Genomic DNA, 56,706 nt, shown 5'->3' with positions numbered 1-56,706 from the left:
ACCCCGCCTGCAACAGCATGAAACCGATAATGGTTTTGATGGTGCCTTTAATAATCACGCTGACGCTTTTGCGCAGCAGGATATAACCCAGACACGTCACGATACCCAGCAGCAGCGGGGCGTTGGTCATTACCTGATTAAAGAACACGGTAAAGACGTTGTAGAGGATCTCCATAACTCTCTCCAGAAATGAGAACACGAGGGGCAATCCCTGTGTGGTTGGTGTCATCACTCTATTAATCACAAATAATCACCACAAGATTGAATTTGATTATTTGTGACGTATCACGCAATTTATTTCCATGGTGTTAGTAATGATTTTCACTACCATACATGAGAAATAAATTAACCTTTATAATTCATGCAATTAATGTTTAATACCGGATAGTCTAACAAGGAATAAGTGCAGAGTACGTGAAGTTGCGCAGATAAAATTCCGCATTTTTGCCATTGCAAAGCGCGTCAAATGGTGCCAGCATAAATCACAACAAATCACCATGTGATTATTTTTGATTAAACCAGGAGTCAAAACGATGAGTAAAGTGAACACCATCACCCGTGAGTCATGGATTCTGAGCACCTTCCCGGAGTGGGGCAGCTGGCTGAATGAAGAGATTGAGCAGGAACAGGTTGCTCCTGGCACGTTTGCAATGTGGTGGCTGGGCTGTACCGGTATCTGGCTGAAATCAGAAGGTGGTGCCAACATCTGCGTCGATTTCTGGTGCGGCACCGGCAAGCAGAGCCACGGCAACCCGCTGATGAAAAAAGGCCATCAGATGCAGCGCATGGCGGGCGTGGAAAAACTGCAGCCGAACCTGCGTACCACACCGTTTGTGCTCGATCCGTTTGCCATTCGCCAGATCGACGCCGTCCTTTCTACTCACGATCACAACGATCATATCGACGTGAACGTGGCGGCTGCGGTGATGCAAAACTGTGCTGACGATGTGCCGTTTATCGGGCCACAGACCTGCGTGGATCTGTGGATCGGCTGGGGCGTGCCGAAAGAGCGCTGCATCGTGATGAAGCCTGGCGACGTGGTGAAAATTAAAGACATTGAAATCCACGCGCTGGACGCCTTTGACCGTACAGCACTGATCACCCTGCCTGCCGATCAGAAAGCCGCGGGTGTACTGCCGGACGGTATGGATGAGCGCGCGGTTAACTATCTGTTTAAAACCCCTGGCGGCTCCCTGTACCACAGCGGCGACTCTCACTACTCCAACTACTACGCGAAGCACGGTAACGAGCATCAGATTGACGTGGCGCTGGGCTCCTACGGCGAGAACCCGCGCGGTATTACCGACAAAATGACCAGCGCCGACATGCTGCGCATGGCGGAAGCGCTGAATACCAAAGTGGTGATTCCGTTCCACCACGATATCTGGTCAAACTTCCAGGCCGATCCGCAGGAGATCCGCGTGCTGTGGGAAATGAAAAAAGACCGCCTGAAGTATGGCTTCAAGCCGTTCATCTGGCAGGTCGGCGGCAAGTTCACCTGGCCACTGGACAAAGATAATTTCGAATATCACTACCCACGTGGTTTCGATGATTGCTTCACCATTGAGCCAGACCTGCCGTTCAAGTCCTTCCTCTGATTGTGCAGCCGCATCGCCAGACATGATGTCTGGCGATGTCATATTTCTTTTAGTAATTTCACGCTATTTCAAATATCATCTTTTCAAATCAATTCTTATCGGAATAGCTCATGACGGAAGCGCAACGGCATCAAATTCTCCTGGAACTCCTGGCGCAAACCGGGTTTATCACCGTCGAGAAAGTGATCGAACGTTTAGGCATCTCCCCGGCAACGGCGCGGCGGGATATCAACAAGCTGGATGAAAGCGGCAAGCTGAAAAAGGTCCGCAACGGCGCGGAAGCGATCAGCCAGCAGCGCCCTCGCTGGTCTCCGATGAATATTCATCAGGCGCAGAATCATGATGAAAAAGTGCGGATTGCCAGAGCCGCATCGCAGCTGGTGAATCCCGGCGAGAGCGTGGTCATCAACTGCGGCTCCACGGCGTTTCTGCTGGGCCGTGAAATGTGCGGCAAGCCGGTGCAAATCATCACCAACTACTTACCGCTCGCCAACTATCTCATCGACCAGGAGCATGAGAGCGTGGTGATCATGGGCGGGCAGTACAACAAAAGCCAGTCCATCACCCTTAGCCCTCAGGACAGCGAAAACAGTCTCTATGCCGGGCACTGGATGTTTACCAGTGGCAAAGGCCTGACGGCAGATGGCCTGTATAAAACCGATATGCTGACCGCGATGGCGGAGCAAAACATGCTTAACGTTGTGGGCAAGCTCGTTGTGCTGGTCGACAGCAGCAAAGTGGGCGAGCGCGCAGGGATGTTATTCAGCCGTGCCGAACAGATCGACATGGTGATCACCGGCAAAGGCGCCAACCCTGAGATCCTCCAGAAGCTGGAAGATCAGGGCGTAAAAGTGCTGCGCGTTTAAAGGTGCTGGCGGAAAAACGCTACCGTGGCATCCAGCGCCGTTGGCGTGATGCGGTGGCGGACGCCCGGTTCCCACAGACAGGTCAGATTACCGTCCAGTCCTGCATTCATTAACGCCTGCTGCAGGCGGAAGGTTCCCTCGGGCGGGACCACATCATCCGCGTCACCGTGCCACAGCAGCAGCGGGCGATCTGCCACGCGCGGCAATGCCCGGGTCACGTCCCACTCTTCGAGCGTCGCGGTGATTTCCGTTAAATCCTGGGGAGGAAAAAGCGTCTTCGCCAGCGACGTAAAATAGCCCGAGCCCATCAGACAGGCGACAGACTTCACTTCAGGATGATGCGTCATAATCCCCAGCGCCGTCATACCGCCCATCGACGCCCCAGCCACGGCCAGACGATTGTCGGCCACCTGCCCTGCCTCATACAGCGCATCACGCAGCCCGGCAAACTCGGTCAGACTCCCGTGCAGAATGTGCCAGAACTGCCCAAGACGCGCCTGTTCGTTACCCAAAAAGCGTGCGCCGTGGTCGGGTGCATCCGGCATCACTACCCGAAACCCCGCCTGCGCCAACGCGACCGCAAAATAACTGTAAACCAGCTTCGATGAGGTAAACCCATGATAAAAAACCACAACAGGCAGCGGTTCATCACGTTTACCCGCTGGCATCGCGTGTAAAATTTCATGGTCGCCGAGGTGGCGTATTTCAATTTCAATCATTGTCGACCCTGTGCGAATGTATGATTCATAATGTTGAGAACTGGGTTACGCTTTCACGTCATTTTCATTCGAAATATACGTCCCAGATAACACTTCGGGAACATTCCCCCAAAACTAAATTCACAGACAACTACACTATGGCTATCAGGAAACGAGATATGGTTATGCGCAGGTTTGCTGCTTTATTGCTGGTGTTTCTGCTCAGTGGCTGTAGCGCGCTGCAGGGAACGCCGCAACCCGCTCCACCGGTCGCCGATCATCCACAGGAGATTCGTCGTAATCAGACGGAAGGATTACAACGAATGGGCACCATCTCCGCGCTGGTTCGCGGCTCTCCGGATGACGCAGAAGCGGCAATAAAAGCACAGGCCGTCGCCGCCAAAGCAGATTATTACGTCATCATTATGATCGACGAAACCATCATAACGGGACAGTGGTATTCACAGGCCATTTTGTACCGTAAATAATGGTTTACCTTTGAACGAGATTTACACTGCTTTGCGTCCATAGACATTTTCCTGTCCACAATAAACTCCATGCCCGCGTCAATGGAAGGGAGTTTATTTGCGAAGGATTGCCCGGCGGATACCGGATATATGTGAAATGGAGCTGACGATGAAACGAACTCTTGCTTTGACCTCACTGTTGCTCTCAGCAGGCCTGCTGAGCACCACCGCGCAGTCAGCAGAATTCGCCAGTGCTGATTGTGTGACTGGCCTGAATGAGATTGGCCAGATCTCCGTGAATAATATCTCGGGGAGCCCGCAAGACGTTGAACGTGTCGTGGCATTAAAGGCCGATGAGCAGGGTGCTTCATGGTATCGCATCATCCAGATGCAGGAAGATAACCATATCGACCACTGGCGGGTACAGGCCATTCTCTACGTGTAATCTCCCTCCTGATAAAAGCCACTTATTTTTAGTGGCTTTTCGTTTTTGCAAATTTTTTATCTTATAAAAAACAAAACAAGAACAATAAAATAACATTTTGTTACATTAATTCAGTAAACGTAATCCCCGCTCTGCCGTTGAAGAACCATACCTTTTCAATGATGAGCAATTTATGATCAACATTTTTCGCCGCGCAGGCCTGGGTGCGAAGCTGTCGCTGCTTACGGGCGTCAGTGTCGCCACGCTGTTTCTGCTTTTCACTTTTCTGCTCAGCCAAAAAGCCAGCCAGCAGCTTGAAGCCCTTGCGGTAGAAGATCTGCATAATCAGTCCACCGGCATGGTCGACATGGTGCAGATGTTTAACACCAGCCTGAGTGAAGAGGTTGAGAGCTATACCCGTCTGTTCACCACCTTTTTACCGCAGCCCCTGAACATTGATGCTTCCCAAACCCAGACAATTAACGGGCTCAGCGTTCCGCTTCTGAAAGGCGGAGATACCGGGCTGCATGAAAACAACACGCTTTCGGACGCGTTCCTGAACCGCACGGGAGCCATTTCGACGCTGTTTGTACGCAGCGGTAACGACTTTGTTCGCGTAGCCACTTCCCTGCGTAAAGAGAACGGCGAGCGGGCAATGGGTACCGTTCTGGATAACGCCAGCCCGGCCTTTGCCGCCGTCAACAAAGGTGAAGTCTACCGCGGCCTGGCGCTGCTGTTTGGCAAACGCTACATCACCCAGTACCAGCCGGTTAAAAACGCCGAAGGACAGGTCATTGCGATCGTCTTTGTCGGGGTGGACATCACCCACTCCTGGAACGTCATGCGTGAGAAAATCCTCAACCGCCGCCTGGGCGAGAGCGGTCACTTCTTCGTGCTGGATCGCAGCAACGGCAAAACGCGCGGGCAATACCTTTTCCACGCCAGCGAAGAGGGAAAACTGCCGAAGTGGGACGACGCGACGCAGCAGCAGCTTCTGAGTAATAAACCCGGCACGCTGGAGCGCGTAAGCGACGACGGTCGCACGCTGAAAATGGCTTATACCCCGCTGCCAGGCTGGAACTGGACTATCGTGGGTGAAGTGGATAAATCGGTGCTGCTCTCAAGCGTCACCGCCATGCGCGACGGTTTCCTCCTCGCCGGTACGGCCTTATCCATCCTGTTTGCTGGCCTGTTTGTAGTCCTGATTCGCCGGGTGCTGACCCGACCACTGCGCAATGTGATCCATCTTGCCCGGCAATATGCCGCAGGGGATCTCCGTTCCAGCCTGCCCGTGACGCGTCAGGACGAAGTCGGCCAGCTGATCGACGCCATCAACGGCATCGGTGGCGGCCTGCAAAAAATTGTCCTGCAGGTCCGCGAGGCCGCAGGCGAAATCCATTCAGGTACCAACGCGCTGGCCGCCGATACCGGCGAGATTTCAGAGCAGATCAACAAGCAGGCCAGCAGCGTGGAAGAGACCTCCGCCAGCATGGAGCAGCTGGCCGCCACCGTGCAGCAAAATGCCGCCAACATGGAGCAAACGCAGCAGCTGGTGGGTGAAACCTCGCTCGCGGTTCATCAGGGCGGTGAGACGGTCACCCACGCGGTGTCGACCATGGACGACATTCGCGAAGCGTCAAAACGCATCGCAGACATCACGCGCGTGATCGAGTCCATTGCTTTTCAGACCAATATCCTGGCGCTGAATGCGGCAGTGGAAGCGGCCCGCGCGGGCGAGCATGGAAAAGGGTTTGCGGTCGTCGCGCAGGAAGTTCGCGCCCTGGCGGGACGCAGCGCTAACGCGGTGAAGGAGATTGAACAGCTGATTGGCGATACGCTCAGAAAAGTGAGTGAGGGCCATGCGCTGTCTGAACAGACGCGCCTGGCGATGGATGACATCATCATTCATATCGATAACATCAGCCAGCTGGTCACCGAGATTAATCATGCCTCACGCGAGCAGTCCGCCGGGATCGGTCAGGTGAACCTCGCCATGACCCACATTGGCGAAGCGTCGCATATCAATGCCGATCGCATCTCACGCAGCGAACAAACGGCTCAAACGCTGCGCGAGAAGGGTTCACACCTGGCTCAACTGGTGAGTCTGTTCCAGCTAAAAGGCTAGCCGACTCTGCCCGTCGCACGCAGCAGCAGGTCACTTTGCACCTGCTCGCTCATCACCGTTCCGCCACGGGTATCCAGCATCATGCGGCACCACGCCTGCGCCACCGGGGGCGACGCGTGCCGCAGCATTTCGCTCCCGGCACTCAGCAAGAAAAGCTGCTGGGCGATCTCCCGCCCCTGCGCCTCCTGCGGTTTACGCAGTTTTTGCTGAAGCTGTCGCCAGCTGCGGTCGAAGTGTCTGTCCTGCCCTTTGACCTGTGCAAACTCATCGGCAAGCCGATCGTGTATACCCGGCTGCTTCGCCAGCACGCGCAGCACGTCCAGGCACATGATGTTACCGGACCCTTCCCAGATGCTGTTCACCGGCATCTCGCGATACAGGCGGGGAAGTTCGCTCTCCTCGCAGTACCCGACTCCCCCCAGCACCTCCATCGCTTCAGCCACAAACGGGATGCCCGCTTTGCACACGCTAAATTTCGCGGCCGGGGTAAACAGCCGTGCCCATGCCGCCTCCTGCGGATCCGCGCGTTTATCCCACGCCCGCGCCAGGCGGAACAGCAGCGCCGTTTGTCCCTCCAGCACCAGCGCCATCCGGCTTAACACTTCGCGCATGAGCGGCTGATCGATAAGATTTTTGCCGAAGGTCTGGCGCTGATGCGCATGGTACAGCGCCACCGACAGCGCCCGACGCATCAGTCCGTGGCTGCCCAGCGCGCAGTCAAAGCGCGTCAGGCCGCCCATTTTGAGGATCTGCCGTACCCCTTCGCCTTCTTCCCCCAGCAGCCAGCCGGAGGCATCAAGGAATTCCACCTCGCTGCTGGCGTTGGAGCGGTTCCCGAGCTTGTCCTTAAGGCGCTCCAGCCGGACGGCGTTGCGCTGCCCGTCAGGTAAAAAGCGCGGCACAAAAAAGCAGGATAGTCCGCCCTTCGCCTGCACCAGCACGAGATGCGCATCGCTTTGCGGGACGGAGAAAAACCATTTATGTCCCACCAGCCTATAACTGCCGTCGCTGCATTTTTCCGCTTTGGTGGTGTTGCTGAGCACGTCTGAGCCGCCCTGCTTTTCCGTCATCCCCATACCGATCAGCAGGCCGCGCTTTTGCGCGCCGGGCGCAAGATGAGGATCGTAGCGATCGCTGAGCAGCGGCGTCAGCCAGTCGTGAAAGGGTTTGGGGAGCGCCTGCTGCAGGAGCGGTGTCGCGGCAAACGTCATGGTGACAGGGCACAGCGTGCCCGCCTCCACCTGAGCATGAAGCACAAAGCGTGCGGCCCGCGCGACAAACGCCCCTTTACGCGCCTCCTCTTCCCACGCCAGGTTATGCACGCGGTTGGCACACAGGCCCTGCATCAGCAGGTGCCATGCCGGGTGAAAGCGGACGTCATCCAGCCGCTCCCCGGTGGCGTCATAGCGAAGCAACTCCGGCGGATTCACGTTCGCCAGCCTGCCCAGTTCCAGCGATTCCGCCGTACCCAGCTGCTGACCAATGCTGGCGAGGAGTTCGATATCCCACTCGGCCCCTTCACGCGCGACCGCATCGCGCAGGGCGCAGTCCGAGAGGAAAAGGTTACTGTTGGAAAGCGGTGCAGGTTGATTGAAAACGGTATGGGTCTGCCAGTGCATGCTGTCTCCCTCCTTCAGTGGCAATGACGATAAGTATGGACAGACCGCGCACACGCTGCATGGGAGGGGAGTCACACGTTCACGATCCCGCTGATATCATTCGTGAAATAGCTCACAGAACATAAGAATAAACTATTTCATGACTTCGCTTTTGTTGAATAATTTATTCTTACCCTTTTCAGTGAGGATCGTTATGCAACCGGATGCGCACAAGCGAGCATTAATTGCAGGCTCCATTGGTAACTTTATCGAGTGGTATGAGTTTGCGGTCTACGGTTTTCTGGCGACCGTCATTGCGAAAAACTTCTTCCAGCTTGAAGGGGAAGCGGGGCTCACCAGCCTGATCCTCACCTACGCCTCGTTTGCCATCGCCTTCTTCTTCCGCCCGCTGGGTGCGGTGGTGTTTGGCCGCATCGGCGACCGGATTGGCCGTAAGCCGACGCTCATTATTGTGCTGGTGCTGATGACGCTCGCTACCGCCGCCATCGGCATTGTGCCGGTCTATGCCAGCATCGGGATTGCCGCGCCGCTCATTATTACGCTGCTGCGCATCCTGCAGGGACTTTTCGCTGGCGGTGAGTACGGCGGCGCGGTCTCGCTGATGACGGAGTTTGCCCCGCGCGGCAAGCGTGGGCTCTATGGCGCGTGGCAGTCCTTTACCGTGGCGCTGGGGCTGTTAGCAGGCGCAGGCATCGTGGCGCTGCTCTCTGCCCTCCTCACGCCGGAAGCCCTGCACGACTGGGGCTGGCGCATTCCTTTCTTCCTGGCGCTGCCCATGGGCGTCGTTGCGCTGTGGCTTCGTGTCAGTATGGAAGAGACACCCAGCTTTGTGCAGCAGCAGGATAAACCGGTTATCGCTCAGGCGGATACTGCCGCCACGCTCCGGGCCATCGTGATGGGGATTGGGCGCGTAATGGTCTGGTCTGCAGCGGGGTACACTTACCTGGTGATTATGCCGACCTATCTGCAGTCGGCGCTGCATACCGGGTTTAACCAGGCGCTGCTTATAGCGGTGATTTCGAATATTGGTTTTGCACTCACCATCATTCCGTCGGGGATCCTGAGCGATAGGATCGGGCGTCGCAGGGTGATGATTATCGCCACCGCGCTGCTGCTGATCCTCGCCCTGCCGCTGCTGAAAATTCTTCAGGCAGAGTCGAGTACGCTGGCGGTGAAGGCTGTTGTGGTGTTGATTGCGGGCGGTCTGGTCGGGATGCTGGCAGGGCCAGGCCCGGCGATGCTATCTGAGATGTTCCCGACGCGCGTGCGCTATACGGGGCTGGGGCTGGCCTACTCGTTGTCGAACGCGATTTTCTCAGGCTGTGCGGGGTTAATTATTACCGGGCTGATTAAGCAGACGGGTAACCTGGATATTCCGGCGTACTACGTGATGGCGACGGCGGTGGTGAGTATTTTCGCGCTGATGACGCTGCGGAAGGATGACCATTTGCGGTCGTTAGAGGAGTGAGTTTGTCACCGTCTGGTGCCCTCACCCCGGCCCTCTCCCACGGGGAGAGGGAGAAAACACAAAAGGCCGTCCTGTGGACGGCCTTGCTGTTTATTCTCCCCGCTGACGCACCGCTTCAAACAGGCAGATGCCCGTCGCAACAGAAACGTTCAGGGACGACACGCTGCCCGCCATTGGGATGCTGATCAGCTCGTCACAGTGCTCGCGGGTCAGACGACGCATGCCTTCACCTTCCGCCCCCATCACCAGCGCCAGACGGCCGGTCATTTTGCTCTGGTACAGAGTATGATCCGCTTCACCGGCGGTACCGACGATCCAGATGTTCTCTTCCTGCAGCAGACGCATGGTGCGCGCCAGGTTGGTCACGCGGATCAGCGGAACGTTTTCCGCCGCGCCGCAGGCCACTTTCTTCGCCGTTGCGTTCAGCTGCGCGGAGCGATCTTTCGGCACGATCACCGCATGCACGCCCGCCGCATCGGCGCTACGCAGGCACGCGCCGAGGTTGTGCGGATCGGTAACGCCATCGAGGATCAGGAAGAACGGATTATCCAGCCCAGCGATCAGATCCGGCAGATCGTTTTCCTGATACTGACGGCCCGGCTTCACGCGGGCAATAATGCCCTGGTGAACCGCACCTTCACTTTTCTCATCCAGGAACTGGCGGTTCGCCAGTTGGATCACCACGCCCTGCGCTTCCAGGGCGTGGATCAGCGGCATCAGACGCTTATCTTCACGCCCTTTCAGAATAAACACTTCCTGAAAACGCTCCGGTGCGCGCTCGAGAAGGGCCTGCACCGCGTGGATGCCGTAAATCATTTCACTCATTGATGGTTCTCGTAAAAAGTATTTCCCCTCTCCCGGTTAGGGAGAGGGTCAGGGTGCGGGGAGACTTTACTCCGCCTGCTTTTTCTTGGCCGCGCGCTTCGCTTTGGTGGCAGCCGCTATTTTCTGCGTTTTCGCGGACGGTTTTTTCGCTGAACGGGCTTCTTTCTTCGCCGCCTTCGGCTTCTGTTTCTTCTCGCCGCGGAACGCGCTGTCCGGCTCGAAGTTTACCTTCTTGCCCGCCTGACGACGTTTACCGCCGCCCGGTTTACCGTTACCGGTTTTTTTCGCCCTTTCACGCTCGGTTTTCCCGACGTTACGCGGCGCACGCTCGCTGGAGATCAGGCTGAAGTCGATCTTACGGTCATCCATATTCACGGCTTCAACCTTCACTTCCACACGGTCGCCCAGACGATAGGTCTGGCCGCCAGATTCGCCAATCAGTCGCTGACCGACCTGGTCGAAGCGGTAGTAGTCGTTATCCAGGCTGGAGACGTGCACCAGACCGTCGATGAACAGCTCGTCCAGACGAACGAAGAAACCAAAGCCGGTCACGCTGGCAATCACGCCTTTAAAGACGTTACCCACCTGATCGAGCATAAAGTCACACTTCAGCCAGTCCGCCACGTCACGTGTTGCTTCATCAGCACGACGTTCGGTCATGGAGCAGTGCTGACCCAGCTGCAGCATCTCTTCCATCGAATAGTGGTAGCCACCGGTTTCGGTGGTGTTCCCTTTATGGCCCTGCTCCTGCGCCAGCAGATACTTGATCGCACGGTGCAGAGAGAGGTCAGGATAGCGACGGATCGGCGAGGTAAAGTGGGCGTAAGACTGCAGCGCCAGGCCGAAGTGACCGCGGTTTTCCGGATCGTAAATCGCCTGCTTCATTGAGCGCAGCAGCATCGTCTGCAGCATTTCTGCGTCAGGACGATCGCCAATGGACTCCAGCAGCTCGGCGTAATCGCGCGGCTCTGGCTTGTTACCGCCAGGCAGCTCCAGACCCAGTTCGGCCAGCACGGAGCGGAACGCGGTGATGGCTTCCGTCGACGGTTTATCGTGAATACGGAACAGCGCAGGCTCTTTGGCTTTCTCGACGAATCGTGCCGCCGAGATGTTCGCCAGAATCATACACTCTTCGATCAGCTTGTGCGCATCGTTACGCTGGGTCTGCTCGATACGCTCAATGCGGCGTTCTGCGTTGAAAATGAATTTCGCCTCTTCACTCTCAAACGAGATCCCGCCGCGCTCTTCGCGCGCCTGATCCAGCGTTTTGTAGAGGTTATGCAGCTCTTCGATGTGTTTAACCAGCGGCGCGTACTGTTCGCGCAGATCCTGGTCGCCCTGCAGCATATGCCAGACCTTGGTATAGGTCAGACGCGCGTGCGAGCTCATCACTGCTTCGTAGAACTTGTAGCCGGTTAAGCGCCCTTTGGTGGAGATGGTCATCTCGCAAACCATACAGAGGCGGTCAACCTGCGGGTTCAGGGAGCACAGGCCGTTAGACAGCACTTCCGGCAGCATCGGCACGACCTGGGACGGGAAGTAGACCGAGGTACCGCGGCTGCGCGCTTCGTTATCCAGCGGAGTGTGCGGACGAACATAGTAGCTTACGTCTGCAATAGCGACCCACAGACGCCAGCCGCCGCCGCGTTTTTTCTCGCAGTAGACGGCGTCATCGAAGTCGCGGGCGTCTTCACCGTCGATAGTGACCAGCGGCAGGGCGCGCAGATCCACGCGGCCCACTTTGGACTCTTCCGGGACTTCTTCGCGCAGGCTTTCGATCTGCTCTTCAACCGCTTTCGGCCAGATGTACGGAATTTCATGGGTACGCAGCGCCATATCAACGGCCATTGTGGTGCCCATGTTATCGCCAAGCACTTCGACGATTTTACCTACCGCTTTAGTGCGACGGGTTGGGCGCTGGGTGAGTTCCACCACCACAACAAAGCCCATGCGGGCGCCCATCACCTCTTCAGGTGGGATCAGAATGTCGAAGCTCAGACGGCTGTCGTCCGGCACCACGAAGCCCACGCCCGCGTCGGTAAAGTAGCGGCCAACGATCTGGCTGGTTTTTGGCACCAGAACGCGTACCACGCGCGCTTCGCGGCGACCTTTACGGTCAGCGCCCAGCGGCTGCGCCAGGATCTGGTCGCCGTGAATGCACATTTTCATCTGTTCAGATGAGAGGTACAGATCGTCCTTACGGCCTTCCACGCGCAGGAAGCCGAAGCCATCGCGGTGACCAATGACGGTCCCTTTCAGCAGATCGAGACGTTCTGGCAGCGCGTAGCACTGGCGGCGGGTAAAGACCAGCTGCCCGTCACGCTCCATTGCGCGCAGGCGGCGGCGAAGGGCTTCAATTTGCTCTTCACCTTCAATGTTCAGTTCAACGGCAAGTTCTTCACGATTGGCGGGTTTTTCGCGTTTTGTTAAGTGTTCAATGATGAACTCGCGGCTGGGGATAGGATTCGCGTATTTTTCGGCTTCGCGTTCCTGGAAAGGATCTTGTGACATGTCGGTTCCTCCGTTGTCAGCTCCGGTGGAAATTTTCTTCATTCCACCAGCAATAATTTATAAAGCGGTTGATTCTCTTCAACCAAATCGGCCAGCGTGTAGTTATCCAGTTCCTTGAGAAAACTTTGCACGGCCTTTGAAAGCGCCTTTTTCAGGCGGCAAGCGGGCGTGATGTGGCAGAACTCGCTGCTGCAGTTCACCAGAGACAGCGGCTCCAGTTCACGTACCACGTCGCCCACACGAATACTCTGTGCCGGTTTACCGAGACGGATCCCACCATTCTTCCCGCGGACGGCAGCAACGTATCCGGCACGACTAAGTTGATTGATTATTTTGACCATATGATTACGGGATACGCCGTAGACCTCTGTAACTTCAGAGATACTGGTCATCTTCCCCTCGGGTAACGACGCCATGTAAATCAGCGCACGTAAGCCGTAATCGGTGAAACTTGTTAACTGCACATCAACCTCAGGAAAAAAGGGAAAACGCGGTCAAACCGCAGAGATATTCATTAATGATGATAAACCAGCCAGATAGTTAGCGGCTAATTTATTTGACAGACGGGGCGAAAAAGCGGAGATCCAGGAGCGTTCGCCGGATGGCGCTACGCTTATCCGGCCTACGGGTCACCCCGCAGGCCAGCATTCACGAAGATTATGCGTCGAACGGGTCGCGCAGGATCATCGTTTCAGTACGATCCGGGCCGGTAGAAATAATATCGATCGGCACTTCGGTCAGTTCTTCAATACGCTTGATGTAATCCAGCGCCGCCTGCGGCAGGCCGCTACGCTCTTTCACACCGAAAGTGGTCTCAGACCAGCCCGGCATGGTTTCGTAGATTGGCTCAATGCCTTCCCAGTCGTCAGCTGCCAGCGGAGTGGTGGTCACTTCGCGGCCGTCTGGCATACGGTAGCCTACGCAGATTTTCACTTCTTTCAGGCCGTCCAGTACGTCCAGCTTGGTCAGGCAGAAGCCAGAGAGGGAGTTGATCTGCACTGCACGACGCACGGCAACCGCATCCAGCCAGCCGGTACGACGACGACGACCGGTGGTCGCGCCAAACTCGTTACCCTGCTTGCACAGGAACTCGCCGGTTTCATCAAACAGCTCGGTCGGGAATGGACCCGCACCCACGCGAGTGGAGTACGCTTTGATGATGCCCAGAACGTAATCCACATAACGTGGACCCAGGCCAGAGCCGGTCGCCACGCCACCTGCAGTGGTGTTAGAGGAGGTAACGTACGGATAGGTACCGTGGTCGATGTCCAGCAGCGTACCCTGCGCGCCTTCGAACATGACGAAATCGCCACGCTTGCGCGCCTGGTCCAGCAGATCGGACACATCAACAACCATACCGATCAGAATGTCAGCAATCGCCATGACGTCATCCAGCACTTTCTGGTAGTCAACAGCGTCAGCTTTGTAGAAGTTCACCAGCTGGAAGTTGTGATATTCCATCACTTCTTTCAGTTTTTCAGCGAAGGTTGCTTTGTCGAAGAGGTCGCCTACGCGCAGACCGCGGCGCGCAACTTTATCTTCGTAAGCCGGGCCGATGCCACGACCGGTGGTACCGATCGCTTTCGCACCGCGCGCTTTCTCACGCGCGACGTCCAGCGCCACGTGATAATCCAGGATCAGCGGGCAGGCTTCGGAGAGCAGCAGACGCTCACGAACAGGGATACCACGGTCTTCCAGACCTTTCATCTCTTTCATCAGCGCAGCAGGAGACAGCACAACGCCGTTACCGATGATGCTGGTGACGTTTTCGCGAAGAATGCCTGATGGAATAAGATGGAGGACGGTTTTTTCACCGTTGATTACGAGAGTATGGCCTGCGTTGTGACCGCCCTGGTAGCGTACAACATATTTAGCCCGTTCAGTCAGAAGATCAACAATCTTCCCTTTACCTTCGTCACCCCATTGGGTGCCCAGTACGACGACGTTGTTACCCATTTTTTTCAAAATCACCGTTTGCTTAAAAATGGATTCTACCATCGCTTTTTCAGATATACAGCACTTTTTGACCTCAAAATACGCCGATTGCGCCTACTTTTTGATCAGCCAATCGTTTTCCTCAACATGTAGTAGATCACGATGCCCGCAACCACAAGACCACCGCCAAAACGACGCAAAATATTATCCGGCAGTTGGCTCATCGTGGCGATCATTCGACGCCAGGCGCGTGGATAGAGCATCGGTCCAAGGCCTTCCAGCACCAGGACCAAAGCCAGTGCGAGCCAGATCGTTGAATTCATTTTTATTCCTTATAAAAGAAAACCACCGCTCCGTTAAGAGCGGTGGTTTGAATACTCAAACGAGCCTGAGTTTATCGCGTTGCGTTAGTCGGCGTCTTCATATAACGGAAGAAATCGCTGTCCGGGCTGAGCACCATCACATCCTGGTTGCTCTGGAAGCTATTCTCGTAAGCACGCAGGCTACGGATAAAGGCGTAGAAGTCAGGATCCTGGCTGAAGGCATCAGCGAACAGCTTCGCCGCTTCGGCATCACCTTCACCGCGCAGGATACGGCCCTGGCGCTCAGATTCCGCCAGCGTCTTGGTGACTTCGTAATCCGCTGCTGCACGCAGCTTCTCAGCCTCTTCCTGGCCCTGTGAACGGTGACGACGGGCTACCGCTTCACGCTCGGCGCGCATACGGTTGTAAATCGCCTCAGACACTTCTGCTGGCAGGTTGATCTGCTTGATTCGCACGTCAACCACTTCGATACCCAACGCAGCCATACTGTTCGGGTTGATCACCGGCACTTTACCGTTGGTTTCCGCCTGAACGCGTTCAGCCGCTTTGGCAATCGCATCGTCTGCTGCCGGGGTTGAAACTTCGTCTTCCGTGCCCGCGGTACCGGAGTTCAGGGCATCGCGAACTTCCAGGGTCAGACGACCACGGGAGTCGGTCACGATGTCTTTCACATCCAGACGACCAATCTCAGAACGCAGACGGTCAGAGAACTTACGTTTCAGCAGCACTTCTGCCTGAGAAACGTCACCACCGCCCGTTGCCAGGAAGTAACGGCTGAAATCGCTGATGCGCCATTTGATATAGGAATCAACGATCAGGTCTTTCTTCTCTTTGGTCACGAAACGATCAGCCTGATTATCCATGGTCTGGATACGCGCATCAAGCGTTTTCACTGACTGGATGAACGGCACCTTGAAGTGCAGGCCCGGCTCGTAAATTACCGGGCGTTTGTCGCCATCACGCACGACGCTGCTGAACTGGAACTTGATCCCACGCTCGCCTTCTTTCACCACAAAGATCGAGGTATAAAGCACGACCAGTACGATGACGATGATCGCAATAACTGACTTACGCATCCTTATTCCCCCTGACGCTGGTAGTCGTTACGCTGCGCGTTAGCACGGCGTTGGTCCATAATGTCACCATCGTTCGAAGAAGGCGTTGTGTTCGTGCTGGCGCTGCCTGTTGAGGCTGGCGGCAGACGCAGCAGGTTGTTCGCGCCGCTGGTGTCGCCTTTCGCTGCTGGCGCAGAACTGCCTTTCAGCATCTGATCCAGCGGCAGAACCATCAGGTTTCCGCCTTTATTGTCGTTAACCAACACTTTGCGGGTGTGGCTCAGCACTTTTTCCATGGTCTCGATATAGAGACGCTCACGGGTAATTTCCGGCGCCGCTTTATATTCCGGCAGGATCTTCGCAAAGCGAGCCACTTCACCCTGAGCTTCCAGGATGGTCTGCGTCTTATACGCGCGCGCTTCTTCCAGAATACGCTGCGCCTGACCGTTAGCGCGTGGCTGAACTTCGTTGGTGTACGCTTCTGCTTCACGGATGTACTGCTGTTCGTTTTCACGGGCAGCAATCGCATCGTCAAATGCGGCTTTCACCTCTTCCGGCGGACGCGCAGCCTGGAAGTTGACGTCCAGCAGGGTGATACCCATGTTGTACGGACGAATGGTCTCTTCCAGCTCGCGCTGGGTATCGCTACGAATAACGGTACGACCTTCGGTCAGGATACGGTCCATGGTGTATTTACCGATCACACCGCGCAGGGCGCTGTCGGTCGCCTGACGCAGGCTGTCATCGGCGCTGGTCACGCTAAACAGATAACGCTCAGGATCGGTCACGCGGTACTGCACGTTCATCTCAACGCGCACCACGTTTTCGTCAGAGGTCAGCATCACGCCAGAGGCGGCCAGCTCACGAACAGATTCCACGTTTACCGCGGTCACGTCGTCAATGAAGGTCGGCTTCCAGTTCAGACCCGGCTCAACCAGATGGCTGAACTTGCCGAAACGGGTGACCACGCCGCGCTCTGCTTCTTTAATGGTGTAGAATCCGCTGGCTGCCCAGATGATGACCACCGCAGCGGCCACGATGCCCACTACGCGGCCACCCATTGGCGCGCGCGAACTCTGAGTGGAATTGCCACCCGAGCCAGAACCTTTTCCTCCGCCAAGGCCACCAAGCTTCTTGCTCAGCTTGCGGAAGATATCATCCAGATCCGGCGGCCCCTGCTCGCGACCACCTTTGTTGCCATTTCCCTCAGAGTTGCCGCCAGGTTTGCTGCTTCCCCACGGGTCGCGGTCTTGTCCGTTATTACCGGGCTGATTCCACGCCATGTATATGCTCCATATTTGTTATGCAAGGGCGAATTATTCAGGCATCCCCTTTCTGATCAGACGATATAGTCGACCAGCGCAGGTTCTTGTTTACAGAGGCGACGCCAGTCAACGATCGGCATACGCACCTGCATCCCCACGCTGCCGTCATCCTCCATCCACTCTTTTTCTATCGCCTGAAGCTGATAAAACCGGCTGCGCAGCCTGCCTTCCTGTGGCGGCAGTCGCAGCGTGTGCTGAGCTACCTCACCGGAAAGACGTTCTGTCAAAGCCTGGAAAAGCAGTGGCACACCAATACCGGTCTGGGCAGAAAGCCAGACCCGAATCGGTTTGTTCTCTTCATCTCTGTCGATACGCGGTTCGAAATCGTCCAGCATATCGATCTTATTCATGACCAACAGCGTTGGGATCTCATGGGCGTCGATCTCTTCGAGCACCACGTTTACCGCGTCGATGTTCTCCTGCACGCGCACGTCTGCCGCATCAATCACGTGCAGCAGCAGAGTCGCCTGTCGCGTCTCCTGCAGGGTGGCTTTAAACGCCGCCACCAGGTCATGCGGCAGGTGGCGGATAAACCCTACGGTATCCGCCAGCACCGTTTCACCGACGTCTGCAACGTCAATACGGCGCAGCGTAGGGTCCAGGGTCGCAAACAGCTGGTCTGCGGCATACACCTGGGCCTCGGTTATCTGGTTAAACAGGGTGGATTTACCGGCGTTGGTATAGCCCACCAGCGACACCGTCGGGATGTCGGCTTTCGTTCGCGCCCGACGTCCCTGTTCACGCTGTTTCTCTACACGTTCCAGACGTGAGAGGATCTGGGTAATTCGGCCACGCAGCAAACGACGGTCGGTTTCGAGCTGGGTTTCACCCGGGCCGCGCAAACCAATCCCGCCTTTTTGTCTTTCAAGGTGTGTCCAGCCACGCACCAGACGCGTTGCCAGATGGCGCAGCTGCGCCAGCTCAACCTGCAGTTTCCCTTCGTGGGTACGTGCACGCTGAGCAAAAATATCTAAAATCAAACCCGTGCGATCGATAACACGGCATTCGCAAAGGGCTTCCAGGTTACGCTCCTGGGCTGGAGACAGCGCATGATCAAACAACACGACTGACGCGCCGGTTGCTTTTACGGCATCCGCAATTTCGACTGCTTTACCTTCACCAACAAAATACTTTGGGTGCGGCGCTTTACGGCTACCGGTAATCACCTGCATTGCTTCGACACCGGCGGAAGAGACCAGAGATTCAAACTCCTGGAGGTCTTCCATATCTTTGTCTTGCGAAAAATAGATGTGTACCAGCACCGCCTGCTCACCGGCATCATAACGGTCAAACAAGCGTAAACCTCTCTAAAAAGATCAGCGGGGAACGCAGGATCCCTGGCTCCCCGTGTGGATAACAGTGCGAAACCTTATTCGGTTTCGTCGCTGTCCTGCGCCGGCGTTGAAGAGCCCTGCGCGCTGCTGCCATGATGGTAGTTACTACCAGTGCCGCCGCCAGCGTTATTGCTGTGATGAGATACCGGACGGGACGGAACAACAGTAGAAATAGCGTGCTTGTAGACCATCTGACTGACCGTGTTTTTCAACAGAATCACAAACTGATCGAAAGACTCAATCTGACCTTGCAGCTTAATACCATTCACCAAATAAATAGAAACTGGAACACGTTCCCGACGCAATGCGTTCAGGAACGGATCTTGTAAAGATTGCCCCTTAGCCATTCTATCTTTTCCTTATATGCTTGTTTTGTACTTAGAACCTTGCGATTCTGAAAAATTGCGCACGATACGTCTCAATTGTACACATTCAGTGAGCGATATCACCAACAACCTCAATCACTTCGTTTAACGCCTGTTGCGGTTTTTCACTGTCTAACCAGTGAACGCCGTCCCAACCGCGCAACCAGGTGATCTGGCGCTTCGCTAACTGTCTCGTGGCGCAAACACCTCTATAAACCATTTCATCGTATGAAATCTCACCTTCAAGATACGACCACATCTGGCGGTATCCCACACAACGAATGGAAGGCATGTCCGTATGCAAATCTCCACGGGCAAATAACGCCCGCACTTCTGCTTCAAAATCTGAAGCTAACATCTGATGAAAACGCTGCTCAATTCGCTGATGGAGCAGTTCACGGCTCGCCGGGGCGATGGCGAACTGATGCACCTGATACGGCAGAGCGTCTCCTGACGTTTGCGTCAGTTCCGTTAAAGTTTTACCCGAAATGAAAAAAACTTCCAGTGCCCGGGAAAGCCTTTGCGGATCATTTGGATGGATCCGTGCTGCGGCAACCGGGTCAATTTCCGCCAGTTGCTGATGCAAAACGTCCCAACCCTGCTCTGCCGCCTGCTGCTCAATTTTCGCTCTTATTTCCGGATCCGCGGATGGCAGGGGTGACAACCCCTCCAGCAACGCCTTGAAATAGAGCATGGTTCCGCCAACCAACAGCGGTATACGTCCCGCCGCCGTTATCTCGGCCATCTCGGCTAAGGCATCCCGGCGGAAATCCGCTGCGGAGTACGCCTGAGCCGGGTCGAGAATATCCAGCAAACGGTGCGGTGCCGCACGCAGCTCTTCTGCGTCAGGCTTCGCCGTGCCGATGTCCATCCCCCGGTAGATGAGGGCGGAGTCGACGCTAATCAACTCTACAGGCAAAACTTTACGCAACTCAATGGCGAGCGCCGTTTTGCCGGAGGCCGTTGGGCCCATTAAAAAAATTGCCTTAGGCAGGCTCGCCTTACTTGCGTCAATCATGTTTCAGGGCGTTCATCGCCGTTTGTAAATCAACAGGTTGTAATAACCCACCCGGCGGCGTTTTCACCAGATGCGGACAGAGGCGTTCCACCTCCGCCAGCACGCTAATGGCCTGCGCCATACTCCACGGCGTGTGTTCGCTTGCCAGATGGCGGGCGATCCACTGCGCGGTGTTGGCGGCATCAAACGCTGTTTGCTGCGCCAGGTAGCCTATCAGTTCAGGAATCAAGTTTTGTAAATTTTGTTGGCGTAAGGGTAAAGGCACTGCACGAATTGTCACATGTTGTGGTTCGAGCACAGTTTCAATACCCATCTGCGCCAGCTGCGACTCGGCGCGCTGCAATACCCTTGTTTCATCAGGGGATATTTTCAGGCGAACCGGAATTAACAACGGCTGCGCGCAGGCGGCATTTTCGCCAGGCGTGAGCTGCACCTGCTTAAGCCAGCGTTCGGCGACCGGCAGTGCCAGAAGCATCAATTTGCCGTCACGCTCAAGCAGTGCCATATCCGGCGCGATAATCGTCAGCACCCGGCCAAAACTCTGGCTATGGCCGTCCAGAGAAGGCTGAGCGGCCGGAATGTGCTCTTTACGTTCCACGGCTGGCGTTTCCAGCAGCTTGCGGTACAACGCGCCCTGCTGCTTCTGATAGCCAGGCTGGGCATTCGGATAGTTCGCGCCCGTTGGACGCGGCGCGCTACCAGCCGGGGAGTAACGCGGGGCTTCCGGTTCACGCGCAACGGCAGGCTCCGCAAAATGGTTGCGCCCTGCCGCCACACGGTTTTCGGGCAGCGGACGCGGTGCAGGAGCGTCGTTCTCCAGCGGCAGCGTTGGCTCTGCCTGCTGCTGCAACACGGTGGCCACGCCCTGATAAATGAAGTCGTGAACCAGACGCGACTGGTGGAACCGCACCTCATGCTTGGCGGGATGGACGTTCACATCCACCTGATGGGGGTCGATGTCCAGATAAAGGACGAATGCAGGCTGCTGATCGGCACCCAGTTTGTCTTCGCAGGCCTGGCGAATCGCGTGATTGATGAGACGGTCGCGCATCATGCGGCCGTTGACGTAGCAATACTGGATCTCCGCAAACGCAGCACTGCTCGCGTTTGGATCGGCAACCCAGCCGCGCAGCGCCAGATCGCCGTGCTGCCACTCAATGGCCAGGGCCTGTTCAAGGAACGGCGTACCGCAGATCGCCCCCAAACGGCGCTCTTTCTGTCCACCTTCTGCCACCGCGCGATACTGGCGCATCACCTTGCCGTTGTGGCTGAGGTTGATGGTGACATCGAATCGCGCCAGTGCGATACGCCGGATGATCTCGTCGATATGGCCGAACTCGGTCTTCTCGGTACGCATAAACTTGCGTCGGGCGGGGGTGTTGTAGAAGAGATCTAATACTTCAAGCGTCGTGCCGACAGGGTGTGCTGCGGGTTTAACCGTGACATCCATATCGCGCCCTTCGGCGTAAGCCTGCCAGGCTTCCTGCTGTTCGGCGGTACGGGAGGTCAGCGTTAAGCGCGAAACCGAGCTGATACTGGCCAGCGCTTCACCGCGAAAACCGAGGCTAATAATCGCCTCCAGGTCATCCAGAGAGGCAATTTTACTGGTGGCGTGACGGGCCAGCGCCAGCGCGAGCTCGTCTTTTTTAATGCCACAGCCGTTGTCGCGAATGCGAATAAGCTTCGCGCCACCGCGTTCGATATCAATATCGATGCGGGTTGCGCCCGCATCGAGGCTGTTTTCCACCAGCTCCTTCACCACCGACGCAGGGCGTTCCACCACCTCACCGGCGGCGATTTGGTTCGCGAGCTGCGGCGGTAGAACCTGAATCGGCATGAATTCTCCTTAGTTGGTCGCGGTCATCTCACCCGGCAGCGCTGCGCTGGCCGTCTGGCCAGCACCACTCTGTGGCGCAGACTGCAGCGGATGGGCATCAAAGTATTTACGCAGACCGTTATAAATCGCTTCGGCAATTTGCTGCTGGTAGCTGTCGCTTCCCAGCAGACGCTCTTCACCGTTGTTACTGATAAAGCCCGTCTCTACGAGGATGGACGGAATATCCGGCGAGCGCAGAACGCCGAGGCTGGCATGTTCCGGACGACGCTTATGCAGCACGCCAACGCTTTGCAGCTGGTTCAATACGTTAGTGGCGACATCATACCCGACGCGCTGAGAATGACCGAACTGTAAATCCAGCACCGCCTGGCTGAGGTACGGATCGGACTGGCTGTTCGCCAGCACATCGCCCGCGCCGCCTAACAGTTCAGACTGCTTCTCATGCTCTTCCAGCCAGTTGGCCATTTCGCTGTTGGCGCGACGGTTTGACAGCACCCAAACCGAGGCGCCGGTCGCGCTACGATTCGGTGCGGCGTCCGCATGAATGGAGACCAGGAAGTTCGCGTTTTGCTTACGCGCCACATCCGAGCGTCCCATTACGGAGATAAAGTAATCCCCGTCGCGGGTCAACACGCCTTTAAACATCGGGTCGTCATTGAGTAGCGAACGCAGTTTACGCGCGATAGCGATCGTCACGTTTTTTTCTCGCGTGCCGCCAGGGCCAATCGCCCCCGGATCTTCCCCGCCGTGACCCGCATCAATGGCGATAATCACTTTGTCACCGCTGGCCGTCGCGCGTCGCGCGCTGGCAGCCGGACGCGTCACCGTATTGCTGCTGGTTGCCGTAGTAATGCGATCGTTCTGCGATTTAAACGGATTACGCGCAGGTTCAGAAGGACGGGGCGTATACACCGGTTCTTCCACACGCTTCGCTACGACCGGCGGCGGTGGAGGCGGTGGCGGTGCGTCGGCATTGATGGTAAAGACCACCGTATAGTTCGCCCCGTTTTGCTGTTTCACCGCCTTCGTTATGCCCTTTTCGGTCAGATCGACCACCAGGCGTAGCGACTGGCTATCCTGCGGTGTTCCCGAACGGATGCTTTTCACCAGGTTGTTACCGCTGAACCGCAGCGGTAGCCCCTGAATCACGCCTGTCTGTTTGATATCCAGCGCCACGCTGTGGCTGTCTGGCTGTGAAAACGCATATTCAGGATCGCCCATAAAGCTGAACGTGATCCGGGCCTGGCTTTCGCCGTTCGATACCTGAATATCTGAGAGGTTTGCCGCCCCGGCCTGCGCGCACAGCAGCACGGTGGCAGCCAACAACCAACCTTTAACGCGATTTATCATCCCGTCATCCCTACGCTTAACCGGCCAGTCGCGCCAGTAAGGAACTGCCTGATGAGGAAACAGCACTGATGCGTGCCTCACGCCCTTGTGCCTGGTAATCTAAGTGAATTTCGACATCCGGGTCAGGCAGCACACCCGCACCTTGTTGCGGCCACTCCACCAGGCAAATGGCGTCGTTGGCAAAATAATCACGGATCCCCATAAATTCCAGCTCCTCAGGATCCGCAAGGCGGTATAAATCGAAGTGGTACACCATGAGATTTTCAAGGGTGTACGGTTCTACCAGCGTGTAGGTTGGGCTTTTGACATTCCCGTTATGCCCTAACGCCTGCAAAAAACCCCGGCTAAAGGTGGTTTTACCCGCACCTAAATCACCATACAGATAAATGACGGTTGCCCCCTGACAGGCCTGCGCCACGCGCTTGCCGAGTTCTAAAGTGGCTTGTTCATCAGGTAAAGGAATCGCTCGATTAGTCATTTTCTACGTCAATCACATCCGGGTTAACAACACGCCGCAGCGTGCAAAAGAGATCGGTGGCCAGCATACCGCGTGTACCGTAACGCGCAGCCAGTTTATCCGCCGCAACGCCGTGAGCCACGCAGCCCGCGCAGGCTGCATCATAAAGGGGAAGTTTCTGTCCAAGCAATGCGCCGATGATGCCGGAAAGCACATCGCCCATGCCGCCGCTCGCCATGCCCGCATTTCCGGCATCAATAATGCCCTGCGTCTCGTCACAGGCGACAACGGTTCCTGCCCCTTTCAAAACAGCAACACCTCCGTAACGTTTTACCAGACGCTGAGCAGAAAGTAAGCGATCGCTTTCAATTTCTGCCACGCTGCAGTTAAGCAGCCGCGCGGCTTCGCCGGGGTGTGGCGTCAGAATGCGATTGTGACGCTTATCCGGGTTTATTGCCAGAAGGTTAAGCGCGTCGGCATCCCACAGCATCGGTTTACGAAAATTCTCGACCTTTTGCAGGGCCTGTTTACCCCATGCCTGTTGCCCAAGCCCAGGGCCAATCACCACCACATCCGCCCATTCAAGGCTCTCTTCAAGCGACTGGGGCGTAAGCTCGTGCACCATCAACTCCGGTCGGGCAGTGATGATTGGCGCAATATTCTCAATGCGAGTGAGCACTCGCACTAATCCGGCGCCGCTGCGCAAAGCCGCTTCACCGGTCATGCGAATCGCACCTGCCGTACCGTGGTCGCCGCCCACAATGACCAGCCTGCCGTGATCGCCCTTATGGGACGTCGACCGGCGCGGCGGGAGCCACGCTGGGAGCTGCGAGGCGTCAAAGCGTGACAGTTTCGTTTCCTGCCCGGCGAGCCAGCTCTCCAGCCCCAGCGCACTGTGGTGCAACACGCCGACGACATCCCGCGCTTTGCCAGTCAGTAAACCCGGCTTCAGGGCAATGAAGGTCACCGTATGTGCCGCCTGAATCACCGCCCCCGGCGTCGCGCCGGTTTGTGCTATCAGTCCAGAGGGAATATCCAGGGCGACTACCGGCGCGGAATGTCTGTTAGCGTGTTCAATGAGTGCGGCAACGTTTTCGCGCGGCGCGCTGCGCAGCCCGGTGCCCAGCAGCCCGTCAACAATCAGATCAACATCCTCTGGCCAGACGATATCAGGCGCATGAATCACACCGCCTGCGTTCAGCCATGCCTCCCGCGCCGCGCTGGCCTCTTCCGGCAGCGGTTTATCACTTTCAAGAGCCAGCAAGGTCACGCGGAGACCCGCAGCCACCGCGAGACGGGCAACGACGTAGCCATCACCGCCGTTGTTGCCGTGACCGCACAGAATCAGCCAGTGGGCCGCCTGCGGGAAGGCGCTTCGGGCTACGTCAAACGCCGCCTCACCCGCGCGCAGCATCAGTTCATACAGGGTAATCCCGAGGCTGTCTGCGGCCTCTTTTTCGGCGCGCCGGAGGTCATCCGCATGCCAGATGGAATGTGGTATACTTGCGGGGTTTTTCTTCACCGTATGGTCCGTCATGTCACAGCCCCTCGATCTCAATGAATTAGCGCAAAAAATAAAACAGTGGGGTGCTGAGCTTGGCTTCCAGAAGGTGGGCATTACCGATACCGACCTTTCCGCCAGCGAGCCGAAACTGCAGGCCTGGCTGGACAAACAATACCACGGCGAAATGGAGTGGATGGCGCGCCATGGCATGATGCGCGCCCGTCCACACGAGCTTTTGCCGGGGACATTACGCGTCATCAGCGTGCGCATGAACTATCTGCCCGCCAACGCGGCCTTTGCGCGCACGCTAAAAAATCCCTCTTTGGGTTACGTCAGCCGGTACGCCCTGGGACGTGATTACCATAAGCTTTTGCGTAACCGTTTAAAAAAACTCGGGGAAACTATTCAGCAGCACTGTGTTTCGCTGAATTTTAGACCCTTTGTCGATTCTGCGCCTATTCTTGAGCGCCCGATTGCCGAAAAAGCCGGGCTTGGCTGGACAGGTAAGCACTCACTAATCCTCAGCCGCGACGCCGGATCGTTCTTCTTTCTGGGTGAACTGCTGATTGATTTACCGCTGCCGGTAGACGGCCCGGTAGAGGAAGACTGCGGCCGTTGCGTGGCCTGTATGACCATCTGCCCAACGGGCGCCATCGTTGAGCCTTACACCGTTGATGCCCGTCGCTGTATCTCCTACCTCACTATCGAACTGGAAGGGGCCATTCCAGAGGAGTTCCGACCGCTTATCGGCAACCGCATCTACGGCTGCGACGATTGCCAGCTCATCTGCCCGTGGAACCGCTATTCACAGCTTACGGACGAAGAGGATTTCAGCCCGCGTAAGGCGCTCCATGCGCCGCCGCTCATTGAGCTGTTCGCCTGGACCGAGGCCTGGTTCCTGAAGGTGACGGAAGGTTCGGCCATTCGCCGTATCGGGCATCTGCGCTGGCTGCGAAATGTGGCCGTCGCGCTGGGTAATGCCCCGTGGGATGAAGCGAACGTGCAGGCGCTTGAAAGCCGTAGAGGTGAGCACCCACTTCTTGATGAGCACATAGAATGGGCGATTGCGCAGCAAATTGAGAAACGTAATGCCTGCGTGGTCGAGGTGCAGCTACCGAAGAAACAGCGTCTGGTGAGGGTGATTGAAAAAGGGCTTCCGCGGGATGCCTGAACTATTCACAGCCTGTGAATAAAATTACAAACTCAAGCGCCATCTGGGCTGGAGAAGAGGTCAAGTGATCTCAATAACATTTTGAAATCAAATTTTATACTGTAAATACAGTGCTTTACGAAGATATTATTCACCATGCTAAGTTTTAACCCTGTTTCGGTTAAGCGCAGTTTCTGTGGATAACTCTGTTCACAAGAGTATTTCAGAGACAACAGAAAACGTCCCCAGCGATGCTTTTCGCTGTGGATATTTTAGAGATGAAGAAGAATTTGGAGCGGGAAACGAGACTCGAACTCGCGACCCCGACCTTGGCAAGGTCGTGCTCTACCAACTGAGCTATTCCCGCTTGGGTGGTCCGTGCTGTGGAAGCACTTTCAAATTTTGGAGCGGGAAACGAGACTCGAACTCGCGACCCCGACCTTGGCAAGGTCGTGCTCTACCAACTGAGCTATTCCCGCTTGGGCAGTCTGTGCTATGGAAGCACTTTCAAATTTTGGAGCGGGAAACGAGACTCGAACTCGCGACCCCGACCTTGGCAAGGTCGTGCTCTACCAACTGAGCTATTCCCGCAAATCTGCACTGCTTTTGTTGCTGTCGTAACGTGTAATTCTCTGTCGTTACGGGAGGCGCATTATACGAGAAATCCTTTTAGCTGCAACCCCCCTTAAAGCGATTTTTTCGAAATTAAGTTCAAATGCTTATTTAATCGGCAAGCTGAACAATTTAACGACAAAAACCCGGCCACGCAAGGCGCCGGATCGCAAAATCACAGCTTAATAAAGTTTTCGCGGTAGTAGGAAAGCTCCGCCACGGACTCTCGGATATCATCCATCGCCTGATGCGTGCCCTGTTTTTTAAAGCCGTCGAGGATTTCAGGCTTCCAGCGACGCGCCAGCTCTTTCAACGTGCTGACGTCCAGATAGCGGTAGTGGAAGTAAGACTCCAGCTCCGGCATGTACTTAAACAGGAAACGACGATCCTGGCCGATGCTATTCCCACAGATTGGCGATTTGCCTGCCGGAACCCACTGTTTCAGGAACTCAAGCGTCGCCAGCTCCGCCTCACGATCACCCATAGTGCTCGCCTTTACCCGCTCCACCAGACCGCTGCCGGTGTGGGTACGCACGTTCCACTCATCCATCAATGCCAGCTGGTCATCGGACTGATGCACCGCTATCGTTGGCCCTTCCGCCAGGATATTCAGGTTGGCGTCCGTCACCAGGGTTGCAATTTCAATAATGCGATCGCGCTCGGGATCCAGCCCGGTCATTTCGAGATCGATCCAAATCAGGTTGTTTTCATCCGCGCTCATGTTATTTTCCACCCTTCTCGCATAACCGGCAGTAGCAGGTTAACTAGTATTAATTAGAGTGTATCATAGAGGTTTTGCCCCCTACGGGCGACCAGGAGCCAGTGCGATTGAGTAAAAATAAACTCTCCAAAGGGCAGCAGCGCCGCGTGAATGCCAATCACCAGCGCCGTCTTAAAACCACTGCGGAGAAGGTCGATTACGACGACAACCTGTTTGGCGACCCAACGGAAGGCGTAGTCATCAGCCGTTTCGGTATGCACGCTGACGTGGAATCCGCCGATGGTGCGATTCACCGCTGCAACATCCGCCGGACCATTCGTTCTCTGGTGACCGGCGACCGCGTCGTCTGGCGGCCGGGTAAAGAGGCGGCGGAAGGCGTGACGGTAAAAGGCATCGTTGAAGCGGTCCATGAGCGCACGTCCGTATTAACCCGTCCCGATTTCTACGACGGGGTCAAACCGATTGCCGCCAACATTAACCAGATTGTTATCGTATCGGCGATTTTGCCCGAACTGTCGCTCAATATTATCGACCGATATCTCGTCGCCTGCGAAACGCTGCAGGTTGAACCGATTATCGTGCTGAACAAAATCGATCTGCTGGACGACGACGGCATGGCCTTCGTCAATGAGCAGATGGATATCTATCGCAAGATTGGCTACCGCGTTCTGATGGTCTCCAGCTATACCAAAGATGGCCTGAAACCGCTGGAAGAGGCGCTTACCGATCGCATCAGCATCTTTGCGGGCCAGTCCGGCGTGGGCAAATCGAGCCTGCTGAACAACCTGCTTGGCCTCCAGCAAGAGATCCTCACCAACGATGTCTCTGATGTCTCGGGCCTGGGCCAGCACACCACCACCGCGTCACGCCTGTATCACTTCCCGCACGGGGGCGATGTCATCGACTCCCCGGGCGTGCGAGAGTTCGGTTTATGGCACCTGGAGCCGGAACAAATCTTTAACGGATTTGTCGAATTCCATGATTATTTAGGCGCTTGCAAGTACCGCGACTGTAAACACGATAACGACCCAGGCTGCGCTATCCGTGAAGCGGTTGAGAAAGGCGAGATCGCGGAGACCCGCTTCGAGAATTACCACCGTATTCTTGAGAGCATGGATCAGGTAAAAACGCGTAAAAACTTTTCTGATTCTGATAACTGACAACTAAGCTAAGCATCGCTAAAATCGTCCCCTTTTTTCAGGTTCCGGCGGCATAACGCCGGATCAGGAACGACAAAACAATGGCCTGGAGGCTACCTTGTTAAACGCATTTAAACTTTCGCTTCAATACATTCTGCCAAAACTGTGGCTCACTCGCCTGGCGGGCTGGGGCGCAAGCAAACGCGCGGGCTGGCTGACCAAACTGGTCATCGACCTTTTCGTAAAATATTACAAGGTCGATATGAAAGAGGCGCAGAAGCCGGACACCGCCAGCTACCGCACCTTCAACGAATTCTTCGTGCGCCCGCTGCGTGACGACGTGCGCCCGCTGAACACCGACCCTAACGTCCTGGTGATGCCGGCAGACGGCGTCATTAGCCAGTTGGGTAACATCGAAGACGACAAAATTCTGCAGGCGAAGGGCCATAATTACAGCCTGGAAGCGCTGCTGGCGGGTAACTACCTGATGGCGGATCTGTTCCGCAACGGTACCTTTGCCACCACCTATCTGTCACCGCGCGACTACCACCGCGTGCACATGCCGTGTAACGGCATCCTGCGCGAGATGATTTACGTCCCGGGCGATCTGTTCTCCGTGAACCACCTGACCGCGCAGAACGTGCCGAACCTGTTTGCCCGTAACGAGCGCGTCATCTGCCTGTTTGATACTGAATTTGGCCCTATGGCACAGATTCTGGTGGGTGCAACCATCGTAGGCAGCATTGAAACTGTCTGGGCCGGCACCATCACTCCACCGCGTGAAGGCGTGATCAAACGCTGGACCTGGCCTGCCGGTGAAGCGGAAGGCTCTGTGGCACTGCTGAAGGGTCAGGAAATGGGTCGCTTCAAACTGGGCTCCACCGTGATCAACCTGTTTGCGCCAGGCAAAGTGAAGCTGGCTGAACAACTCGAAAGCCTGTCGGTCACCAAACTGGGCCAGCCGCTGGCGGTCTCGACAGAAACCTTCGTGACGCCAGATGCAGAACCTGCGCCGCTGTCACAGGAAGAGATCCAGGCCGAGCACGACGCCAGCCCGCTGGTTGACGACAAAAAAGACGAAGGCTAACAACAGAAGGATCGCTGACGTGCGCCCGATTATCGTTCTACTGATGGCCTGGTGCCTCAGCATGGGGGCGTACGCAGCGACAGCCCCCGACGCCAAACAGATAACCCAGGAACTGGAGCAGGCAAAAGCGGCCAAACCCGCTCAGCCAGAGACCGTCGAGTCGCTCCAGGCTGCCCTGAACGCGCTTGAGGAGCGGAAAGGCTCGCTTGAGCGCGCTCAGCAGTATCAGCAGGTTATCGACAACTTCCCCAAACTCTCCCAGACGCTGCGCGCGCAGCTCAATAATCTGCGTGACGAACCGCGCGATGTGCCGGCAGGCATGACCTCCGACGCGCTGAACCAGGAGATCCTGCAGGTCAGCAGCCAGCTTCTGGAAAAGAGCCGCCTTGCTCAGCAGGAGCAGGAGCGAGCGCGTGAAATTGCCGACTCCCTCAGCCAGCTTCCGCAGCAGCAAACCGACGCCCGTCGCCAGCTTAATGAAGTTGAGCGCCGCGTGGGTACGCAAAACGGCAACACGCCACAGGCGCAGGCCCAAAATCTGGGCCTGCAGGCAGAATCGGCTCGCCTGAAGGCCCTTGTCGATGAACTGGAGCTGGCGCAGCTTTCCGCCAATAACCGCCAGGAGCTGTCGCGAATGCGCTCTGAACTCGCTCAGAAGCAGAGCGAGCAGCTGGACGCTTACCTTCAGGCCCTGCGCAATCAGCTCAACAGTCAGCGCCAGCGTGAAGCGGAGCGCGCGCTGGAAAGTACCGAGCTGCTGGCGGAAAACAGCGATAACCTGCCTGCCGGCATCGTCCAGCAGTTTAAGGTCAACCGTGAGCTTTCTGCCGCGCTGAATCAGCAGGCGCAGCGTATGGATCTGGTTGCCTCACAGCAGCGTCAGGCGACCAATCAAACCTTGCAGGTTCGTCAGGCGTTAAACACCCTGCGCGAGCAGTCCCAGTGGCTCGGGTCATCAAACCTGCTGGGCGAAGCGCTGCGCGCCCAGGTCGCGCGCCTGCCGGAAATGCCGAAGCCGCAACAGCTGGATACCGAGATGGCCCAGCTGCGCGTTCAGCGCCTGCACTTTGAAGATCTTCTCAATAAACAGCCGCAAATCCGCCAGATCCGTCAGGCTGATGGACAGCCGCTGACCAGCGAGCAAAACCGTATTCTGGAAGCCCAGCTGCGTACCCAGCGTGAACTGCTGAACTCTCTGCTGCAGGGCGGGGATACGCTGATTCTGGAGCTGACCAAGCTGAAGGTTTCTAACAGCCAGCTGGAAGATGCGCTGAAAGAGGTGAACGAGGCGACGCACCGTTATCTCTTCTGGACGTCCGACGTGCGTCCGATGACCTTCTCGTGGCCGATTGAGATTGTCCAGGACCTGCGCCGCCTGATTTCGCTGGACACCTTCAGCCAGCTGGGACAGGCCAGCGTGATGATGTTCACCAGCAAAGAGACCATTTTCCCGCTGCTGGGGGCGTTGATTCTGGTGGGCTTCAGCATTTACTCGCGCAGACATTTCACCCGTTTCCTGGAGCGTTCCAGCTCCAGGGTCGGGAAAGTCACCCAGGATCACTTCTGGCTGACGCTACGCACCGTATTCTGGTCGATTCTTGTCGCCTCTCCGCTGCCGGTGCTGTGGATGACGCTGGGGTATGGCCTGCGGGAAGCCTGGCCCTATCCGCTCGCGGTAGCGATTGGCGATGGCGTCACCGCCACGGTGCCGCTGCTGTGGGTGGTGATGATATGCGCCACCTTCGCGCGCCCCAATGGCCTGTTCATCACCCACTTTGGCTGGCCGCGTAATCGCGTTGCGCGCGCCATGCGTTACTACCTGATGAGCATCGGGCTGATTGTGCCGCTGATTATGGCACTGATCATGTTCGATAATCTCAACGACCGGGAATTCTCAGGCTCGCTGGGCCGCCTCTGCTTTATGCTGATATGCGGGGCGCTGGCCATCGTCACGCTCAGCCTGAAACGCGCGGGTATTCCGCTCTATCTGGATAAATCCGGCAGCGGCGACAACATGTTCAACCGGCTGCTCTGGAACCTGCTGCTTAGCGCGCCGCTGTTTGCAATGCTGGCAGCCGCGGTGGGCTATCTGGCAACCGCGCAGGCGCTGCTGGCGAGGCTGGAAACCTCGGTGGCCATCTGGTTCCTGCTTCTGGTGGTGTACCACGTGATCCGCCGCTGGATGCTGATCCAGCGCCGCCGTCTGGCGTTTGACCGTGCCAAGCACCGCCGGGCGGAGATCCTCGCCCAGCGCGCGCGGGGTGAGGAAGAGCCAAACCACGTCAACAGTACGGAAGGCACGACGGAAGCGGACGAGGTCGAGCTGGATCTGGATGCCATCAGTACCCAGTCCCTGCGCCTGGTTCGCTCCATCCTGATGCTGATTGCCCTCCTCTCGGTCATCTTCCTGTGGTCGGAGATCCACTCCGCGTTCGGCTTCCTGGAGAACATCTCTCTCTGGGACGTGACCTCCACGGTGCAGGGTGTTGAAAGCCTGGAGCCGATTACCCTGGGGGCGGTGCTGATTGCCATTCTGGTGCTGATCATCACCACCCAGCTGGTGCGTAACTTCCCGGCGCTGCTGGAGCTGGCGCTGCTGCAGCATCTGGATTTAACGCCGGGTACGGGCTATGCGATCACGACCATTACCAAGTATCTGATCATGCTGTTTGGTGGACTGGTTGGCTTCTCGATGATCGGTATTGAGTGGTCGAAGCTCCAGTGGCTGGTGGCAGCGCTCGGTGTAGGGTTAGGTTTTGGTTTACAGGAGATCTTCGCCAACTTCATCTCCGGTCTGATCATTCTGTTCGAAAAACCGATCCGTATTGGCGATACCGTCACGATCCGCGATCTGACCGGCAGCATCACGAAGATCAACACCCGTGCGACGACGATCAGCGACTGGGATCGGAAAGAGATCATCGTGCCAAACAAGGCGTTTATTACCGAGCAGTTCATCAACTGGTCGCTGTCAGACTCCGTTACCCGTGTGGTGCTGACGGTCCCGGCCCCGTCGGACGCTAACAGCGAAGAGGTCACCCAGATCCTCTACACTGCCGCGGAGCGCTGCTCGCTGGTGATCGACAACCCGGCGCCGGAAGTCTTCCTTGTGGATTTACAGCAGGGGATCCAGATTTTCGAGCTGCGTATCTACGCCGCCGAAATGGGGCACCGTATGCCGCTGCGCCATGAGATCCACCAGCTGATTCTGGCGGGCTTCCGCGAGCACGGTATTGATATGCCGTTCCCACCGTTCCAGATGCGTCTGGAAAGCCTGGACGGGCGTAAAACGGGAAGAACGCTGACGTCAGCGGCGCGTACGCGCCCGGCGGGCAGTCTGTAACGCGTCTCCCCTCCCTTTCGGGAGGGGAATATTCCCGCTACGCCACTTCTGCGATGTACGCCGTCGCGCGTCGACGGTAATTCTCATAAATCCCCATCGCCAGCAGCGAGAAGAAGATAGGGCCGCCCACCATCCACAGCGCGCTGTTCCAGTCGTTCGCCTCAATTACCGGCTGGATAATGGTGAAGATGTTCGCAAACGCCACCACCAGCACCACCACCGTGGTGGCCAGCAGCGTAGCCGCGCGGGTTTTAAAAATCACAAACGGACGTTCAAGATCCTGCTTCGCCTTAAAGAACGGGAACGCCAGGGTCAGGAACAGGTACGGCAGGGTCATCGACACGTTCGCCATCAGGGTCAGCTTGTTGTAAAACGCAGACGCCGTATCGCCGCCAAATGACACCAGCAGAATGAACACGCACACCAGCACACACTGCATCCACATGGCGTTGGCAGGCATGCCTGCGGTGTTCAGCTGGGTCATACTCGCAGGCCACAGCGCTTTTGGCGTACCCTGAATAATCGCTTTCAGCGGCGAGTAGATCAGCGTGAAGAATGCGCCGGTATAGGCCAGGAACATCGACAGGCCGGTAATACGCGCGAACCAGACCCCCATTACCGATGCCGCCTCGGGACTCAGGTTCATCGCCTGCCCCAGCGTCATCCCCAGGCTTTTCATCAGCACATAGGTGATGTTGCCAAGGTTAGTGGTGTTGTTGCTCAGCACCTGCTGCCAGTTGGTGCTGACGCCCCAGAGAAAAATCGCCAGCGAATAGCCGATGGAAATCACGATGGCGGCAAAAATAATGCCTTTCGCAAAGTTCTTTTCCGGGTTTTCCGTCTTATCGACCAGGCCGCCTACGGCTTCAATACCGCCGTAAGCGAAGATGGCAAACACCACGAAGGAGAGCATCGCGAGCCCGGACTGGTAGCCCGGATTCGGCGAGGAGGAAAAGTTAACATCCTGTGCAAAATGACCACCGTTCAGGCACAGGATAGCGATGCTCGCCAGCAGCAGCACCAGGTTCAATCCCATCACCGAGATCCCGCCCACGGCGGTAATCCGGGCAATTTTATTGATACCTTTAGACGCCACCAGCGTCACGACAACCATCCAGCATACCGCCAGAATCCCGACGACCTGCGTGGAGCTCAGCCCGGCCAAAGACCAGACCTGCGTTTTATCGGCGCCGAAAAGAAACGTTGAGAACGGCACCCAGACTTTGGCCGCCGTACTCACCATCCAGACGACGTAGGATGAAAACCACATAAACGTGCCGATAAACGCATAGCGCGGCCCGACGCTGTTATTCATCCATGAGTAGATCCCACCCTCTTCTTTCCGGTAAGCCGAGCCCATCTCCGCCATCATCAGCGCAAACGGGATAAAGAAGAACAGAGCAGAAACGATATAAAACGGCGTCGCGCTGTAGCCCATCAGATAGAACGCTGACGGGCTGTTGGCAAAGCCAAAGACTGAGGTAAATATCATCAGGATGAGCCCGGTGAGGGTCATCTTTTTGAGTGACTGGGACATAGAACCATCCAAAGAGGAATTAAACTGCGCGGATGGTAGCAGAAGACCAGACAGATATTGTGGCTATACGGGGCAAATTAAGAAAAAGACCCGTGTATAGGGAATGTGGCAGTTTTTAATGTTGTCGTGCTGAAATGGAAAGGTTAATTGACAGGAATGGTAGGCCGGGTAAGCGCAGCGCCACCCGGCATTTTATTAGGCGCGATCGACCGTAAAGGCAATCACATCGCCAAGCTGCTCTGCGCCCAGGGCCAGCATGACCAGACGGTCAACACCCAGCGCCACGCCGGAGCAATCCGGCAGACCTGCTTTCAATGCTTCAAGCAGATTAACATCAATAGGCTGCTGCGGCAGACCGCGCGCGGCGCGCTTGCGGTTATCCTGCTCGAAGCGCTGCGCCTGCTCGCGAGCGTCGGTCAGTTCATGGAAGCCGTTCGCCAGCTCGATGCCTTTGTAATAGACCTCAAAACGCTCTGCGACACGATGATCTTCGGTACTGATCTGCGCCAGTGAGGCCTGGCTTGCCGGGAAGTGATAAACAAACGTCGGACGGTCTTTGCCAATCTGCGGTTCCACGCCGAAGGTGAACAGCAGCTGCAGCAGCGTGTCGCGATCCTCTTCGGTATCCGCCACGTTGCTCAGATCCAGTTTTGCCGCCACTTCGCGCAGCTGGGTTTTGTCCGCCGACAGCGGATCGATTTCCAGATGGCGCTGGAAAGCCAGCTGATAGGAAAGGGTTTCGGCTTCCGAGCAGTCCAGGACCTGCTGCAGCAGATCGTCCACCTCATTCATCAGGCGGTACATATCATAATGCGGGCGGTACCACTCCAGCATGGTGAATTCCGGGTTGTGGTGACGACCCATCTCTTCATTACGGAAACTGCGGCACAGCTGATAGACCGGACCACACCCCGCTGCCAGCAGGCGTTTCATGTGGTATTCCGGGCTGGTCATCAGATACAAATTCATGCCCTGAGAGTGGCCGGGGCCAACAAAACGGGTTTCAAACGGGACCAGATGAATATCCGTTACCGTTGCCTGACTCATGCACGGGGTTTCCACCTCCAGGACGCCGCGGTCGGCAAAGAAACGGCGGATCTCCGCCATAATTGCAGCGCGTTTTAACAGATTAGGGATGGATGCGCTCGGCTGCCAGGTGGCCGTTTCGCTCATGAGTTGTTCTCCGATTTCAGACAAGGGCACGAAGTCTACTCGTTAGCCGGGGCAGAGACAAATTTTGTGCAGTAAAAAAGCGCATTTCATTTAGGTGAACAATTGCGTGACGTATTTCATCAATCTTCATGATAAATCGCCTGACAGAACAGCAAAAAAATCGAACACGTCAAATTTCCCTGACATCTACACGGTTATACTGTTTTACCCATAAAGGAGCAGTGGAAACGCTTTCGCAATCGTCCTTTTGGACGGGTGAACTACCTTTAGTTTGTCGCGTTGCGAAATAACAAAAATCTGGAGGAATGTCGTGCAAACTTTTCAAGCCGATCTTGCCGTAATAGGCGCTGGCGGGGCTGGATTACGTGCTGCGATTGCTGCAGCACAAGCTAATCCCAACGCTAAAATCGCATTGATTTCAAAAGTCTATCCAATGCGTAGTCACACAGTGGCAGCAGAAGGAGGGTCCGCCGCCGTTGCGCAGGATCATGACAGCTTTGAATACCATTTCCACGACACGGTTGCAGGGGGCGACTGGCTTTGCGAACAGGATGTCGTTGACTACTTTGTGCACCATTGTCCAACGGAGATGACCCAGCTTGAACAGTGGGGATGTCCATGGAGCCGCCGTCCGGACGGCAGCGTCAACGTTCGCCGCTTCGGCGGCATGAAGATCGAACGCACCTGGTTCGCCGCCGATAAGACCGGCTTCCACATGCTGCACACCCTGTTCCAGACCTCCCTTCAGTTCCCACAAATCCAGCGCTTCGATGAACATTTCGTCCTCGACATTCTGGTGGATGATGGACAGGCGCGCGGCCTGGTGGCGATGAACATGATGGAAGGCACGCTCGTCCAGATCCGCGCCAACGCGGTAGTAATGGCGACGGGCGGTGCGGGCCGCGTTTATCGTTATAACACCAACGGCGGCATCGTTACCGGCGACGGTATGGGCATGGCGCTCAGCCACGGCGTGCCGCTGCGCGATATGGAATTCGTGCAGTATCACCCAACCGGCCTGCCGGGCTCCGGCATTCTGATGACGGAAGGCTGCCGCGGTGAAGGCGGTATTCTGGTCAATAAAAACGGCTATCGCTATCTGCAGGATTACGGCATGGGCCCGGAAACCCCGCTCGGCGAGCCGAAGAACAAATACATGGAGCTCGGCCCGCGTGACAAAGTCTCTCAGGCTTTCTGGCACGAGTGGCGCAAAGGCAACACCATCTCCACGCCGCGCGGCGATGTGGTCTATCTCGACCTGCGTCATCTGGGCGAGAAGAAACTGCTGGAACGTCTGCCGTTCATCTGCGAGCTGGCGAAAGCCTACGTTGGCGTGGATCCGGTTAAAGAGCCGATCCCGGTGCGTCCAACCGCGCACTACACCATGGGCGGTATCGAAACCGATCAGCAGTGCGAAACCCGCATTAAAGGGCTGTTCGCCGTCGGCGAATGTTCTTCCGTTGGCCTGCACGGCGCCAACCGTCTCGGCTCAAACTCGCTGGCCGAGCTGGTGGTCTTTGGCCGCATGGCGGGCGAGCGCGCAATGGAGCGTGCGGCAACCGCAGGTGAAGCCAACGGTGCCGCGCTGGATGCGCAGGTCGCAGACGTTGAAAAACGCCTGAAAGATCTGGTGAACCAGGAGGGTAACGAGAACTGGTCTAAGATCCGCGACGAGATGGGCCTGTCGATGGAAGAAGGCTGCGGTATCTACCGTACCCCTGAGCTGATGCAAAAAACCGTCGACAAGCTGGCGGAACTGCAGGAGCGCTTCAAGCGCGTGCGCATCACCGACACCTCCAGCGTATTCAACACCGACCTGCTCTACACCATCGAGCTGGGCCACGGTCTGAACGTTGCGGAATGTATGGCGCACTCTGCGCTGGCGCGCAAAGAGTCGCGTGGGGCCCACCAGCGTCTGGACGAAGGCTGTACCGAACGTGACGACGTCAATTTCCTGAAACACACTCTCGCCTGGCGCGATGCGGATGGCACCACACGTCTGGACTACAGCGACGTGAAAATCACCACGCTGCCGCCGGCAAAACGCGTGTACGGTGCAGAAGCAGAAGCCGCCGAGAAGAAGGAGAAGGCGAATGGCTGAGATGCAAAAAATGAAAGTTGAAGTGGTGCGCTACAATCCGGAAGTGGACGCCGCACCGCACAGCGCTTTCTATGAAGTGCCTTATGACGAGCAAACCTCCCTGCTGGACGCGCTCGGCTATATCAAAGACAACCTGGCGCCAGACCTGAGCTACCGCTGGTCCTGCCGCATGGCGATCTGCGGCTCCTGCGGCATGATGGTCAACAAGGTGCCGAAGCTGGCCTGTAAGACCTTCCTGCGCGAGTACACTAAAGGTATTAAGGTCGAAGCGCTGGGCAACTTCCCGATTGAACGCGATCTGGTGGTCGATATGACCCACTTTATCGAAAGCCTGGAAGCCATTAAGCCGTACATCATTGGTAACCCACGCACGCCGGATCAGGGGCCAAACACCCAGACCCCGGCGCAGATGGCGAAATATCATCAGTTCTCCGGCTGCATCAACTGCGGTCTTTGCTACGCCGCCTGTCCACAGTTTGGCCTGAACAAGGAGTTCATCGGCCCGGCCGCCATTACCCTGGCGCACCGCTATAACGAGGACAGCCGCGACCACGGCAAAAAAGAACGTATGGCGCAGCTTAACAGCCAGAACGGCGTCTGGAGCTGTACCTTTGTGGGCTACTGCTCCGAAGTCTGTCCGAAGCACGTCGACCCGGCCGCCGCTATTCAGCAGGGTAAAGTGGAAAGCTCGAAAGACTTTCTTATCGCTACCCTGAAACCACGCTAAGGAGTGCATGATGACGACTAAACGCAAAGCCTATGTGCGGCCAATGCCGTCCACCTGGTGGAAAAACCTGCCGTTTTATCGCTTCTATATGCTGCGTGAAGGCACGGCGGTACCGGCAGTCTGGTTCAGCCTTGAGCTGATGTACGGCGTTTTTGCCCTCAAGCACGGTCCGGAAACCTGGGCCAACTTTGTCGGTTTTCTGCAAAACCCGATCATCGTTGTGCTGAACCTGATCGTGCTCGCGGCCGCGCTGCTTCATACCAAAACCTGGTTTGAACTGGCGCCAAAAGCGGCGAACATCATCGTTAAAGACGAAAAAATGGGGCCAGAACCGGTGATTAAAGGGCTCTGGGCGGTGACGATTCTGGTCACTGTGGTCATTCTGTTTGTCGCACTGTTCTGGTAAGGAGACACCTGTGATCAATCCAAATCCAAAACGTTCTGACGAGCCGGTCTTCTGGGGTCTGTTTGGCGCAGGCGGCATGTGGAGCGCCATCATCGCCCCCGTCATCATCCTGCTGGTCGGCATTATGCTGCCGCTGGGGCTGTTCCCGGGCGATGCGCTGAGCTACGAGCGCGTACTGGCATTCGCGGGCAGCTTTATCGGTCGCGTGTTCATCTTCCTGATGATCGTCCTGCCGCTGTGGTGTGGTCTGCACCGTATTCACCATGCGATGCATGACCTGAAAATCCATGTTCCGAGCGGTAAATGGGTGTTCTACGGTCTGGCGACCATCCTGACCGTGGTGACGCTGATTGCCGTGGTCACCATCTGACGCTTCAGGCCCGCCATCCGGCGGGCCTTTTATTTCTGCATCTTCCCCACCAGCCACTGAGCAAACTCGCGCATTGCGGGCGTTTCTGTCCGTGACTGTAGTCTTGTCAGCCAGTAGCTGCCGAGGTCAATCTGCGTTGCAAACGGCTGCACGATGCGCTCGCTGCTGAGTAAATGGGTAAACATGTCGACAGGCGCAATGGCAATCCCGACGCCTGCCTGAGCCGCTTCCAGCATGGTCACGGACGAGTCAAACACCATCACCCGGTGCGTCGGCGAGGGAGGATGTTCACCCGCTGCCTGCATCCACGCAGCCCACTCGTCGCGTCGGTAGGAGCGAAGCAGGGTAAACTTCAGGATATCTGCCGGGCTTTTCAGGCAAGAGGCAATATCGGGTGTACAGAGCGCAGACAGCGGCGCGGGGCAAAGAAATTCAGCATCGGTTCCATGCCACGCGCCGCCACCGTAGCGAATGGTGTAATCAAGCCCTTCAGCCGCCGGATCGACGCGATTGTTATGTGTGGAAAGCTGAAGATCAATATGCGGATAGCAGCGGCGAAAGTCCGCGAGCTCTGAGAATAAAACACCCGTGGCAAAGGTCCCTACCACACCTATTTTGAGCTTCTCCTGAGCACGCTGGCTGGCAAAGCGATCCAACATTCCGGCGATACGATCGAACGAGTCATTCAGCACCGGCAGCAAATTCTCGCCTTCGGTGGTCAACATCAGCCCGCGCGAAACGCGGACAAACAGCTGGCAATTAAGGTGCTGCTCCAGCGCCTTTACGTGCTGGCTAATCGCGGAATGGGTGACGTTCAGCTCGATAGCGGCATGCGTAAAACTGAGGTGCCTGGCAGCAGCTTCAAACGCCCGCAGGGAATTAAGAGGAAGATAGCTGCGCGTCATAGTCTCGTCCGTTAGAAAAATTAACAGCTAATGCTAAATTTAACCGTTTGTCAGCCATAGTCAAATCCAACAGACTACAGCGGTCTGACGGGCCCGGACACTCCCTTGAACCGCTATTACGGAAGATAACTGATGATGAAAAAATCCCTAAGCTGTGCCCTGCTGCTCAGCGCCTCCTTCTCAGTATTGGCTGCACCGATGTCAGAAAAACAGCTGGCTGAGGTGGTGGAACGTACCGTTACTCCGTTGATGAAAGCGCAGGCCATCCCGGGTATGGCGGTGGCGGTGATTTATCAGGGTCAGCCGCACTACTTTGCCTTCGGTAAAGCCGATGTCGCGGCAAACAAACCTGTCACCCCACAAACCTTGTTCGAACTGGGCTCTATAAGTAAAACCTTCACCGGCGTACTGGGTGGCGATGCCATTGCTCGCGGTGAGATATCGCTCGGCGATCCGGTGACAAAGTACTGGCCTGAGCTGACGGGCAAGCAGTGGCAGGGGATTCGCATGCTGGATCTGGCAACCTATACCGCAGGCGGTCTGCCGTTGCAGGTGCCGGATGAGGTCACGGATACCGCCTCCCTGCTGCGCTTTTATCAAAACTGGCAGCCGAAGTGGAAGCCGGGCACCACGCGTCTTTATGCCAATACCAGCATTGGTCTTTTTGGCGCGCTGGCGGTCAAACCTTCCGGCATGAGCTATGAGCAGGCCATAACGGCGCGGGTCTTTAAGCCGCTCAAGCTGGACCATACGTGGATTAACGTTCCGAAAGCGGAAGAGGCGCATTACGCCTGGGGATACCGTGACGGTAAAGCGGTCCACGTTTCGCCAGGCATGCTCGACGCGGAAGCCTATGGCGTAAAAACTAACGTGAAGGATATGGCGAGCTGGGTGATGGTGAACATGGAGCCTGACTCCCTTCAGGATACTTCACTCAGGCAAGGCATTGCCCTGGCGCAGTCTCGCTACTGGCGCGTGGGGGCCATGTATCAGGGGTTAGGCTGGGAAATGCTTAACTGGCCGGTCGATGCCAAAACCGTAGTTGAAGGTAGCGACAATAAGGTGGCGCTGGCACCGTTGCCTGCGAGAGAAGTAAATCCTCCGGCACCGCCGGTTAAGGCCTCCTGGGTTCATAAAACAGGCTCTACCGGCGGATTTGGCAGCTACGTGGCCTTTATACCTGAAAAGCAGCTCGGCATTGTGATGCTGGCAAATAAAAGCTATCCGAACCCTGCACGCGTTGATGCGGCATACCGCATCCTCGACGCGCTGCAGTAAAACATTGCCGGGTGGCGGCTTCGCCTTACCCGGCCTACAAAATCCCCGGTGTGACGCCGTACAAAAACCACATTTTCCTTGCCGTCATCTACACTTAACAAAAAACAGTAAGGAAACTCCTATGCGCATTTTGCCTGTTATCGCCGCGGTGACAGCCGCGTTTTTAGTGGTTGCCTGCAGTTCCCCTACCCCACCGCCTGGCGTTACCGTCGTCACGCCTTTTGATGCACAACGCTTCCTTGGAACATGGTATGAAATCGCGCGCCTCGACCACCGGTTTGAGCAGGGCTTAGAGAAGGTCACTGCGAATTACAGCCCGATGGATGATGGCGGTATTCAGGTGATCAACCGGGGCTATAACCCCGACCGGGAGATGTGGCAACAGTCGATTGGGAAAGCGTACTTCACGGGCGACCCGCGGCGGGCCGCGCTTAAAGTCTCGTTCTTTGGCCCGTTTTATGGCGGCTATAACGTGATCGCGCTCGACAGAGAGTACCGTCACGCGCTGGTCTGCGGGCCGGATCGCGACTATCTATGGATACTTTCCCGCACGCCAACACTTTCACCAGAAATGAAGCAGCAGATGCTGGACGTCGCGACCCGGCAAGGGTTTGATGTGTCAAAACTTATCTGGGTGAAACAACCCCATTAATGGGTGCTGAGCTTCAGCCCAACGATCCCGGCCACAATCAAGGCGAGGCTGGCGATACGCGCCAGACTCGCTGACTCTCCCAGCAGCAAAATGCCGGTGATAGCGGCACCCACCGCGCCAATACCCGTCCAGACGGCATAAGCCGTTCCCACAGGCAGAGAGCGCATCGCCCAGGATAACAGAACGATACTGACTATCATGGCGGTAACGGTAATGACGCTGGGCGTCAGGCGGGTAAATCCGTGGGTGTACTTGAGACCAATCGCCCATACCACTTCGAGCAGGCCAGCAATAAAAAGAATGATCCAGGACATGTCAGGCTCCTTAACTTAATACAAGTTGGGGCCGTCCCCGGTGAAAGAAACGCTTACGGGTCGTCCCGTAAGGCAGAGATTACGCCACCTATTGTGGTTAGCGTGCTATTTTTTTTCAATCATTTTTTGCTGAACACGTTAAGGCAAGAAATAGCCGCAGTATGGCGCGGAGTTCCGGCTTTTAGCACTCATCCGACTTCTCTATGATGATGTGCTTTCTGATGGCAGGAAGCCAAACCACTAGCCGACTGCGAATAAAATATGTTCAAAATTCTTTTGATTGACCGTTGTCACTTCACCCGCACGGGGTTTGAAGCATGGCTCAATCATTCCGGTTTGTTCCCGGGACACTACGTTGTGACCGGGCTGAATAATCTGTTTCTTGCCAGAGAACACATTCTGCAATGGAAACCTACGTTGGTTATTGCTGACCTGTACGGCTTCAGGCAGGACATTCACCATTTTCAGCAGCTCTCGTCCCTGCTTAACGCCAGTGAACGATTACCGTTTATTTTGCTGCAATCGGGAGAGGACAGCGGCATGACAGACTGGCTCGGACAGTTCCCGGTGTGGTCGTCGTTGTTGAAAAACGCCAGTCTCGAAGAAGTGGCAACGGTTATCAACGACGCATTGATCTCGCGCTCATGTGCTGAAAGGCCAGCGGCCGCCGCCCCCTTGCTGACCCGGCAGGAAGAGAAGGTGCTGACATTGTGGATGGACGGCGCGAGCAATCAAAAAATTGCCGCTAACCTGAGTATCAACGGAAAAACGGTCTATACCTATAAACGCAATATCCGCATGAAATTGCATATGGATACGCGTTTTTCTCCGTTTTTATCCCTGCAGGAATCGGAAAGCTGACGGTACGAAACCCGACTGGTCCCGTACCGTTTATTCATTACTGCTGAGCTTTTGTTGCTGCACCAGAGATTGCGCTACCACCTTCAGAAATATCCTGACCGACGCCACGCGTGGTATTACAGGCCGTTAACACTGAAGAAAGTACCAGGACTGAAAAGATCGCTGCAATTGTCTTCTTAACCATAATATCTTCCTTTTATAGCCAAAGTTGTTTTGTGTATAGCAACTTAAGAATAGACAAGATCCCGCCGGTTGACGGAAAAGGACGCATTTTTAGGAAAATTAGACGAACTTAGCTGGCGGCGTGAGAAATGATATGGCCGAGATCCTGGATGTCTTGTCCCATTCCACGCGTGGTGTTACAGCCGGAAAGCAATGCGCAGGAAAGCGCTAACAGAAGCAGAATTTTAACGGTACGTTTCATCATCCCTGCCTGCAAGAATCAGGCGCAGCGGGCGCTGCGCCTTCAATCATACGTAAATTACTTCACGCGGGATACGTATTCGCCGGAGCGGGTATCCACTTTGATCACTTCGCCAGTCTGTACGAACAGTGGCACTTTAACCACGGCGCCGGTAGACAGTTTGGCTGGTTTACCGCCGGTACCTGCGGTATCACCTTTCAGACCTGGATCGGTTTCAACGATTTCCAGTTCTACGAAGTTTGGTGGGGTCACAGCGATAGGCTGGCCGTTCCACAGGGTCACGATGCACTCAGCCTGATCCAGCAGCCATTTAGCGCTGTCACCTACCGCTTTCTCATCAGCAGACAGCTGTTCGAAAGTGGAGTTGTTCATGAAATGATAGAACTCACCGTCGTTGTACAGATAGGTCAGGTTCATATCAACAACATCAGCGCCTTCAGCGGAGTCAGTAGACTTGAAGGTTTTCTCAACACGGGTACCGGTCAGCAGACGGCGCAGCTTAACGCGTGCGAATGCCTGGCCTTTACCTGGTTTAACGAATTCGCTGGCTTCAACCGCGTACGGTTCGCCGTCCATCATGATTTTAAGACCAGCACGAAAATCGTTGCTATAGTACGTTGCCATAAGGCCCTCTAAATTTGTTAACTGGTAGCTAAGCCACAAAATGGCGCATATTGTAACCCTAAACACCCCGTCCAGAGAAGATTGGTTATCGCAACTTGCCGATGTAATCACCAGTCCTGATGAATTGCTGCGTCTTTTAGACCTCGATCAGCACCCAGAGTTGCTTGCAGGCCGCGAGGCAAAGCGCCTATTCGCCCTGCGCGTTCCCCGCGCGTTTGTGGCGCGGATGGAGAAAGGCAATCCCGACGATCCGCTATTAAAACAAACGCTTACTTCACAGGATGAGTTTGTCACCGCGCCGGGTTATAGCACCGATCCGCTGGAAGAGCAGAACAGCGTGGTGCCCGGTTTACTGCACAAATATCTCAACCGCGCCCTGCTGCTGGTAAAAGGCGGCTGTGCGGTAAATTGTCGTTATTGCTTCCGTCGGCACTTCCCTTATGCCGAAAACCAGGGCAATAAACGCAACTGGCAGGTCGCGCTGGACTATATCGCCGCCCATCCGGAGCTGGATGAGATTATTTTTTCCGGCGGCGACCCGCTGATGGCAAAAGATCATGAGCTGGACTGGCTGCTGACTCAGCTTGAAGCCATCCCGCACATTAAGCGCCTGCGCATTCACAGCCGTTTACCGATTGTTATTCCGGCACGTATCACGGACGGCCTGGTGTCACGCCTGGAGCAGTCCCGATTGCAGGTGCTGCTGGTGAACCATATTAACCACGCGAACGAAATTGACGATGCGTTTCGCGCGGCGATGGCGCGACTGCGTAAAGCGGGCGTGACGCTGCTGAACCAGAGCGTGCTGCTGCGCGGCGTCAATGACAGCGCCCGCGTGCTGGCCGATCTGAGCAATGCCCTGTTTGATGCGGGCGTGATGCCCTATTACCTGCACGTGCTGGATCGCGTTCAGGGCGCGGCCCATTTCATGGTGACGGACGAAGAAGCCCGGCAGATTATGCGCGAACTGTTAACGCTGGTTTCAGGCTATATGGTGCCGAAGCTGGCACGCGAGATTGGCGGAGAGCCGAGCAAGACGCCGCTGGATTTGCAGCTGCGGCAGCACTAGTTTCCCCTCACCCTAACCCTCTCCCACAGGGAGAGGGAAAAAGGCAATCAGTTCGGGCACTTGTAGACCTGGCCGCTCATCTGGCTGGCGGTCGGCACGAAGCTGGACAGCATACTCTGCGTTGGGCTGCTCACGCCGTAAATCACGTTGCCACCCATTGCCGCAGCCTGGTTACGCAGGGCATTCGCCGCACCGCGCATAGAGCCACCTTCTTCGCCATGCTGACCAGACATCCAGTTGCTTTGCTCACCGGTTGCCGTGCCTAACAGCTGGCATTCACTGCCTGGCTTATCTTCCACAAAGCGAACACCCTGGCCCGCTGCCGACAGCTCATTGCTGGAGCTACAACCCGCCAGCAGCAATGCTGCCCCTACAATCCCTGCACAGACTTTTACGCGCATGTTATTCCTCGTTTTCAATAAGCTGGACAGTAGTTGTCCGTGTGTAAATCTTATACCTAAAAGATGACCAAAAGAAAAACCCCCGAGCATTTCTGCCCGGGGGTTTTTCACATTCTACGACGTAGAGCGCACGATTACATCATGCCGCCCATTCCGCCCATGCCGCCCATACCAGCAGCACCTAAGTCAGGCGCATCGCCTTTTGGCAGGTCGGTCACCATGCACTCGGTGGTGATCATCAGACCAGCAACAGAGGCCGCATACTGCAGAGCAGAACGGGTTACTTTAGTTGGGTCCAGGATACCGAAGTCGATCATATTGCCGTATTCTTCGGTTGCCGCGTTGTAACCGTAGTTACCTTCGCCCGCTTTAACGTTGTTCGCCACAACAGATGGCTCTTCACCGGCGTTGGACACGATCTGACGCAGAGGCGCTTCCATTGCGCGCAGCGCAACTTTGATACCCACGTTCTGATCTTCGTTCTGAGCGGTCAGGCCAGCCAGTTTAGCGGCCACGCGCACCAGCGCAACGCCACCACCCGCAACCACGCCTTCTTCTACCGCAGCACGGGTCGCGTGCAGGGCATCGTCAACGCGTGCTTTTTTCTCTTTCATTTCAACTTCGGTCGCCGCACCGACTTTAATTACCGCAACGCCGCCAGCCAGTTTCGCTACGCGCTCCTGCAGTTTTTCACGGTCGTAATCGGAAGTCGCTTCTTCGATCTGCTTACGGATCTGACCCACGCGGCCCTGAATAGCGGCTTCTTCACCCACGCCATCGATGATGGTGGTGGTGTCTTTGTTGATCACAACGCGTTTCGCCTGGCCCAGGTCTTCCAGGGTCGCTTTTTCCAGCTCCATACCGATCTCTTCAGAGATCACGGTACCGCCGGTCAGGGTAGCGATATCCTGCAGCATCGCTTTACGGCGATCGCCGAAGCCAGGTGCTTTAACCGCAGCCACTTTCACGATGCCGCGCATGGTGTTAACCACCAGAGTTGCCAGCGCTTCGCCTTCAACGTCTTCAGCGATGATAACCAGCGGTTTGCCTGCTTTAGCAACGGCTTCCAGCACTGGCAGCATTTCGCGGATGTTGGAGATTTTCTTGTCAGCCAGCAGGATGAACGGGCTTTCCAGCTCAACAGCGCCAGTCTCAGGCTTGTTGATGAAGTATGGGGACAGGTAACCGCGGTCGAACTGCATACCTTCAACCACGTCCAGTTCGTCTTCCAGACCGGTACCGTCTTCAACGGTGATCACGCCTTCTTTACCGACTTTATCCATCGCTTCTGCGATCAGTTTACCTACGGTTTCGTCGGAGTTAGCGGAGATGGTACCAACCTGAGCAATGGCTTTAGAGTCAGAGCACGGTACGGACAGCGCTTTCAGTTCTTCAACAGCGGAGGCGACAGCTTTGTCGATACCACGTTTCAGATCCATTGGGTTCATGCCCGCAGCAACGGCTTTCAGACCTTCAGTGATGATAGCCTGCGCCAGAACGGTCGCGGTGGTGGTACCGTCGCCTGCAGCGTCGTTCGCTTTAGAGGCAACTTCTTTCACCATCTGCGCGCCCATGTTTTCGAACTTGTCTTCCAGCTCGATTTCACGTGCTACAGAAACACCATCTTTGGTGATGGTTGGCGCGCCGAAGGATTTATCCAGCACTACGTTACGGCCTTTCGGGCCCAGGGTCACTTTAACTGCGTCTGCCAGTACGTTTACGCCGCGGAGCATTTTTACACGAGCGTCGTTACCGAATTTTACGTCTTTAGCTGCCATGTTCTTATTTCCTCAAATTCTCGTGCGTAAATTACGCTTCAACAATTGCCAGAATGTCGCTCTCGGACATGATCAACACTTCTTCATTGTCGATCTTCTCGGATTTCACGCCGTAGCCATCGTTGAAAATTACGATGTCACCAACTTTAACGTCCAGCGGCTGCACAGTTCCGTTTTCCAGGATGCGGCCCTTACCGACAGCGATGATTTCGCCACGCGTTGATTTGGCTGCTGCAGAACCGGTCAGAACGATGCCGCCAGCAGACTTGGTTTCAACTTCTTTACGTTTGACGATCACACGATCATGTAACGGACGAATACTCATTGATAGCTCTCCTTTGAGAAAGTCATTATCAGTTATGGATGACGCCGGCCCGCAAGCGGTTTTCCGACTAGTGCCCTGAGAGATGGGGATAGCTTTTTACCCCTTCAAGGGGGAGTTGAAAAAAAAATTTGCGAAAGTGTTACCATCGCCTCTCTTTTGGTACTGGCAGGGCGATGTCAATGAGTGGACTCAAGCAGGAGTTAGGGCTGGCGCAGGGCGTTGGCCTGCTCTCAACCTCCTTGTTAGGTACGGGCGTGTTTGCCGTACCGGCACTGGCGGCGCTGGTCGCGGGAAATAATAGCCTGTGGGCGTGGCCAGCGCTGATTGTACTGGTTTTCCCGATAGCCATTGTGTTTGCCATCCTGGGGAGGCATTTCCCCAGCGCGGGCGGCGTGGCGCACTTTGTCGGTCTGGCCTTTGGGCCGCGGCTGCAGCGTGTCACCGGCTGGCTGTTTCTCTCCGTCATTCCGGTTGGCCTTCCTGCGGCATTGCATATTGCGACCGGCTTTGGTCAGGCGCTGTTTGGCTGGCATAACGAGCAGTTATTGCTGGCCGAGTTGGGCACGCTGGCTATCGTCTGGTGGGTAGGCTCTCGCGGGGCCCGCTCCAGCGCCAACCTGCAGACGCTGGTTGCGGTGCTGATTGTCGCGCTCGTTGCCGCTATCTGGTGGGCGGGCGATATCACAATCAAGGAAATTCCCTTCCCGGCGGTGACAGACGTCGATCATTCACAGCTTTTCGCCGCGCTCTCCGTCATGTTCTGGTGTTTTGTGGGTCTGGAAGCCTTTGCCCATCTTGCCTCTGAATTTAAGCAGCCTGAGCGCGATTTCCCCCGGGCGCTGATGATAGGCCTGCTGCTGGCAGGCACGGTCTACTGGGCGTGTACCGTGCTGGTGTTGCACTTCCACGCGTTCGGCGCGGATCTCGCCGCCGCGGCATCGCTGCCGGGTATCGTGGTTAATCTGTTTGGTGTGAAGGCGCTGTGGATCGCCTGCGTCATCGGCTATCTGGCCTGTTTTGCCAGCCTCAACATTTATATCCAGAGCTTTGCCCGGCTGGTGTGGTCGCATGCGCTCGACAAACCTGAGAATCGCCTCGCGCGCCTGTCTAAACGCCAGCTTCCGCTGAATGCCCTGAATGCCGTGCTGGGCTGCTGCGTGTTGAGCACGCTGTGTATTTACGCACTGAAGATCAATCTGGACGCGCTGATCGTCTACGCCAACGGCATTTTCATTATGATCTACCTGCTGTGCATGCTGGCGGGATGTCGTTTGCTGCAAGGTCGCTATAAAACACTGGCGGTCATCGGGGGTGGGCTTTGCCTGCTGTTGCTGGCGATGGTGGGATGGAAGAGTCTGTACGCGATTGTCATGCTGGTAGGACTGTGGCTGTTTTTACCGAAGCGCGATGCGCACCAGTAGCGCCCGGTAAGCGAAGCGCCACCGGGCAAATCTATCACCGATCGTCTTTATGGTCTAAACGGTCGTGCTGTTCATCTTTACGCTGATATTCCCCTTCAAAGGTATCGCCTGGCCCGGTGCTGAACCCACCGCCAGGCATACGGTTAAAGCGCAGATGCGGCAGCAGCTTCATGGTCAGGTGCTTTTGCACCGGCGGCAGAAGCAACAGAAGGCCGAGGAAGTCGGTGAAGAACCCCGGCAGGATCAGCAGCAGCCCCGCAATAATCAGCGATACGCTTTTGATCATCTCCGCTGCCGGGCTTTCGCCTGCGGCCATCTTCTCCTGCATTAACAGGAAATTTTTGAAACCCTGATTACGCACCAGCGACATGCCGATGACGGAGGTGAAAATCACCAGAATCAGCGTCAGCAGGACGCCCAGCACATGGGCAACCTGGATGAAAATGGAAATCTCAATGTAAACATAGAGAAAGAAAGCAATAAACGGTATCCAGCGCACTGGCATCTCCTGTGTGGCAAGGGCCGGCGGGCCCCTGTCTGAATGTGTTCGCGACGCGCGTTTGTATGAGATGGTGACGGTTAGCGAAAATTCAATCAGTTTGCACGGATATTTTTTTTGGAAATATTAAAGCGGTGACCCATTTCACAGATTAATAATTATCATGGAATCGGCTCGATAATAAGTGATCCAGCTTACGGCAATTCGCTATCATCAGCATATGATCTCGAACATCTGGCTGATTGAGGGAATAATCGTCGGCCAGAAAATATTCAAAACCACATAAATACTGTGTGTTTAGTACAATCCATCGGCAGCTTGAAAAGAAGGTTCACATGTTAAACAACATTCGTATCGAAGAAGACTTGTTGGGTACCAGGGAAGTTCCAGCGGATGCCTACTACGGTGTTCACACTCTGAGAGCGATTGAAAACTTCTACATCAGCAACAGCAAAATCAGCGACATCCCTGAGTTTGTCCGTGGCATGGTGATGGTGAAGAAAGCCGCAGCCCTGGCCAACAAAGAGCTGCAAACCATTCCTAAAAGCGCGGCAAATGCGATTATCGCAGCCTGCGATGAAGTGCTGAACAACGGCAAATGCATGGACCAGTTCCCGGTTGACGTCTATCAGGGCGGCGCGGGCACCTCCGTCAACATGAATACCAACGAAGTACTGGCAAACATTGGCCTGGAGCTGATGGGTCACCAGAAAGGTGAATACCAGTACCTTAACCCGAACGACCACGTTAACAAATGCCAGTCCACCAACGACGCTTACCCTACCGGCTTCCGTATCGCGGTGTATGCCTCTGTAGTGAAACTGGTGGATGCGATCAACCAACTGGGTGATGGCTTCCAGCGTAAAGCGGTTGAGTTCCAGGACATCCTGAAAATGGGTCGTACCCAGCTGCAGGACGCGGTGCCGATGACCCTCGGCCAGGAATTCCACGCGTTTAACGTGCTGCTTAACGAAGAGACCAAAAACCTGCTGCGCACCTCCGAGCTGCTGCTGGAAGTGAACCTGGGCGCAACCGCCATCGGTACACGTCTGAACACCCCGGATGGCTATCAGCAGCTGGCGGTACAGAAGCTGGCTGAAGTCTCTAACCTGCCGGTTGTGCCTGCAGAAGACCTGATTGAAGCGACCTCCGACTGCGGCGCCTACGTCATGGTACACAGCGCCCTGAAACGTCTGGCAGTGAAACTGTCCAAAATCTGTAACGACCTGCGCCTGCTTTCCTCCGGTCCGCGCGCTGGCCTGAACGAAATCAACCTGCCAGAGCTGCAGGCGGGTTCGTCCATCATGCCGGCCAAGGTGAACCCGGTTGTGCCAGAAGTGGTGAATCAGGTTTGCTTCAAAGTCATCGGTAACGATACAACCGTGACCATGGCCTCTGAAGCGGGTCAGCTGCAGCTGAACGTGATGGAGCCAGTGATTGGCCAGGCGATGTTTGAATCTATCCACATCCTGACCAACGCCTGCTACAACCTGCTGGAAAAATGCATTAACGGCATCACAGCGAATAAAGAAGTCTGTGAGGGTTATGTCTATAACTCCATCGGGATCGTCACCTACCTCAACCCGTTCATCGGTCACCACAACGGTGACATCGTCGGTAAGATTTGTGCCGAAACCGGTAAGAGCGTACGTGAAGTGGTGCTGGAGCGCGGGCTGTTGACCGAAGCGGAGCTGGACGATATCTTCTCGGCCCAGAACCTGATGCACCCGGCATATAAAGCAAAACGATATACCGATGAAAGCGAACAGTAACCGTTCAGGCTAGGCTTCTTAAGGCACGTCACTTGTGACGTGCCTTTTTTCTTTTTAGGCGTTACCGAAATACAACAATTCAATATCAACTTGTTAATAAGCAAGGAAGGTCCTTATGTTTGGAGCAGAACTCGTCATCGTCTTGTTGGCGATTTATTTGGGAGCAAGACTCGGGGGTATCGGCATCGGTTTTGCTGGTGGTCTCGGGGTGCTCGTTCTTACCCTTATCTTTCAGATTAAACCCGGCGCAATCCCGTTTGACGTTATCGAAATCATCATGGCCGTTATTGCCGCTATCGCCGCCATGCAGGTGGCAGGCGGTATGGACTACCTGGTGAGCCTGGCGGAGCGTATGCTGCGCCGCCATCCAAAATACATTACCTTCCTTGCCCCGCTGGTGACCTGGTTTATGACCATTCTCGCCGGTACGGGCCACACCGCCTTCTCCACGCTGCCGGTGATTACCGAAGTGGCGAAAGAGCAGGGTATCCGTCCGTCTCGTCCGCTCTCTATTGCCGTCGTCGCGTCCCAGATTGCGATTACCGCCTCGCCGATTTCCGCTGCGGTGGTCTTCTTCGCCGGTATCCTTGAACCGATGGGCGTGAGCTACCTGACGCTGCTGGCGATCTGTATCCCGGTGACGCTGATTGCAGTGATGATTACTGCCGTGCTGTGTAACTTCCTCGGCGCTGAACTGAAAGACGATCCGGTTTATCAGGAGCGTCTGGCAAAAGGTGAAGTGAGCCTGCGCGGCAGCCAGGTCTTCGAGCTGAAGCCACATGCGAAGCGCTCCGTGCTACTGTTCCTGATTGGGATTGTCGCCGTCATGTTCTATGCGACCGCCATCAGCGATACCGTGGGCCTGATCCAGAACCCGGTCCTGCCGCGTAACGAAGCGATTGTGGTGTTTATGCTGACCATCGCGACGCTGATTAGCATCACCTGTAAAATCGACACCAGCGAAGTGCTGAACGCCAGCACCTTCAAATCCGGTATGAGCGCCTGCGTGTGCGTGCTGGGTGTGGCGTGGCTCGGTGATACCTTCGTGAAAGCGCACATCAGCGACATTCAGACCGTAGCAGGCGACCTGCTGCACAACTATCCGTGGCTGCTGGCGGTGGTGCTGTTCTTTGCCGCTACCCTGCTTTACTCCCAGGCGGCGACCACCAAAGCGCTGATGCCTGCGGCACTGATGCTGGGCGTTACCCCGCTGACGGCGATTGCCTCTTTCGCGGCGGTTTCTGCCCTGTTCGTTCTGCCAACCTACCCAACCCTGCTGGCGGCGGTGGAGATGGACGACACAGGCTCAACCCGTATCGGTAAGTATGTGTTTAACCATGCGTTCCTGATCCCGGGCGTGGTTGCCATTTCGCTTTGCGTGATCCTCGGCTTTATCATTGGCGGCGTGGTGCTGTAAACGGTGAGTGGTTGTAAAAATAGTTAAAATCGGGCCGCTCTGCGGCCCGTTTCATTAATGACCAATCGCCTTGCGTGATATAGTGAAGACTTTCGTGATGAGGAGGTCGACTTGTGAACACGCCTGATGCTGTTGTCGTACTGTGTACCGCCCCTGATGAAGCCTCTGCCCAGGATCTCGCCGCCAAAGTGCTGGCCGAAAAACTGGCAGCCTGCGTGACGCTCCTCCCCGGTGCCACCTCCCTTTATTACTGGGAAGGCAAGCTGGAGCAAGAGTACGAAGTTCAGATGTTGCTCAAAACTAATCTGGCGAATCAGCAGGCTCTCCTGGACTGCCTCAAATCTCATCATCCTTACCAAACCCCGGAGCTGCTGGTCCTGCCAGTGGTTCATGGCGATAACGACTATCTCTCATGGCTCAACGCTTCCTTACGCTGATCCTGCTGCTGTGCAGCACGTCAGCTTTTGCCGGGTTGTTTGACGCGCCCGGCCGTTCGAACTTCATCCCTGCCGACCAGGCTTTCGTTTTCGATTTTCAGCAAAACCAGCATGACCTTACGCTCAACTGGCAGGTGAAAGAGGGTTATTACCTCTATCGCAAGCAGGTAAGCATTACGCCTGCTCAGGCCAGCGTGGGCGCTTTACAGATGCCCTCTGGCGAGTGGCATGAGGACGAGTTCTACGGCAAGAGTGAAATCTACCGCCAGCGCCTGAGCTTGCCTGTTACGGTGAATCAGGCGGATAAAGGTGCGACCCTGACGGTGACCTATCAGGGGTGCGCGGACGCGGGATTCTGCTATCCGCCTGAAACGAAGGTCGTTCCACTCAGCGAAGTTAAGGCTGCCGCCGCTTTCTCCCCTCTCCCCTCTGGGGAGAGCGGTAAAAGTGAAGCCGCGTCAGACCTTCCGTTCTCCGCGCTGTGGGCCTTGCTGATCGGTATCGGCATTGCCTTTACGCCGTGCGTGCTGCCGATGTATCCGCTCATCTCTGGCATCGTGCTGGGCGGTAAGCAACGGCTTTCCACCGCCCGCGCCCTGCTGTTGGCCTTTATTTATGTGCAGGGCATGGCGTTGACCTACACGGCCCTTGGCCTTGTGGTTGCCGCTGCCGGGTTACAGTTCCAGGCCGCACTGCAGCATCCTTACGTCCTTATTAGCTTATCGGTGGTGTTTATCCTGCTGGCTCTGTCGATGTTCGGCCTGTTTACCCTGCAGTTACCGTCGTCTCTGCAAACTCGCTTAACGCTAATGAGTAATCGCCAGCAGGGTGGCTCGGCGGGTGGGGTATTCGCGATGGGAGCCATCGCTGGTTTAATTTGTTCCCCTTGCACCACCGCACCGCTGAGCGCCATCCTGCTCTATATTGCCCAGAGCGGGAATCTGTGGCTTGGCGGCGGTACGTTGTACCTTTACGCGCTGGGCATGGGCCTACCGCTGATTCTGGTCACGGTTTTCGGCAATCGACTTCTGCCGAAGAGCGGCCCGTGGATGGAGACGGTGAAAACCGCGTTTGGCTTTGTGATTCTGGCGCTGCCGGTGTTCCTCCTCGAGCGTATCATCGGCGACGTCTGGGGTTTGCGTCTGTGGGCGATGCTCGGCGTAGCATTCTTCTCCTGGGCGTTTATCGTCAGTCTGGGGGCGAAAAAAGCGTGGATGCGCCTGGTGCAAATCCTCCTGCTCGCCGCCGCGCTGGTGAGCGTGCGTCCTCTTCAGGACTGGGCGTTCGGCTCGCCGGTAGACCAGACGCAGGCGCATCTGAACTTCATCCAGATTAAGAACGTTGATGAGCTCAACAGCGCGCTCGCACAGGCAAAAGGCAAACCGGTGATGCTCGATCTCTATGCCGACTGGTGCGTTGCCTGCAAAGAGTTTGAGAAATATACCTTTAGCGATCCGCAGGTGCAAAGTGCCCTGAAAGAGACCGTTTTGCTTCAGGCGAACGTGACCGCCAATAATGCGCAGGATAAGGCTCTGCTGAAGCAGCTTAACGTGCTCGGGCTGCCAACCATTCTGTTCTTCAATCAGCAGGGCCAGGAGCAGCCAGAACAGCGTGTAACCGGGTTTATGGATGCAGCGGCATTTAACGCGCATTTGCGCAATCGCCAACCGTAAACAACACTTTAAACGGGACAAACCGTTGGGAATAGCGGAGGAGATAACCGTGCAACGTGAAGACGTACTGGGACAAGCCCTGCAATTACTTGAGATTCAAGGGATCGCCAGCACCACGCTTGAGATGGTAGCCGACCGTATCGATTACCCCGTGGATGATCTTAAGCGCTTCTGGCCGGATAAAGAGGCGCTCGTTTATGATGCCCTGCGCTATCTCAGCCAGCAGGTTGATGTCTGGCGCAGGCAGCTGATGCTGAATGAAGAACTGACTGCGGAACAAAAGCTGCTGGCGCGCTATACCGCCCTGACGGAATGTGTCAGCAACAACCGGTACCCGGGTTGTCTGTTCATCGCCGCCTGCACTTATTTTCCCGACCCAGGCCATCCTGTCCATCAGCTGGCGGATCAGCAAAAACGGGCGGCACATGACTTCACCCACGAGCTACTGACCACGCTGGAAGTGGATGACCCGGCAATGGTGGCGAAACAGATGGAGCTGGTGCTGGAGGGCTGCCTGAGCCGCATGCTGGTGAACCGTAGCCAGGCCGACGTGGATACGGCGCACCGGCTGGCGGAAGATATTCTGCGCTTTGCTCAGTGCCGTATGGGCGGGGCATTGACGTAAGCGAACCTGTTAAATTCGACGTATTCGGCGCGTAAACCGCCAGATTGCCGCAAACTTAAGCAGTTGAACAGCTTTTCCCGAAATAATGTTGACGCTAGAGCGTGATTGCGGTTTAATGCGCTCCGTTGCCCGGATAGCTCAGTCGGTAGAGCAGGGGATTGAAAATCCCCGTGTCCTTGGTTCGATTCCGAGTCCGGGCACCACTATTTAAAGAACCCAGCCTATGGCTGGGTTTTTGCTTTTCTGCGTTTATCAAAACCTTCCCTGTTTTTATATTCCTGTATCTCTTTCCAGTAAGATCGTGCGGTCTGGTCTGCCCGGTGGCGCTGCGCTTACCGGGCCTTCGGATTTTGCAGGCAGGATAAGGCGAAGCCGCCATCCGCCATGATTTCTGACGCACAAAGCAAAAAACCCCGCGCCTTACGGTGCGGGGTTCTTCTAATTGATGCCTGGCAGTTCCCTACTCTCACATGGGGAGACCCCACACTACCATCGGCGCTACGGCGTTTCACTTCTGAGTTCGGCATGGGGTCAGGTGGGACCACCGCGCTAAAGCCGCCAGGCAAATTCTGTTAATCTGTATCAGGCTGAAAATCGTCTCTGTCTCTTCGCCGAAACAGCTTCGGCGTTGTAAGGTTAAGCCTCACGGTTCATTAGTATCGGTTAGCTCAACGCATCGCTGCGCTTACACACCCGACCTATCAACGTCGTCGTCTTCAACGTTCCTTCAGGACTCTCAGGGAGTCAGGGAGAACTCATCT

At 56.0% G+C, this 56,706-nt stretch carries 53 protein-coding genes, 4 tRNA genes and 2 rRNA genes (1 of these 59 only partly in view); 25 read left to right on the top strand and 34 right to left on the bottom strand.

Annotated elements, in window-relative coordinates; translation table 11 throughout:
* Positions 1 to 175, bottom strand: partial view of a PTS ascorbate transporter subunit IIC gene (gene ulaA / locus AC0TN7_RS06610; RefSeq protein WP_024907322.1) — the beginning only. It extends 1,226 nt beyond the left edge of the window; 175 of the gene's 1,401 nt are visible here — the first part of the coding sequence; it begins with the start codon at positions 173 to 175; the stop codon falls past the left edge of the window.
* 358 nt (positions 176 to 533) lie between these two features.
* On the opposite strand from ulaA, the gene ulaG reads away from it, so the two are divergent.
* Together ulaG and ulaR are read left to right on the top strand one after the other, a co-directional pair.
* Positions 534 to 1,598, top strand: a complete 1,065-nt coding sequence (gene ulaG / locus AC0TN7_RS06605) for an L-ascorbate 6-phosphate lactonase (protein WP_024907323.1) — start codon at positions 534 to 536, stop codon at positions 1,596 to 1,598.
* 110 nt (positions 1,599 to 1,708) lie between these two features.
* Positions 1,709 to 2,464 carry an HTH-type transcriptional regulator UlaR gene (gene ulaR / locus AC0TN7_RS06600; protein ID WP_024907324.1) on the top strand — a complete coding sequence of 252 codons (756 nt, stop codon included), beginning with the start codon at positions 1,709 to 1,711 and terminating at the stop codon, positions 2,462 to 2,464.
* Here ulaR and yjfP read toward each other — a convergent pair.
* Entirely contained in the window at positions 2,461 to 3,183 is a 723-nt protein-coding gene (gene yjfP, locus AC0TN7_RS06595) for an esterase (protein WP_473701937.1), read from the bottom strand. The two genes, ulaR and yjfP, sit on opposite strands and share 4 nt — an antisense overlap.
* A 137-nt stretch (positions 3,184 to 3,320) precedes the next feature.
* Between yjfP and bsmA the strand changes: the two genes are divergently transcribed.
* The 3 genes from bsmA to AC0TN7_RS06580 all read left to right on the top strand — a co-directional run bounded on the left by bsmA (position 3,321) and on the right by AC0TN7_RS06580 (position 6,178).
* Positions 3,321 to 3,650: a biofilm peroxide resistance protein BsmA gene (bsmA, locus tag AC0TN7_RS06590; protein ID WP_024907326.1), complete on the top strand. Its 330-nt coding sequence runs from the start codon at positions 3,321 to 3,323 to the stop codon at positions 3,648 to 3,650.
* Positions 3,651 to 3,786: 136 nt separating this feature from the next.
* A complete protein-coding gene (yjfN, locus tag AC0TN7_RS06585) occupies positions 3,787 to 4,074 on the top strand; it encodes a DUF1471 family protease activator YjfN (protein WP_032645202.1) in 288 nt (95 codons plus the stop codon).
* A gap of 172 nt (positions 4,075 to 4,246) precedes the next feature.
* Positions 4,247 to 6,178, top strand: coding sequence for a methyl-accepting chemotaxis protein (locus tag AC0TN7_RS06580; RefSeq protein WP_208763429.1), 1,932 nt, complete (start codon positions 4,247 to 4,249; stop codon positions 6,176 to 6,178).
* Here AC0TN7_RS06580 and AC0TN7_RS06575 read toward each other — a convergent pair.
* Positions 6,175 to 7,797, bottom strand: coding sequence for an isovaleryl-CoA dehydrogenase (locus AC0TN7_RS06575; protein ID WP_473701936.1), 1,623 nt, complete (start codon positions 7,795 to 7,797; stop codon positions 6,175 to 6,177). The two genes, AC0TN7_RS06580 and AC0TN7_RS06575, sit on opposite strands and share 4 nt — an antisense overlap.
* Before the next feature lie 193 nt (positions 7,798 to 7,990).
* Here AC0TN7_RS06575 and AC0TN7_RS06570 point away from each other — a divergent pair, with 193 nt between their 5' ends.
* Positions 7,991 to 9,265, top strand: coding sequence for an MFS transporter (locus tag AC0TN7_RS06570; RefSeq protein WP_024907329.1), 1,275 nt, complete (start codon positions 7,991 to 7,993; stop codon positions 9,263 to 9,265).
* Positions 9,266 to 9,355: 90 nt separating this feature from the next.
* Here the strand turns inward: AC0TN7_RS06570 and rlmB are convergent, their stop codons facing one another.
* The 14 genes from rlmB to nnr all read right to left on the bottom strand — a co-directional run bounded on the left by rlmB (position 9,356) and on the right by nnr (position 25,137).
* Entirely contained in the window at positions 9,356 to 10,090 is a 735-nt protein-coding gene (gene rlmB, locus AC0TN7_RS06565) for a 23S rRNA (guanosine(2251)-2'-O)-methyltransferase RlmB (RefSeq protein ID WP_024907330.1), read from the bottom strand.
* A 66-nt stretch (positions 10,091 to 10,156) separates the two neighbouring features.
* Positions 10,157 to 12,601, bottom strand: coding sequence for a ribonuclease R (gene rnr / locus AC0TN7_RS06560; RefSeq protein ID WP_463726496.1), 2,445 nt, complete (start codon positions 12,599 to 12,601; stop codon positions 10,157 to 10,159).
* A 38-nt stretch (positions 12,602 to 12,639) separates the two neighbouring features.
* Complete coding sequence (nsrR, locus tag AC0TN7_RS06555; RefSeq protein ID WP_463726495.1) at positions 12,640 to 13,065, bottom strand: nitric oxide-sensing transcriptional repressor NsrR; 426 nt, start codon at positions 13,063 to 13,065, stop codon at positions 12,640 to 12,642.
* Between the two features lie 193 nt (positions 13,066 to 13,258).
* Positions 13,259 to 14,557, bottom strand: a complete 1,299-nt coding sequence (locus AC0TN7_RS06550; protein ID WP_045268882.1) for an adenylosuccinate synthase — start codon at positions 14,555 to 14,557, stop codon at positions 13,259 to 13,261.
* A gap of 104 nt (positions 14,558 to 14,661) precedes the next feature.
* On the bottom strand, positions 14,662 to 14,859 hold the full coding sequence (locus AC0TN7_RS06545; RefSeq protein ID WP_003855996.1) for a DUF2065 domain-containing protein: 198 nt from the start codon (positions 14,857 to 14,859) through the stop codon (positions 14,662 to 14,664).
* Between the two features lie 71 nt (positions 14,860 to 14,930).
* A complete protein-coding gene (gene hflC, locus AC0TN7_RS06540; RefSeq protein ID WP_024907333.1) occupies positions 14,931 to 15,935 on the bottom strand; it encodes a protease modulator HflC in 1,005 nt (334 codons plus the stop codon).
* 2 nt (positions 15,936 to 15,937) lie between these two features.
* The gene (hflK, locus tag AC0TN7_RS06535; RefSeq protein ID WP_157188504.1) at positions 15,938 to 17,197 is read right to left on the bottom strand and encodes an FtsH protease activity modulator HflK; all 1,260 of its coding nucleotides are present in this window, start codon (positions 17,195 to 17,197) and stop codon (positions 15,938 to 15,940) included.
* Between the two features lie 56 nt (positions 17,198 to 17,253).
* Positions 17,254 to 18,534 (bottom strand): ribosome rescue GTPase HflX, encoded by a 1,281-nt coding sequence (gene hflX / locus AC0TN7_RS06530; RefSeq protein WP_023310136.1) that lies wholly within the window; start codon positions 18,532 to 18,534, stop codon positions 17,254 to 17,256.
* Positions 18,535 to 18,608: 74 nt separating this feature from the next.
* The gene (gene hfq / locus AC0TN7_RS06525; protein ID WP_023334248.1) at positions 18,609 to 18,920 is read right to left on the bottom strand and encodes an RNA chaperone Hfq; all 312 of its coding nucleotides are present in this window, start codon (positions 18,918 to 18,920) and stop codon (positions 18,609 to 18,611) included.
* 85 nt (positions 18,921 to 19,005) lie between these two features.
* Complete coding sequence (gene miaA, locus AC0TN7_RS06520) at positions 19,006 to 19,956, bottom strand: tRNA (adenosine(37)-N6)-dimethylallyltransferase MiaA (protein WP_032651346.1); 951 nt, start codon at positions 19,954 to 19,956, stop codon at positions 19,006 to 19,008.
* Complete coding sequence (gene mutL, locus AC0TN7_RS06515; protein WP_048989506.1) at positions 19,949 to 21,793, bottom strand: DNA mismatch repair endonuclease MutL; 1,845 nt, start codon at positions 21,791 to 21,793, stop codon at positions 19,949 to 19,951. Before mutL ends, miaA begins: the two co-directional genes overlap by 8 nt.
* 9 nt (positions 21,794 to 21,802) lie before the next feature.
* Positions 21,803 to 23,143: an N-acetylmuramoyl-L-alanine amidase AmiB gene (gene amiB, locus AC0TN7_RS06510; RefSeq protein WP_248272852.1), complete on the bottom strand. Its 1,341-nt coding sequence runs from the start codon at positions 23,141 to 23,143 to the stop codon at positions 21,803 to 21,805.
* A gap of 16 nt (positions 23,144 to 23,159) precedes the next feature.
* Positions 23,160 to 23,621: a tRNA (adenosine(37)-N6)-threonylcarbamoyltransferase complex ATPase subunit type 1 TsaE gene (gene tsaE, locus AC0TN7_RS06505; RefSeq protein WP_013095283.1), complete on the bottom strand. Its 462-nt coding sequence runs from the start codon at positions 23,619 to 23,621 to the stop codon at positions 23,160 to 23,162.
* The gene (gene nnr / locus AC0TN7_RS06500; RefSeq protein ID WP_248272853.1) at positions 23,614 to 25,137 is read right to left on the bottom strand and encodes a bifunctional ADP-dependent NAD(P)H-hydrate dehydratase/NAD(P)H-hydrate epimerase; all 1,524 of its coding nucleotides are present in this window, start codon (positions 25,135 to 25,137) and stop codon (positions 23,614 to 23,616) included. The genes tsaE and nnr overlap by 8 nt, the downstream gene beginning before the upstream one ends.
* Between nnr and queG the strand changes: the two genes are divergently transcribed.
* A complete protein-coding gene (gene queG / locus AC0TN7_RS06495; protein ID WP_061716098.1) occupies positions 25,136 to 26,275 on the top strand; it encodes a tRNA epoxyqueuosine(34) reductase QueG in 1,140 nt (379 codons plus the stop codon). The two genes, nnr and queG, sit on opposite strands and share 2 nt — an antisense overlap.
* Positions 26,276 to 26,545: 270 nt before the next feature.
* Here the strand turns inward: queG and AC0TN7_RS06490 are convergent.
* From AC0TN7_RS06490 to orn, 4 genes are all read right to left on the bottom strand, one after another.
* Positions 26,546 to 26,621, bottom strand: a tRNA-Gly gene (locus AC0TN7_RS06490).
* 36 nt (positions 26,622 to 26,657) lie between these two features.
* Positions 26,658 to 26,733 (bottom strand) — tRNA-Gly (locus AC0TN7_RS06485).
* A gap of 36 nt (positions 26,734 to 26,769) precedes the next feature.
* Positions 26,770 to 26,845 (bottom strand) — tRNA-Gly (locus AC0TN7_RS06480).
* A 196-nt stretch (positions 26,846 to 27,041) separates the two neighbouring features.
* A complete protein-coding gene (gene orn, locus AC0TN7_RS06475; RefSeq protein ID WP_008502926.1) occupies positions 27,042 to 27,587 on the bottom strand; it encodes an oligoribonuclease in 546 nt (181 codons plus the stop codon).
* 107 nt (positions 27,588 to 27,694) lie between these two features.
* Here orn and rsgA point away from each other — a divergent pair, with 107 nt between their 5' ends.
* The 3 genes from rsgA to mscM all read left to right on the top strand — a co-directional run bounded on the left by rsgA (position 27,695) and on the right by mscM (position 33,156).
* Positions 27,695 to 28,747, top strand: coding sequence for a small ribosomal subunit biogenesis GTPase RsgA (gene rsgA / locus AC0TN7_RS06470; RefSeq protein ID WP_008502927.1), 1,053 nt, complete (start codon positions 27,695 to 27,697; stop codon positions 28,745 to 28,747).
* A 97-nt stretch (positions 28,748 to 28,844) separates the two neighbouring features.
* A complete protein-coding gene (gene asd / locus AC0TN7_RS06465; RefSeq protein WP_463726492.1) occupies positions 28,845 to 29,813 on the top strand; it encodes an archaetidylserine decarboxylase in 969 nt (322 codons plus the stop codon).
* A gap of 19 nt (positions 29,814 to 29,832) precedes the next feature.
* Positions 29,833 to 33,156 (top strand): miniconductance mechanosensitive channel MscM, encoded by a 3,324-nt coding sequence (mscM, locus tag AC0TN7_RS06460; protein ID WP_032651334.1) that lies wholly within the window; start codon positions 29,833 to 29,835, stop codon positions 33,154 to 33,156.
* Positions 33,157 to 33,193: 37 nt separating this feature from the next.
* On the opposite strand, the gene yjeM is transcribed toward mscM, so the two are convergent.
* Together yjeM and epmA are read right to left on the bottom strand one after the other, a co-directional pair.
* Positions 33,194 to 34,693 (bottom strand): glutamate/gamma-aminobutyrate family transporter YjeM, encoded by a 1,500-nt coding sequence (gene yjeM / locus AC0TN7_RS06455; protein WP_473701935.1) that lies wholly within the window; start codon positions 34,691 to 34,693, stop codon positions 33,194 to 33,196.
* Between the two features lie 195 nt (positions 34,694 to 34,888).
* Positions 34,889 to 35,866: an elongation factor P--(R)-beta-lysine ligase gene (epmA, locus tag AC0TN7_RS06450; protein WP_473701934.1), complete on the bottom strand. Its 978-nt coding sequence runs from the start codon at positions 35,864 to 35,866 to the stop codon at positions 34,889 to 34,891.
* 310 nt (positions 35,867 to 36,176) lie between these two features.
* Here epmA and frdA point away from each other — a divergent pair, with 310 nt between their 5' ends.
* From frdA to frdD, 4 genes are read left to right on the top strand one after another with little or no spacing between them, the layout of a single operon-like run.
* Positions 36,177 to 37,967 (top strand): fumarate reductase (quinol) flavoprotein subunit, encoded by a 1,791-nt coding sequence (gene frdA / locus AC0TN7_RS06445; protein WP_024907346.1) that lies wholly within the window; start codon positions 36,177 to 36,179, stop codon positions 37,965 to 37,967.
* Positions 37,960 to 38,694, top strand: a complete 735-nt coding sequence (locus AC0TN7_RS06440; RefSeq protein WP_023310124.1) for a succinate dehydrogenase/fumarate reductase iron-sulfur subunit — start codon at positions 37,960 to 37,962, stop codon at positions 38,692 to 38,694. The genes frdA and AC0TN7_RS06440 overlap by 8 nt, the downstream gene beginning before the upstream one ends.
* Before the next feature lie 10 nt (positions 38,695 to 38,704).
* Positions 38,705 to 39,100, top strand: a complete 396-nt coding sequence (frdC, locus tag AC0TN7_RS06435; RefSeq protein WP_024907347.1) for a fumarate reductase subunit FrdC — start codon at positions 38,705 to 38,707, stop codon at positions 39,098 to 39,100.
* 10 nt (positions 39,101 to 39,110) lie between these two features.
* Positions 39,111 to 39,470 carry a fumarate reductase subunit FrdD gene (gene frdD, locus AC0TN7_RS06430; protein ID WP_013095272.1) on the top strand — a complete coding sequence of 120 codons (360 nt, stop codon included), beginning with the start codon at positions 39,111 to 39,113 and terminating at the stop codon, positions 39,468 to 39,470.
* A 29-nt stretch (positions 39,471 to 39,499) separates the two neighbouring features.
* Here the strand turns inward: frdD and ampR are convergent, their stop codons facing one another.
* Positions 39,500 to 40,375 (bottom strand): LysR family transcriptional regulator AmpR, encoded by an 876-nt coding sequence (ampR, locus tag AC0TN7_RS06425; RefSeq protein WP_213329047.1) that lies wholly within the window; start codon positions 40,373 to 40,375, stop codon positions 39,500 to 39,502.
* A gap of 132 nt (positions 40,376 to 40,507) precedes the next feature.
* On the opposite strand from ampR, the gene blaACT reads away from it, so the two are divergent.
* Together blaACT and AC0TN7_RS06415 are read left to right on the top strand one after the other, a co-directional pair.
* Positions 40,508 to 41,653, top strand: a complete 1,146-nt coding sequence (gene blaACT / locus AC0TN7_RS06420) for an ACT family cephalosporin-hydrolyzing class C beta-lactamase (RefSeq protein ID WP_473701933.1) — start codon at positions 40,508 to 40,510, stop codon at positions 41,651 to 41,653.
* A gap of 121 nt (positions 41,654 to 41,774) precedes the next feature.
* Positions 41,775 to 42,305, top strand: coding sequence for a lipocalin family protein (locus AC0TN7_RS06415; protein WP_024907350.1), 531 nt, complete (start codon positions 41,775 to 41,777; stop codon positions 42,303 to 42,305).
* Here the strand turns inward: AC0TN7_RS06415 and sugE are convergent.
* Positions 42,302 to 42,619, bottom strand: a complete 318-nt coding sequence (sugE, locus tag AC0TN7_RS06410) for a quaternary ammonium compound efflux SMR transporter SugE (protein WP_008502938.1) — start codon at positions 42,617 to 42,619, stop codon at positions 42,302 to 42,304. The two genes, AC0TN7_RS06415 and sugE, sit on opposite strands and share 4 nt — an antisense overlap.
* 261 nt (positions 42,620 to 42,880) lie before the next feature.
* Here sugE and AC0TN7_RS06405 point away from each other — a divergent pair, with 261 nt between their 5' ends.
* A complete protein-coding gene (locus AC0TN7_RS06405; protein WP_420277679.1) occupies positions 42,881 to 43,480 on the top strand; it encodes a helix-turn-helix transcriptional regulator in 600 nt (199 codons plus the stop codon).
* Positions 43,481 to 43,517: 37 nt separating this feature from the next.
* Here AC0TN7_RS06405 and ecnB read toward each other — a convergent pair whose 3' ends face one another.
* From ecnB to efp, 3 genes are all read right to left on the bottom strand, one after another.
* Positions 43,518 to 43,664, bottom strand: coding sequence for a lipoprotein toxin entericidin B (gene ecnB / locus AC0TN7_RS06400; protein ID WP_003025482.1), 147 nt, complete (start codon positions 43,662 to 43,664; stop codon positions 43,518 to 43,520).
* Positions 43,665 to 43,772: 108 nt separating this feature from the next.
* On the bottom strand, positions 43,773 to 43,904 hold the full coding sequence (locus AC0TN7_RS06395) for an entericidin A/B family lipoprotein (RefSeq protein ID WP_048990206.1): 132 nt from the start codon (positions 43,902 to 43,904) through the stop codon (positions 43,773 to 43,775).
* A 57-nt stretch (positions 43,905 to 43,961) separates the two neighbouring features.
* Positions 43,962 to 44,528, bottom strand: a complete 567-nt coding sequence (gene efp / locus AC0TN7_RS06390) for an elongation factor P (protein ID WP_010427766.1) — start codon at positions 44,526 to 44,528, stop codon at positions 43,962 to 43,964.
* Between the two features lie 40 nt (positions 44,529 to 44,568).
* Here efp and epmB point away from each other — a divergent pair, with 40 nt between their 5' ends.
* The gene (epmB, locus tag AC0TN7_RS06385) at positions 44,569 to 45,597 is read left to right on the top strand and encodes an EF-P beta-lysylation protein EpmB (protein WP_049123429.1); all 1,029 of its coding nucleotides are present in this window, start codon (positions 44,569 to 44,571) and stop codon (positions 45,595 to 45,597) included.
* Positions 45,598 to 45,644: 47 nt separating this feature from the next.
* On the opposite strand, the gene AC0TN7_RS06380 is transcribed toward epmB, so the two are convergent.
* The 3 genes from AC0TN7_RS06380 to AC0TN7_RS06370 all read right to left on the bottom strand — a co-directional run bounded on the left by AC0TN7_RS06380 (position 45,645) and on the right by AC0TN7_RS06370 (position 48,101).
* Positions 45,645 to 45,998, bottom strand: a complete 354-nt coding sequence (locus AC0TN7_RS06380; protein ID WP_024907354.1) for a DUF4156 domain-containing protein — start codon at positions 45,996 to 45,998, stop codon at positions 45,645 to 45,647.
* 134 nt (positions 45,999 to 46,132) lie between these two features.
* Positions 46,133 to 47,776, bottom strand: a complete 1,644-nt coding sequence (groL, locus tag AC0TN7_RS06375) for a chaperonin GroEL (protein WP_023310114.1) — start codon at positions 47,774 to 47,776, stop codon at positions 46,133 to 46,135.
* Between the two features lie 31 nt (positions 47,777 to 47,807).
* Positions 47,808 to 48,101 (bottom strand): co-chaperone GroES, encoded by a 294-nt coding sequence (locus AC0TN7_RS06370; RefSeq protein WP_003855929.1) that lies wholly within the window; start codon positions 48,099 to 48,101, stop codon positions 47,808 to 47,810.
* A gap of 179 nt (positions 48,102 to 48,280) precedes the next feature.
* On the opposite strand from AC0TN7_RS06370, the gene yjeH reads away from it, so the two are divergent.
* A complete protein-coding gene (gene yjeH, locus AC0TN7_RS06365; RefSeq protein WP_473701932.1) occupies positions 48,281 to 49,522 on the top strand; it encodes an L-methionine/branched-chain amino acid transporter in 1,242 nt (413 codons plus the stop codon).
* Between the two features lie 34 nt (positions 49,523 to 49,556).
* Here yjeH and AC0TN7_RS06360 read toward each other — a convergent pair whose 3' ends face one another.
* Positions 49,557 to 50,021: an FxsA family protein gene (locus AC0TN7_RS06360; protein ID WP_024907356.1), complete on the bottom strand. Its 465-nt coding sequence runs from the start codon at positions 50,019 to 50,021 to the stop codon at positions 49,557 to 49,559.
* 335 nt (positions 50,022 to 50,356) lie between these two features.
* Here AC0TN7_RS06360 and aspA point away from each other — a divergent pair, with 335 nt between their 5' ends.
* From aspA to AC0TN7_RS06330, 6 genes are all read left to right on the top strand, one after another.
* Positions 50,357 to 51,793 (top strand): aspartate ammonia-lyase, encoded by a 1,437-nt coding sequence (aspA, locus tag AC0TN7_RS06355; protein ID WP_003855923.1) that lies wholly within the window; start codon positions 50,357 to 50,359, stop codon positions 51,791 to 51,793.
* 115 nt (positions 51,794 to 51,908) lie between these two features.
* Entirely contained in the window at positions 51,909 to 53,210 is a 1,302-nt protein-coding gene (locus AC0TN7_RS06350; RefSeq protein WP_024907357.1) for an anaerobic C4-dicarboxylate transporter, read from the top strand.
* Between the two features lie 113 nt (positions 53,211 to 53,323).
* Positions 53,324 to 53,647 (top strand): divalent cation tolerance protein CutA, encoded by a 324-nt coding sequence (cutA, locus tag AC0TN7_RS06345; RefSeq protein WP_014168278.1) that lies wholly within the window; start codon positions 53,324 to 53,326, stop codon positions 53,645 to 53,647.
* Complete coding sequence (locus tag AC0TN7_RS06340; protein ID WP_417927960.1) at positions 53,623 to 55,320, top strand: protein-disulfide reductase DsbD; 1,698 nt, start codon at positions 53,623 to 53,625, stop codon at positions 55,318 to 55,320. The genes cutA and AC0TN7_RS06340 overlap by 25 nt, the downstream gene beginning before the upstream one ends.
* Before the next feature lie 49 nt (positions 55,321 to 55,369).
* Positions 55,370 to 55,945, top strand: a complete 576-nt coding sequence (locus tag AC0TN7_RS06335) for a transcriptional regulator (RefSeq protein WP_407859347.1) — start codon at positions 55,370 to 55,372, stop codon at positions 55,943 to 55,945.
* A 127-nt stretch (positions 55,946 to 56,072) separates the two neighbouring features.
* A tRNA-Phe gene (locus AC0TN7_RS06330) sits at positions 56,073 to 56,148 on the top strand.
* Positions 56,149 to 56,392: 244 nt separating this feature from the next.
* On the opposite strand, the gene rrf is transcribed toward AC0TN7_RS06330, so the two are convergent.
* A 5S ribosomal RNA gene (rrf, locus tag AC0TN7_RS06325) occupies positions 56,393 to 56,508 on the bottom strand.
* A gap of 69 nt (positions 56,509 to 56,577) precedes the next feature.
* Positions 56,578 to 56,706, bottom strand: a 23S ribosomal RNA gene (locus AC0TN7_RS06320); the annotation flags it as partial.

This window comes from Enterobacter sp. PL_is511, assembly GCF_055816065.1.
The sequence above is the reverse complement of the archived record's forward strand: the minus strand, read 5'-3'. Positions and strand labels throughout refer to the sequence as shown.

What these genes read in the sequence shown, in the direction of transcription:
- ulaG (WP_024907323.1), top strand. Translation starts at nt 534, where the DNA reads ATGAGTAAAGTGAACACCATCACCCGTGAGTCATGGATTCTGAGCACC.
- ulaR (WP_024907324.1), top strand. Translation starts at nt 1,709, where the DNA reads ATGACGGAAGCGCAACGGCATCAAATTCTCCTGGAACTCCTGGCGCAA.
- yjfP (WP_473701937.1), bottom strand. Translation starts at nt 3,183, where the DNA reads ATGATTGAAATTGAAATACGCCACCTCGGCGACCATGAAATTTTACAC.
- bsmA (WP_024907326.1), top strand. Translation starts at nt 3,321, where the DNA reads ATGGCTATCAGGAAACGAGATATGGTTATGCGCAGGTTTGCTGCTTTA.
- yjfN (WP_032645202.1), top strand. Translation starts at nt 3,787, where the DNA reads ATGGAGCTGACGATGAAACGAACTCTTGCTTTGACCTCACTGTTGCTC.
- AC0TN7_RS06580 (WP_208763429.1), top strand. Translation starts at nt 4,247, where the DNA reads ATGATCAACATTTTTCGCCGCGCAGGCCTGGGTGCGAAGCTGTCGCTG.
- AC0TN7_RS06575 (WP_473701936.1), bottom strand. Translation starts at nt 7,797, where the DNA reads ATGCACTGGCAGACCCATACCGTTTTCAATCAACCTGCACCGCTTTCC.
- AC0TN7_RS06570 (WP_024907329.1), top strand. Translation starts at nt 7,991, where the DNA reads ATGCAACCGGATGCGCACAAGCGAGCATTAATTGCAGGCTCCATTGGT.
- rlmB (WP_024907330.1), bottom strand. Translation starts at nt 10,090, where the DNA reads ATGAGTGAAATGATTTACGGCATCCACGCGGTGCAGGCCCTTCTCGAG.
- rnr (WP_463726496.1), bottom strand. Translation starts at nt 12,601, where the DNA reads ATGTCACAAGATCCTTTCCAGGAACGCGAAGCCGAAAAATACGCGAAT.
- AC0TN7_RS06550 (WP_045268882.1), bottom strand. Translation starts at nt 14,557, where the DNA reads ATGGGTAACAACGTCGTCGTACTGGGCACCCAATGGGGTGACGAAGGT.
- AC0TN7_RS06545 (WP_003855996.1), bottom strand. Translation starts at nt 14,859, where the DNA reads ATGAATTCAACGATCTGGCTCGCACTGGCTTTGGTCCTGGTGCTGGAA.
- hflC (WP_024907333.1), bottom strand. Translation starts at nt 15,935, where the DNA reads ATGCGTAAGTCAGTTATTGCGATCATCGTCATCGTACTGGTCGTGCTT.
- hflK (WP_157188504.1), bottom strand. Translation starts at nt 17,197, where the DNA reads ATGGCGTGGAATCAGCCCGGTAATAACGGACAAGACCGCGACCCGTGG.
- hfq (WP_023334248.1), bottom strand. Translation starts at nt 18,920, where the DNA reads ATGGCTAAGGGGCAATCTTTACAAGATCCGTTCCTGAACGCATTGCGT.
- miaA (WP_032651346.1), bottom strand. Translation starts at nt 19,956, where the DNA reads ATGATTGACGCAAGTAAGGCGAGCCTGCCTAAGGCAATTTTTTTAATG.
- mutL (WP_048989506.1), bottom strand. Translation starts at nt 21,793, where the DNA reads ATGCCGATTCAGGTTCTACCGCCGCAGCTCGCGAACCAAATCGCCGCC.
- amiB (WP_248272852.1), bottom strand. Translation starts at nt 23,143, where the DNA reads ATGATAAATCGCGTTAAAGGTTGGTTGTTGGCTGCCACCGTGCTGCTG.
- tsaE (WP_013095283.1), bottom strand. Translation starts at nt 23,621, where the DNA reads ATGACTAATCGAGCGATTCCTTTACCTGATGAACAAGCCACTTTAGAA.
- queG (WP_061716098.1), top strand. Translation starts at nt 25,136, where the DNA reads ATGTCACAGCCCCTCGATCTCAATGAATTAGCGCAAAAAATAAAACAG.
- nnr (WP_248272853.1), bottom strand. Translation starts at nt 25,137, where the DNA reads ATGACGGACCATACGGTGAAGAAAAACCCCGCAAGTATACCACATTCC.
- orn (WP_008502926.1), bottom strand. Translation starts at nt 27,587, where the DNA reads ATGAGCGCGGATGAAAACAACCTGATTTGGATCGATCTCGAAATGACC.
- yjeM (WP_473701935.1), bottom strand. Translation starts at nt 34,693, where the DNA reads ATGTCCCAGTCACTCAAAAAGATGACCCTCACCGGGCTCATCCTGATG.
- epmA (WP_473701934.1), bottom strand. Translation starts at nt 35,866, where the DNA reads ATGAGCGAAACGGCCACCTGGCAGCCGAGCGCATCCATCCCTAATCTG.
- AC0TN7_RS06440 (WP_023310124.1), top strand. Translation starts at nt 37,960, where the DNA reads ATGGCTGAGATGCAAAAAATGAAAGTTGAAGTGGTGCGCTACAATCCG.
- frdC (WP_024907347.1), top strand. Translation starts at nt 38,705, where the DNA reads ATGACGACTAAACGCAAAGCCTATGTGCGGCCAATGCCGTCCACCTGG.
- ampR (WP_213329047.1), bottom strand. Translation starts at nt 40,375, where the DNA reads ATGACGCGCAGCTATCTTCCTCTTAATTCCCTGCGGGCGTTTGAAGCT.
- blaACT (WP_473701933.1), top strand. Translation starts at nt 40,508, where the DNA reads ATGATGAAAAAATCCCTAAGCTGTGCCCTGCTGCTCAGCGCCTCCTTC.
- AC0TN7_RS06415 (WP_024907350.1), top strand. Translation starts at nt 41,775, where the DNA reads ATGCGCATTTTGCCTGTTATCGCCGCGGTGACAGCCGCGTTTTTAGTG.
- sugE (WP_008502938.1), bottom strand. Translation starts at nt 42,619, where the DNA reads ATGTCCTGGATCATTCTTTTTATTGCTGGCCTGCTCGAAGTGGTATGG.
- AC0TN7_RS06405 (WP_420277679.1), top strand. Translation starts at nt 42,881, where the DNA reads ATGTTCAAAATTCTTTTGATTGACCGTTGTCACTTCACCCGCACGGGG.
- ecnB (WP_003025482.1), bottom strand. Translation starts at nt 43,664, where the DNA reads ATGGTTAAGAAGACAATTGCAGCGATCTTTTCAGTCCTGGTACTTTCT.
- AC0TN7_RS06395 (WP_048990206.1), bottom strand. Translation starts at nt 43,904, where the DNA reads ATGAAACGTACCGTTAAAATTCTGCTTCTGTTAGCGCTTTCCTGCGCA.
- efp (WP_010427766.1), bottom strand. Translation starts at nt 44,528, where the DNA reads ATGGCAACGTACTATAGCAACGATTTTCGTGCTGGTCTTAAAATCATG.
- epmB (WP_049123429.1), top strand. Translation starts at nt 44,569, where the DNA reads ATGGCGCATATTGTAACCCTAAACACCCCGTCCAGAGAAGATTGGTTA.
- AC0TN7_RS06380 (WP_024907354.1), bottom strand. Translation starts at nt 45,998, where the DNA reads ATGCGCGTAAAAGTCTGTGCAGGGATTGTAGGGGCAGCATTGCTGCTG.
- groL (WP_023310114.1), bottom strand. Translation starts at nt 47,776, where the DNA reads ATGGCAGCTAAAGACGTAAAATTCGGTAACGACGCTCGTGTAAAAATG.
- AC0TN7_RS06370 (WP_003855929.1), bottom strand. Translation starts at nt 48,101, where the DNA reads ATGAGTATTCGTCCGTTACATGATCGTGTGATCGTCAAACGTAAAGAA.
- yjeH (WP_473701932.1), top strand. Translation starts at nt 48,281, where the DNA reads ATGAGTGGACTCAAGCAGGAGTTAGGGCTGGCGCAGGGCGTTGGCCTG.
- aspA (WP_003855923.1), top strand. Translation starts at nt 50,357, where the DNA reads ATGTTAAACAACATTCGTATCGAAGAAGACTTGTTGGGTACCAGGGAA.
- AC0TN7_RS06350 (WP_024907357.1), top strand. Translation starts at nt 51,909, where the DNA reads ATGTTTGGAGCAGAACTCGTCATCGTCTTGTTGGCGATTTATTTGGGA.
- AC0TN7_RS06340 (WP_417927960.1), top strand. Translation starts at nt 53,623, where the DNA reads ATGGCTCAACGCTTCCTTACGCTGATCCTGCTGCTGTGCAGCACGTCA.